Genomic DNA, 49,855 nt, shown 5'->3' on the forward strand with positions numbered 1-49,855 from the left:
AGTCGATCTGCCGATCAAGACAAGCGATCGCGGTTTCAATCGCACGCTGGCTACCAATGCCATCAATGCCTACAAGTTTGAAGGCGGCACGAATTACTCGGAAGGCATGTGGAATGCCCTCGATCAACTCAAGGGCATCAGCCAGAGCAATCGCTCCAGCCTGCGCGTCATCGTGTTCTTTTCCGATGGATCTCCGTCCGCCTTTTCGTCTTACTTTTTTTCCAGCATGAGTGGCAACTGCACGAACCCTGGAGCGCTGGCCGTGTACGACGCCTTACCATCGAGCGGTTTTGCGACAGATGGACTGTACAGTATCGATTCAACCAGCACCAAGCTCGCACCCGAGACCCATTGCTCTAGAAACCTGATCAGTAAATTACCGGCCTGGTATAACGCGCACAATGTTCGCGCCCAGGCCGACGATGAGACGCTGGGCGAATTCCCCATCGTGACCACTACGCCGCGTGCGGTGAGCAAAGATATGTCCACCAGAAAACTCCAGTGGACCAATATGCACCGCGCATCGCGCAACCTGGCAGAAGCGATGGCCAGCAAGGCGCGCCTGGAAAAAACCTACATCTTTACCCTGGGCATGGGAGCCGCGCTGAAGAGCAAGGCAGGGCCGGACAATGAAATCGGCGAAGACTTGCTGCGCTGCATGGCCAACACGAGCGATGCGCCAACGCGTTGCCGCAAGCCGGCCGAGCCCATGGGCCTGTACTGTTACGCGGCCACCGAGAGCGACCTGAGCCCCTGCTTTACGCGGCTCGCCTCGGCCATCCTGCGCATTTCCAAATAGCGTCCGGTCACCGGCTAGAAAGCGAAGCAGCTGCAGCCCAGCGTGCCCCAGAAGCCGGAAAAATCGGCAACCGGCACGGCCGACTTGCGCGCCCGGTCGTGGGCATGCGCATGCACGCCGCAGGCGCCCGCGCACTGGTGCGGCAGCAAGGCTTGCGCCGGCCTGGCCGCAGGACGGTAATCAAAGGCGGCGCCAGAGACGAAAATGGCCCCTGGCCGGAGACGACCTTGCCGCCCATCATGGTCAGCACGGATACGATGGACTTGATCGCTTCTTCCGGCAGCGTGGAATAATCGCCCGCTAATACACTCAGGTCGGCCGGCATGCCCTCGCGGATGCGCCCCTTCTTGCCTTGCTCGCTGGAAAACCAGGCGCTGCCCGCCGTCCACAGCTCCAGCGCCGTGTCGCGCGACAAACGCCCCGCCGCCTCCGTCAAGGCCAGGCCGCCCAAGGGCACGCCCGCGTCCAGCATGCGCTGCACGGGCGGCGTGGCCTTGGCGTGCAGGCGTAAGGGCCAGCGCTGCTCGACCAGGTGGCGCACGACCTTTTCCAGCGCGTCTCCCATGCCGGCCGCCAGCGTCGCCCACAGCGATGAATTCGCCATCGGCGATGGCGACGGCGGACGCCAGCGGTTGCGTCCTGTCGACCGTGTGGATACGGCCATGGAGCAAGATCGTGCTTGCGCTCATGCCGGTTCTCCGGAATCAGGTGCTGGACGATACATCGATGAACAATCAATGGCCTACGCTGGCGTTGAACATGGATGTGGCGTAGCTCAAGCCCAGGCCATAGCCGCCGCCGTGCGCCGCCAGGGCCGCGTTGTTGCGCAGCAAGGCCGGTCGATGGAGCGGGTGGCGAACGCCATCTGCGACTGGTGCTCGATCATGATCAGGGTATGATCGTTCGGGGCCAGCAGTTTTTGTGCGGCTTGGGCGGTAGCGACAGGCATGATGTTTTCCTTAGCGAAAATAATTGCACATGAAAAAAACGCTTTCCTTGTACGGCGTTTCTGCCCATTCCCTTGCCTCACGCTGTGTGTGTGCCGGGCCAGTACCATGCAGTATGAATGGGATACTTTGAAAACAAAAACGGAAAGAATGCCAAGCTATATACGATTTTTTCTATGATTCAAATTACGCGCATCGGCGCGATACAACACCAGGAGAAAACATGGGATTTGAATTCAGGATTGCGGCCAGCCTGACGCAGGAGCAGCGCCAGCACCTCGCGCAGCTACTGGCGGCACGGCCGCAGGCGCCGCGCGCGCCCGGCGCCACCATGCCCGAGACAGATATCCGGCTGACGGACGCCGGTCTGTATATCTGCCAGTACCTGCGCCCGGATCCCTGGCACGGACTGGAGTCGCTGCGCGCCTGCCTCGATGCCCAGGGCGTGCGCTACACCATCGAGGAGATCGACGACTAAATGGAACCTACAGAGAGCCTTCGAGCATGACGCGCAGCGTGCAGTAGCTGCCCGTATCGACCGTGCGCAGCAGGCTGCCGGCGCCATCCGCATACAGGCTGCGCGTGCGCTCAAGCTGCCGCAGCAGATTGGCGCCCGACAGGCGCAGGCGCAGCTGGTCGCTGAACTTCCACAACGCGTACAGATCCAGTTCGCGCCGGGCGCCCTGCCAGGCCAGCAGCTGCTTCGATGCGCGCGACAGTCCACCGCCCTGGTAATGCAGATTGCCGCCCAGGGTCAACGGCTTGCTGACCAGGCGGTAATCCGCGCCCAGGTTGGCGCTCCACGGCAACTGCTCATCGAGGCGATTGTCCGGACCGGCGACGGCATCCACCGTCGACCAGTTGCGCGCCACGTTCGCCCGCAGGTCCAGCGCGGGGGCGCCCGCCAACAGCGCCGTCAACGGCAGCTTCGCTTCCAGTTCGATGCCGCGCACCTGCGCCCTGCCATGGTTGACGGGCGTGGCCACCCAGCGCCCGTTGTCCTGGTACAGACGGTCCAGCATCACGTCGTCGATGCGCCGCAGCGAGGTGCTGGCGCCCAGCATGGCGCCCTCTGCCCCACCTCCCAGGTAGTACTCATAGGCCGCGTCGAGCCCCCACGCCAGTTCCGGGCGCAGCGCCGGGTTGCCCTGGTTGTCGGGATTCGCAGGGCTATTGCCGTTGTCGTTGAGGTAGGGGCGCGGGATCAGCTGGAAAATCTGCGGTGCCTTGTAGGTGCGCGTGACGGCCAGGCGCACTTGATCCTTGCCGGCGAGCTTCCACAGGCTTTGCAGCACGGGGCTCCACACTTGCGCGCGCACGTCGACGGGGCCAGCGCCGCCGGTGGCGCTGGCCGTGCGCCAGGTTTCCCAGCGCAGCCCCAGATACAGCGACCAGCGCGCGGAGATTTCCCACTCATCCTGCGCGAACAGGGCCAGGCGCCGCACCATGGTCGCATAGTCTTCGTCCGGCAGCACAGGCGGCCCGCCCGGCGACAACTGGCGCTCGCGGCGAAACTCCGCGCGCCTCCGGTGACCCGCATCCCAGCCCGCCGCCAGTGCGTGGCCCTCGCCCAGCGTCCGGCGATAGGTGCCGCTGGTCTGCACGCCCACCTCGTCCACGCCCGCATCGACCCGGCGCACATTTGCCGGCCCAGGCGCGGCGCCGACACCCTGGAACAGATAATCGCTGCCGCGGTGGTTGACATCGAGGCCCAGTTTCATATCGAGGCTGGCCCCCTGTCCGAGCTTGCGCAGCCAGTGCAGATCGCTGCGCACGGTGCCGCTGTCCTGCCTGAAGGTGGCGTCATTGTCCGGATAGTCGGTATGGCCTCCCAGGTAAGACGTTTCCACCACCTGGCGGCGGCTGGCCAGGCGGCGCAAGTTGACCAGGCTTTGCCAGGCCAGGCTGTCCTCGCCCGCCAGCGCCCATTGCAGGCGGGGCGCCAGCTCGAAGGTATCGCTCGTCACGCGCTCCGTCAGCGGCATATGGCGCACCACCGTGGGTCTGCCATCCGCATCGTATGCACGGTTCCATTCATCGAGCAAGCCCCGGCGCCCCGTGTGAGCGAGCGTGCCGGCCAGCGCGTAAGACAGGCGCCCGTCCTTGTCCGCCCACTGCACGGTGGCGCTGCCGGCGGGCATGCCATGGCTGGCGGACGCCCCAAGCTTGAAGGTGCGCTCGCGCCGCTTGCCCGATTTTTTCAGCACGATGTTGATGGAACCGGCGATCGCCTGGGCGGAAAATTGCGCCGTGGCGGCGCGCATGATTTCCACGCGCTCGACCAGTTCCGGGTCCAGAGAGTCGAGCGAAAAACCAGGTGGCACGGGCACGCCGTCGAGCATGACTAGGGTATAACCCTGGCCCAGCCCGCGCAGCTGGATTTGCCCGCCCTGCCCCGTGCCGGCTGGCGCGCCGATGCTGATGCCGGGCAGGCGCTTCAAGGCATCGGCCAGGACGCGGTCGCCCTGGCGTATCAATTCCTCGTGACCGACGACGATGGCGGCGACGGTGTCGTTGCGGCGCTGATCCACTTTGCCGGCATTGACCGTCACGGAAGGGAGGACGTCTTCGGCACGGACGTGCGCCGTCAACGGCAGCGCAAGGCTGCACAATAGAATACTCAATCGCATGGGAAATCCTGAAAGGTCTGTGGTGGTGTCGGCTTGTTCGCTCGTGCGCTCATCCGACCTGCGGCCAGGTAAAACTAGCGGCCGAACTGCTCCTTGCGCAGGCGCAGGGAGCGCGCGGTGGCGTTGGCATCGAGATCGGCCAGCCACTGTTGCGGATCCTGCAAGCGCCCGTCCCGGGTGACCTGGAAATGCAAATGCGGCCCCGTCGCCAGACCTGTGGCGCCCACCGTGCCGATGGTCTGCCCTGCCGTGACGGCCATGCCGGTAGTGAGCGTGACCCGATCGAGATGAGCATACAGCGACTCGATGCCAGCGCCATGGTCGATGCGGACGGCCTTGCCAAGGCGCGCATCTACACTGACGCTGGCGATGCCGTCGGCTGCCGCACGCACGGGCGTGCCGCGCCTGGCGCCCAGATCGATACCGCTATGGCCTTGTGGCGTCATCTGGCGCACCACGCCAAAGAAGCCGGTCACACGCATGCTGTCCAGGGGATTGCGCCAGACAGCTGGCGCCGTCGCCGGCGCGGCGAGCGTAGCTGCGGGCGTGGCTGCCACGGCCCACGCCAGTGCCGGTTGCAGCGCCAGACTGGCCGCGCCGATCGCACACAGCAGCAGCGCCATCAGCGCCCGCAAGGCCCGAGGTGGGCGTCGCTGCCCGTCACGCATGCGCAGCAGGCGCTCGGCCATGCGGCCACCGCCAAAGGCCAACCCCGGTAGCGGCTGCACCTGCAGCCCCAGTTGCTTGACCAGGGCCGCCGCATATTGCTGGCGCTGGCGCGGAGCGCGGCCGGCCAGGACCTGGCGGTCGCAACCAAGCTCTTGCGCCCAAGCCAGCTGGCCGGCCAGCCAGCGCGCGGCCGGATTGAACCACAGCAGCGCCTGCAGCATGCTGGCCAGCAGCAGGAGCAAGGGGTCGCGCCGGCGTGCATGGGTCAGCTCATGGGCGATCACCAACTGCCGCTGTTCCGGCGTAAATTGCGCCAGGTGCGCCGGCAACAGCAAACGCGGCCGCCACACGCCCACCAGCATCGGCGAGATCGGCGCATCCACTTCCAGCACATCCATGCCATGCAGCCGGCGGCGCCGCGCCAGCTGCAGCAAGGTGCGCAACATGGCGTGGCCACGCTGCCAGCGCCAGGCCGCGCAAGCGACGCCCAGCAAATAGATCAGGCCCCAGGCGGAGGGCACCAGGGCCAGCCACGAAGCAGCGGATGGCAGCCAGGCAGCTGGCGCAGCCATGGCCTTCGGCACGTCGGGCGCTGCATTGGCCAGGAAGACGGGCACGCTCACCTCGGGCACCACGCTCAGCTGGCGCGTGTCAGGCAGCAGCGGGAGCACAAACACGGCGGCCAGCACCAGCTGGGCGCCGAGCCACACGCTGCGCTGCGCCGCCAGCGCGGGCCAGCGCCGCTGCGCCAGGCTCAGCATTGCCCACAGCAGTGGGCCGGTCACGAGACAGGCGGCGCTAGCCTGCAACAGCGTGAGAGAAAACAGCAGCATTGCTTATTCCTTTCCCTCGAGCGGCCAGTCCTGCAGCAACTGTTCCAGCGCCGCCAGTTCCTGCTGGTCCACCAGTTTGCTGCCCGTAAACATACTGACCGGCAAGGGACTGTCGATTTCCATCACGCGCCGGCCAAAGTCGTGGGCAAACGCGGCCAGGGTGGCCACCTTGTCCACGTTCGCCTCATACACGAGCACGCCATGCACGCTGCGCTGCAGCAGCATGCCCTTGTCCAGCATGCGCTCGATCGTCTTGCGCGTGGACGAAAACGACCATCCCAGCTCGTCTTCCACCCTGGCGTGCAATTCACGCGCGGACAGCGGGTGGTCTTTCCACAAGGCTTTCAATAACGACAGTTCGGTGACAGAGGGCGTGCTCATGGAGATTCCTTTTAGTGACTGTTGACACAATTATGCGACAACAGTCACACGCACGCAAGCGCTATTTGCGACATCTGTCGCATGCGCTAAAACGTCCGTCTTAAAACTCTTCCCACTCATCCTCCCCCGAGCGCTGTTTGCCGGCCGGAACTTGCGGCGCATGGCGCACCACCGGCTTGCCACTCAAACGGGCAGGAGCGTGCGCCACCTTGAGCGGCACCGGACGGCGCGCGGCGGGCCGGAACGCGAGCGGCGGCGCGGCATCCACCTGCGCGGTCCTGAACACGCTCACCGCGTCAGCCAGCCGGGCAGCCTGCTCCTGCATGGCTTCCGCCGCTGCGGCAGCCTCTTCCACCAGCGCAGCGTTTTGCTGGGTCACCTGGTCCATTTCGCTGATCGCCTGGTTGACTTGCTCGATGCCGGCCCGTTGCTCGTCGCTGGCGGACGAGATCTCCCCGACTATGCTGCTGACCTTGTGCACGCTATCGACGATCTCGCGCATGGTGTGGCCCGCCTCGTCGACCAGGCGCGCGCCACTCTCCACCTGGGCCACCGAATCATTGATCAAGCCCTTGATTTCCCTGGCGGCGCCGGCCGAGCGTTGTGCCAGGTTGCGCACCTCGGTGGCGACGACGGCAAAGCCGCGGCCCTGCTCGCCCGCCCGGGCCGCCTCCACGGCTGCGTTCAGTGCCAGGATATTCGTCTGGAAGGCGATGCCGTCGATCACGCCGATGATGTCGACGATCTTGCGCGACGAGTCATTGATCGAACCCATGGTGTCCACCACTTGCGCCACCACGCTGCCCCCCTTGCCGGCCACGGCAGAGGCCGACGCCGCCAGGCCGTTGGCCTCGCTGGCATTCTGTGCATTGCGCTGTACCGTGCTGGTCAGTTCCTCCATCGACGACGCCGTCTCTTCCAGCGAACTGGCCTGCTGTTCCGTGCGCGCCGACAGGTCGATATTGCCCGAGGCAATCTGGCGCGAGGCCGTGGCGATGGCTTGCGTGCCGCCGCGCACTTCGGTGACGATGCGCAGCAGGCTGGCCGTCATGTCTTTCAATGCCTGCATCAGCTCGCCCGTCTCATCCTTCGAACGCACGTCCACCTGCACCGTCAAGTCGCCCTGCGCCACCTGCCTGGCCACGTCGATCGCCGCGCGCAGCGGGCCGGAAATGTTGTGGGCGAGCCACCAGGCGATCAGGGCGGCCAGGATCAGCGCCGCCGCGCCGCCGCCCAGTAAAGTCCAGTGCGTGCGCGCCTGCAAGGCCGCCGCCGCTTCCGAGCGGCGGGCCAGCAGCACCGTTTCCGCCTGGCCGATTTCGCCCAGCAGTGCCCGCATGGCATCCATGCCCTGCTTGCCCCTGCCCTCCTTCTCCAGCGCCAGCACGGGCTCGATGGCCGCCGTGCCCTGCGCCACGGCGCGCCGCATGGCGATCACGGGATCGAGCGCGCCGGCCAGCCAGGCTTGCTTGGCAGCATCGAGCTTCGCCAGGCGCTCTTGCTGGGCCGGGTTATCGCTGGTCATGTCGCGCGCCTTGGCCAGGTGCGTGCCAAACGCGGCCTGCCCCGCCTTGTACGGTTCCAGCGACGCCTCCGCGCCCGTGATCACGTAGCCGCGCTGGCCCGTTTCCAGGTTGATCAGGCTTTCCAGGATCGCGCTGTTTTCAGCGAGCACCTGGTAAGTGTGGGTATTGATGGCATTGGCGTCGGCCAGCCGCGAAACATTCAGCGTGGCGACACTGACCAGGGCGGCCAGCAACAGGACAATGGTGCCGAAACCGCCATACAGGCGGGTGGCGATGCGAAGATCGGCGATACGCATGATATTCCTCCGGGAATGAACACCCCGGCACCACGGTGAGTCCCGCGCATGGAGTGCTACAGGGAATAATAGTGAATAACGACGATAAGGAGCGCGCCCTTGCCATGCATTTCCTTTACTTGCAGCATTGCATACTCGAAACAAACTCAGCGCTTTTTTGCCATGCTGTTATACTTCGCGTGTGCGGCACATATGACCAGTCCCCTTGCCGCTGTCTTTCGACCCCTAATCTGATTGCCTGCGACTGGCGCCCCCCGATGGCGACAGGCCGATCTCACAATAAAGTTACCATGTCCTTTTCCTCCCTCGGATTGTCCGACGCTATCGTACGTGCCGTTACCGAACACGGCTACACCGTGCCGACCCCGATCCAGACGCAGGCGATTCCCGCCGTGCTGGCTGGCGGCGACTTGCTGGCCGGCGCACAAACCGGTACCGGCAAGACGGCCGGTTTCACCCTGCCCTTGCTGCACCGCCTGTCGACCGACGCGAATGGCGCGGCCATCACCAGCAACACTTCCACGCGCCCGATCCGCGCCCTGATCCTGGCACCGACGCGCGAACTCGCCGCGCAGGTCGAGGAAAGCGTGCGCACTTATGGCAAGTACACCAAGCTGAACTCCACCGTGATCTTCGGCGGCGTCGGCATCAACCCGCAAATCAAACAGCTGAAACATGGCGTCGACGTGCTTGTCGCCACACCGGGCCGTTTGCTGGACCACATGGGCCAGGGCACGGTTGACCTGTCGAAAGTGGAAATCCTGATCCTGGACGAAGCCGACCGCATGCTCGACATGGGTTTCATCCGCGACATCAAGAAAGTGCTGGCCGTGTTGCCACCGAAACGCCAGAACCTGCTGTTCTCGGCCACGTTCTCGGAAGAGATCAAGGCCCTGGCCGACGGCTTGCTGAACAAGCCGGCCATGATCGAAGTGGCGCGCCGCAATTCGACCGTGGAAGTGATCCAGCAAAAAATCCATCCGGTCGACCGCGACAAGAAACACCCGATGCTGTCCTACCTGATCAAGTCGAACAACTGGACGCAAGTACTGGTGTTTACACGCACCAAGCATGGCGCCAATAAACTGGTCGAGCAGCTGGGCGCGGACGGCATCGGCGCCCTGGCCATCCACGGCAACAAGAGCCAGTCGGCACGCACGCGCGCGCTGTCCGAGTTCAAGGATGGCACCCTGCAAGTGCTGGTCGCCACCGACATCGCCGCGCGCGGTATCGATATCGACCAGTTGCCGCACGTCGTCAACTACGACTTGCCGAACATTCCGGAAGACTATGTGCACCGTATCGGCCGCACGGGCCGTGCCGGCGCCAAGGGCGAAGCCGTATCGCTGGTCTGCGTGGATGAGCATGAAATGTTGAAAGACATCGAAAAGCTGATCAAGCAAACCCTGCCGCGCGAAGTCATCGAAGGCTTCGAGCCAGACCTGAACGCCCGCGCCCAGCCTGTGCAATTGCGCAGCGGCACCGGCGGCCACCGCAACAACAGCCGCGCGCCAGCTGGCGCCGTGGTGCGCGTGAAAACCGGCGGTAGCGGCGCCAAGCCACGCAGCGCCGGCCCAGCGGGCGGCGGTGGCGGCGGCAACCGTTCGGGCAATGCGCCGCGTTCGGCAGCAAACCATCGTTCCGGTGGCCGCGGCCGTTAAAACGCGGCCTTAAAGCTACTGCGCGGGGCGCTATTGCGTTTGCGTTGCTCGCCGTACTCCTGTACGGCTGCGCTACTCGACGCAATATCACTCCCGCTCGCTACGCTTTCAGGCGGCGTTTGTCTTTATCAAAAAGACGACAAAAACCGTTCCAGAACTTGCTTCTGGAACGGTTTTTTTATGCACGCCACCATTTGCCGATTTGGGCCAGGATAGCGTCCATCGTCCTCAGCTGCGTGCTGTCATGCCGAACTTCGCTGCCAACCTCAGCCTGATGTTTACCGAACTGCCTTTCCTGGACCGCTTTGCCGCCGCCAGGGAAGCGGGCTTCGATGCTGTCGAATTCCTGTTTCCCTATGCCGTCGAGGCGCGACAAATCGCCATGCGGCTGGAACGCCACCATCTGCAACTGGCCGTGTTCAACTTCCCGCCCGGCGACTGGGAACACGGCAAGCGGGGCATCGCCTGCGATCCGCGCCGGAGCGAAGAATTCCGCAGCAACGTGCAACTGGCGCTCAACTACGCGCTGGCGCTCGGGCGAAACAGCTGCACTGCATGGCCGGCATCGTGCCGCCCGGCATGAGCCTGGAGCGGGCGCGGCAAAGCCTAATCGGCAACCTGCAATGTGCGGCCGACGCCTGCCGTCCGCATGGTATCAATGTGCTGATCGAGCCGATCAACCGCTACGACATGCCCGCTTACTTTCTGAACCATAGCCGGCAGGCGGCCGACATCATCGCCGACTGCCAGCGCAGCAATATCTTCCTGCAGTACGACATTTATCACATGCAACGCATGGAGGGCGAACTGAGCAACACCATCCGCGCCCTGCTGCCGCTGATCCGCCACATATTCAGACTGCTGGACCAGGTCGGCTACGCAGGCTGGGTCGGCTGCGAATACCGTCCCGCCAGCGACACCGTGGCCGGACTGGGCTGGCGCGAGCAATTGACGGGCACAGCGGGCACAATCGGCGCCTGATCGCAGCGCGCTTGCGCCCGCACAAGGCGGGCGGCGCAGGCCGGCACCACAATACCTTTCCATACAGCATTTCCTGTCGAGAGGTGACGTGTCCGCCCTGCCCACCCGCCATCGCCGCGCCCTTTGCCTGAACCTGTGCCTGACGATGGTGCTGTGCGGCTGCGCCACCGCGCGCACCGAGCTGGCGCAAGTACGCGCCCTGGCCGCCGGCACCGATGCTGTGAACGCATTCAGCGAGCTGTCGCAGCGCCACGTGGACAGCTACCAACGCGCCCGTCCCTATCTGTTGCCCGCCGAAGATGCGCGCGAACGCCTGCTCGATGCGCAGCGCCACGCCGCGCAAGCGGATGTCGCGCGTCTGGCGCAGGCCGTGCGCCTGTACCTGCAGGCGCTGGGCCGGCTGGCGGATACCGAGGCGTATGACGTGCAGCCTGAACTGGCCGGCGCCGGCGCTGCCATCCGCGCCTGGCCGGGCAGCGGCATCGACGACCGCCATGTCAGCGCCTACACCCTGTTGCTGCAGCAACTCTCGCGCCTGGGCGGTGCGGCCAGCCAGCAGGCGCACCTGGCCCAGGTGCTGCACGACGGCGATGCGCCGCTGCAAGCCCTGCTGGCCGCGCTCGACAGCTTGCTGGTGCTGTACGACAAGAGCGGCGATAACGAGCGCGACATGGTGCTCGGCTTGCTCGACGTGGAAATCGCGTATGCCGACACGCCGCAGCAGCGCCTGCTGGCCGTGCTGGCGAAAAACATGCAACAAAGCAAAACCGAGGAATACCGCCTGCTTGGCCTGCGCCATACATTGGCGCGCCGGCAACTGGCGGCACTGGCGCGCGAACACGCCCACCTCGCTGCCACCCTCACCACCACGGAGGCAAGATGGACGGATCAGTAGGCAGGAGCAGCAGCAGCAGCAGCGAACGCCGCGAAGCGGCTCTCAGCAGCCCCATGCGCGTCGAGCAACTGGCTGACAGCCTGTCGCAGGCGGCCGTCACCCTGCACGGCGCCGTCATGCGCGCCATCCGCAAGCGCGCCAGCCAGGGAGCAAACGGCATCAGCCACAGCCAGGCGCAAGCCGTCTTCGCCCTGGAAGTGGCCTTGCGCCAGCAAGCCAACCAGCTGTATGCCGATGCCGCCGGGCACACGGTGGCCGGCCTGGAAACGGCGCAGCGCCAGCTCAGCGGCCTGCTCGACACGGTGCGCCTGCGCATCGCCCGCAACGACGACGTGCGGTACTGGATCAGCCTGGCAACGAGCTTGTTGCACCTGGGCAGCGCCGTCCTGGCCGGCAATCCCGAGCGCATCCTCAATACCTTGGGCAAGGTGCGTGAGCGGCTGCAAGAGATGGCGCCGGACTGATTGAAATTGGCCAGCGAGCGCCTATACTGGGACGTCAACGCATGGCAATCGTGCCTGCGGAGCGATGGCCAGAGGAGATCAACATGCGTATCGAACCGTATTTGCAATTCGATGGAAACTGCGCGCAAGCGCTGGAATACTACCGCCAGCACCTGCACGGCACAGACCTGTGCCTGATGCCGTTTCGCGGCACGCCAGGCCAGGACCAGGTCAAGGAAGACTGGTACGACAAGATCATGCACGGCTCCGTACAGCTGGGACCCACCATGCTGATGGGCTCGGACGGCGGCTGCACCGAGGATGGCGCCAAGGGCATGAGTGGCTGCTCGGTCTGCCTAACCCTCGATACGCCGGAGGAAGCGGAACGGGTCTTCACCGCACTGGCGCGTGACGGCAACATCCAGATGCCGCTGGAGGAAACGTTCTGGGCCAAGCGCTTCGGCATGCTGAAAGACCAGTTCGGCGTGGCCTGGATGGTCAACTGCCTGAAAGAACCAGCATAGAACAGCCCATGCCTGCCTGCGCCGCATCAAACGCGGCGCGGGCAGTAGCGCAAGCAGAGCGGCCAATCCTGGACTACCATATAGGAGAGACTCCTATCGGGGACAGCCATGAATGGATTGCCGCAAGACCAGTTGCAACGCCTGCAGGGCGTGCTGGAGCAACGCAAGCTGGCGTTGCTGGAACAGATCGGGAACGAAGCGGCCGAAGCGGATGCGCGCGCCTCGCTGCTCAATGAAATCGAAGCCTCGCCTGCCGACAACGCCAGCGTGCGCACCTTGAACGCTCTCGTCAGCGAAGCGGCCGAGCACAACCTGGCGCAGCTGGCCATCATCAAGCACGCGCTGGCCAAGTTTGCCGATGGCAGCTATGGCCTGTGCGACAACTGCGGCGAAGCCATCGGCCTGTCGCGCCTGAATGCGCGCCCCGAAGCGCGCCTGTGCATCGATTGCCAGACGCGGCTGGAAAAAAACCAGCGCTGACCTGGTGCTGCGGCAAGGCAAGGGGGACAAGGCATCGCTGCCCCCTGCCTTCCATCCAGCGCTGCCATGCTGCTGTTCGTCTACCCGCCAGCCTCGGTGTGCCGGCTGGGTGGACGGGTCTCCTCTACTGCCATTGCCCTACTGCAAGCTCTACGCTTGCTTAACTCATGTGCTGCCCGCCATTGATGGCGATATTCGCGCCCGTGACGAATGCCGCTTCGTCGGACGCCAGGTAGGCCACCAGGGCAGCCACCTCATCCGGCTCGCCCAGGCGGCCCAGGGGAATCTGCGGCAGGATCTTCGTTTCCAGGATATCGGCCGGCACGGCTGTCACCATCTGCGTGCGCAGGTAGCCGGGCGAGACGGTGTTGACGGTGATGCCGTGGCGCGCCACTTCCAGCGCCAGCGCCTTGCTGAAGCCATGCACGCCCGCCTTGGCGGCCGCGTAATTGCACTGGCCAAACGCGCCCTTCTGGCCATTCACGGACGAGATGTTGATGATGCGGCCCCAGCGGTTGTCCAGCATCGGTTCGAGCACCTGCTTGCTCATGTTGAACAAGCTGTCGAGATTGGTGCGCATGACCTCGGCCCAGTGCGGCAATTCCATCTTGCGCATGCTCTGGTCGCGCGTGATGCCGGCGTTGTTGACCAGCACGTCGATGCGGCCGAATTGCGCCAGCACGCGTGCCACGGCTTGGCTGCAGGCGTCGAAATCGCCCACGTCGATGGCCAGCGGATGAAAATAATACTGCTGTGCCTGCTGCTCGTCGAGCCAGTTTTTCACGCGCGCATTGCCCGGTGTGTGCGCCGCCACGACGGCAAAGCCCGCCGCATGCAGGCGCCGGCACAAGGCCGTGCCCAGGCCACCCATGCCGCCCGTGACCAGCGCTACCTTTTGTTCCTTCATTGCTGTCTCTCCCCGCTTGTTATGGTTGTTCTGCGTGGGATCAAGTGTAGGAGCAGTTTTTATCGCCAGCTTTGCGCCAGATCAAGTGCTCAGCCTGATGCAGTCGTGCGCGGCCGACGCCCCGGTCTGTGCCAGAATAGCCGCTACTGCACAGCGAGAGGACAGGCCATGACGTACAAGACCGTATTGCTGCACATCGACGACAGCGCAGGGCGCGCCGCGCGCATCGAAGCGGCGGCCAGCATCGCCCAGGCTTGCGGCGGCCACCTGACGGGCGTGGCCCTGACGGGCGTGTCGCGCCTGCTGTACCAGAACCAGCCCGACCTCGATGCCGACCCAAACCTGAGTCTGCACCTCAATTTCCTGAGAGAACGGGCGACGCGCGCCCTCGACGGTTTCGAGGCGCAGGTGCGCGCGGCCGGCGTCGCCTCGTTCGAACAGCGCGTGCTCGACGACGAGGCGGCGGGCGGCATCAGCCTGCTGGCCCGCTATGCGGACCTGGTGGTGATCAGCCAATACAATGCCAACGATAAATCGCCGTCCGTGATGCGCGACTTTCCCGCCTACGTGCTGCTGCATTCGGGCCGCCCCGTGTTGATCGTGCCGTATGCGCCACCGCTGCCCCTGCTGGCGCCGCCGGCGGCCGCGCGCAATGTGCTCATCTCCTGGAATGCCAGCAAGGAAGCGAGCCGCGCCGTGACCGCCGCCCTGCCTCTGCTGCAGCGCGCCGGGCAAGTCCACGTGGCCATCTTCGATGCCCAGGTGCATGCCACCGAGCACGGCGAACAGCCGGGCGCCGAACTGACGCACTACTTGGCGCGCCACGGCGTGGAAGCGCGGCTGCATTTGCTCGATGGCGGTGGCGTACGGCGCGGCGATATCGGCGAAGCGCTGCTATCGAAGGCGGCGGACCTGTCGGCGGACTTTCTGGTGATGGGAGCGTATGGTCATTCGCGCCTGCGCGAAACCATCCTGGGCGGCGTCACGCGCACGATTTTGCAAAGCATGACGATCCCCGTGCTGATGGCGCACTAGAGCCTGTTGAAAGCGGCGGGCTAAGCGCCCTGCCAGGGCTGGCTGCGGATCTTCGCCACCTGGCGCTGCGCCAGCCACTGCCACAGTTGCAGCGCGTCGCCCTGCGGCAGGGCCGACATATGACGCGGACGGGCCAGGGCGATTTCGCAATCGCGGTCCGACCATTCCTCGAAAGTGACTTCGCCTCCGCTAGTGACCTCGACCTGATACATCAAGCCATCGTCGTAGCCAAAGCGCAACAGGACAGCGGCCGGGCTGCCGTCCGGCGTGATGGCACCGCCGCGGTAGACTTCGGCCAGCGCATCAGCCAGCTGTGCCGGCGAGGGCGCGCAAATGTCGCGCCCGTCGGCCCGTGTCAGAATGAACCATGCCTGTGTCATGACGCGCCCTCCTATTCATACTCGTTAGCATGCGAGGCAAGCACTACAGGCAGTCACCTGGGTCCAGTGTCACTTCGGGCGCACGGAAACTATCCCTGTCGGCATTGTTTACCAATAATTACGAATACTGACAAGTATCATACCTAAATTCCGTGCGGCGCGGCATTTATGCATGTTGCACGGCGGTGCGCCGATTCACGCCACCAGCACGGGAATGCTGAGCGGATCGAAGTCGTGCCAGTCGCCATTCGCAATCGTGCCTTCCGCTTCCTCGATATGCTCGGCGCCCAGCCGGTGCAGCGCCTCGAGCGCCCGTTCGCGCTCGTCGAGGCCGCCCAGCGCGACGGCGATCAGCATGCCAGGATGACGGGGCTGGCGGCGGTTTTCGCCGTTGTTTTCACCATGCTTTTCGGCTTCGCCCGCCTCCTTCATTTTATTGAAACTGTAGAGCGAGCCCACGTGGGCGCCCACCAGCGCCCCCACTACCGGACCCAGCGGCCCTGTCGCCAGCGTGGCGGCGCCGCCGATGCCGGCGCCCACCACCGCGCCCACGGCCACGCCTTCCACCACGCCTTCCGGCGTCTCTTTGGCGCCGGGCGACATGTCGCGGTCGCCACCGAGCGCATGCAGATCATGCTGGCCCGGCTGGTTGACAAAGAAGGCGCTGATGCGGCTGTCGGGAAAGCCCGCCTGGTTCAGGGCGGCGCGCGCGGCGTCGATCTGTTTCTGCAACTGAAAATGACCTGCGATGATGCGTGACATGATACGGCCCTCCTGGTCGGCTGCGGGCGCACCATGCGCCACCAGGATAGCGTGCGCCGGACAGCGCCAGCATACCGTTCGCTTACGCACATAGCCGCTCACTCATGCGGATATGCCGAACGGGCTGCGTATATCGGACAGAAATTGTTGTGTGCGCGCATGTTGCGGCCGCGCAAAGAAATCCTCGGGCGTGGCCCGCTCCAGCACTTGCCCGTGGTCCATGAACCAGACGCGGTCCGCCACTTCGCGCGCGAAACCCATTTCGTGCGTGACGCACACCATCGTCATGCCGCCCTGCGCCAGGTCGCGCATCACTTGCAGCACTTCGCCCACCATTTCCGGGTCCAGGGCGCTGGTGGGTTCATCAAACAGCATCAGCGGTGGCTGCATGGCCAGCGCGCGGGCAATGGCCACGCGCTGCTGCTGGCCACCCGACAAAGCCGCCGGCATGGCGCGCGCCTTGTGCGCCAGCCCCACCCGTTCCAGCAAGGCCAGCACCCGCTCTTCCGCTACGCGCCGGGTGAGGCCGCGCAAGCGCTGCGGCGCCAGCGCGCAATTGTCCAGCACGGACAAATGGGGAAACAGGTTGAATTGCTGGAACACAAAACCGATGTGCGAGCGGAAGGCATTCACGTCCAGTCCCGGCGCGTAAATGTCCTGGCCCGCCACCGTGATGCGGCCTGAAGCGATAGGCTCCAGGCGGTTGATGGTGCGGATCAGGGTCGACTTACCGGAACCGGACGGGCCGCACACGACCAGTACTTCGCCCTTGGCGACGTGTTCATTGATGCCGCTCAAGGCGTGATAGTCGCCATAGTATTTGTTGACGTTGTCAAAGGTAATCATGCAGCCGCTTTCAAGAGTCGCGCCTGGCGCCGCTCGAGCCAGAAGGCGGCGCGCGACAGGCTGAAACACAAAACAAAATACGTCATGCCCAGCAGGAAATACACTTGCACGGGCTTGGTCAGCACCAGGCCATTGACTTGCGAGGCGATGAATGACACTTCGGCCAGGCCGATGATGGTGCCGAGCGAGGTTTCCTTGATGGTCGAGACAAACTGGTTCACCAGCGAGGGCAGCACATGGCGCAGCGCCTGCGGCAGCACCACCGTGCGCATGCTGTCCAGGTAGTTCAAGCCCAGCGAACGGGCCGCCTCCACTTGTCCCTTGGGCACGGCTTGCACGCCGGCGCGCACGATCTCGGCCAAATAAATGCCGTCGAAGATGACGAGGGCGGCCAGCATGGTGCCGAACTGCCCGCTTTCGTGGCCGGTGATGCTGGGCAGGAAGAAATACGCCCAGAAGATCACCAGCAGCAAGGGGATGCCCCGCACCACGTGGATCAGCGCGGCGACGGGCCAGCGCAGCAGGCGCCAGGGACTCAGGCGTGCCAGTCCCAGCAGCAAGCCGAACGGCAGGCTGAGCACCAACGCCAGGCTGGCCAGCAGCACCGTCAGCGCCAGGCCGCCCAACGGCCCCTCGGGATAGCGTCCCACGAGGAAATACAAGCAGTAATCGTGCAGCAGTTCCAGCATCAGGACACCTTCCTTTGCAGCAAGGCCGCCAGGCTGGCGATCAGCAGCGAGACGGCCAGGTAGGCCACGCTGGCGAAGACAAACGCCTCCACGCTGCGGAACGAGGCCGCTTCCACGCGCTGCGTCTGGTACATCAGCTCGGCCACGCCGATGACGGTGGCGATGCTGGTGTTTTGCCACAGGTTCAGGGTTTGCGACAGCAGCGGCGGCGCGGCCAGGCGCAGCGCCTGCGGCACGATGCACAGGCGCATGCTGGCGAGAAAACTGAAGCCCAGCGCCCGTCCCGCCTCGAGTTGCTGGACAGGAATGGCGCGGATGCCGCTGCGGATGTCTTCCGCCATGTAGGCGGCCGTGTATAAAGTCAGGGCGGTGATGGCGCTGACGGCCTCGATATTGCCGGCATACAAGCGTTCCTTCCACGCGTCGGGCAATAATTCGGGTGCGCCGAAATACCAGAACAGGAAATGGGCCAGCAAGGGCACGTTGCGGATAAACTCGACATACGCGGCGCCCAGCCCGTTGAGCAGGCGCGACGGGGCGAGTCGCAGCATGGCCACGCCGCACGCCAGCGGCAAGGCCAGCAGCAAGGTGATGCCCATCAGTTGCAAGGACAGCAGCAAGCCGGAGACCAGCCAGTCGCGGTAGTCGCCGGACAGCAGAAAGTTCAGATCAAACATGCGGGACAGTCAGCGGCAAGGTTCAGGCGCCGATCTTGTCCGATTCAATTTTAAATGTGCGTTTTTCAAATTTCACATTGCTCGTCGGGCCATACCATTTGAAGAACAGTTTTTCTGCCTCGCCCGACTTTTCCAGCCCGCGCAGCACCTTGTCGACGGCCGTCTTCACGCCCGTCTCGCCCTTGCGGATGCCGAAGGCGAAGACTTCCTGACTGATGTTTTGCGGCAGCACAAGGTAGTCTTTTTGCGCGGCGCCCAGCTTGGCGTAGTTATTGAGCAGCGAGACTTCATCATCGACATAGCCGACGCCCTTGCCTTGCTGCAAGCCCAGATAGGCCTGACCCGCCGTCTCGAACGTCACCACATCCACGCCGGACACGGCCTTGCGGATATTCGGTTCCTGCGTGCCGCCCTTGACGGTCAGCACTTTCTTGCCGGCCAGGCCTGCTACCGTCGTGATATTGCTGCTTTTCTTGACCAGCACGCGCTGGCCCGTATAAAACGTGGACAGGGAAAAATCGATCAGCGCTTCGCGTTCCTTGTTGTGCGTCAAGGATGCCGTCAGGATGTCGATGCGCCCCTGCTGCAATTCAGGAATGCGGGCGGCAACGGCCAGCTGCTTGATCACCGGTTTGACGCCCAGGCCCTGGGCGATGGCGCGGCACAGGTCCACTTCATAGCCGACCAGCTGGCGCGACTTGGCGTCGATGAAACTGTTCGGCTCGTCCGTGCCCAGGGTGCCGCAGACCAGCTCGCCCTTCGCCTTGATGGCGGCCAACTGGTCCGCTTGCGCCACCTGGGTGAAGGCGATGGAGGTGAAAAGAAGCGCGGCGAAGTGAAGACGGGTCTGCATGGAATTCCTCTGGTGGCGTAATGAATGCCGCCATTAGACCGCAGCGCCCTTATTTCCAAAAAGGAATCTTTTCACCCTTGCATATGAAGAATTCATCTAAGGCGCCAGCGCCTTCGTCTCGCCACCCAGGCGAATGATTGCGGCCCTCGCCCCCACGGCGCCCGGATAGCGGGGATCGAGCTGCAGCGCCTGGCGATACGCTTCCACCGCCTGCGGGCGCATGCCTTGCTCCACATAAAACTCGGCCAGGCTGTCCTGCAGATTCGCGTCGCGCGGATGCAGGCTGACGGCCGCCTGCAGCACGGCCATGCCTTGCGCCACGGCGCCGCTGCCTTTCAGGCGGTAGGCTTCCTGGTTCAGCGCCGCCGGACTGGCCGCGCCCAACGGATCGCGGGCCAGCGCCAGACGCAGGGCGGCCAGGGCCGCTTCCCCCTTGCCGGCGCGCAGCAAGGTCAAGCCTTGCAGCGCATGCGCGCGGTCGCTGAGCGGATACAGCGCCACGGCCAGGCGGCTGGCCGCCAGCGCCGCTTCCACCTCGCCGCGCCCGGCCGACGCTTGCGCCAGCTCCAGCAGTTCCGGCACGAAATCGGGATAGGCGCGCTGGCCGCGGAAGGCTGTGCGCAGCTGGCTATCGAGTGCAGGAATGGACGCGGAGGCGGCCGGCCAGGCGATGGCGGCGGTGCGGTCCCAGCTGGCCGCCAGGGCCACGATGGCTTGCTCGAAGGCGGGCTCGAAGCGGGGCAAGGTGCCGTCCACCGCACCTTGCGCCAACAAAACATAGTCGCGCGCAAACGCCAGCGCGCCGCCACGCGAATAGATGTCCAGGTCGATACCCGACTGGCGCAGCGCCTCGGCCATGCTGGCGCCAGCCGCCAGGAAGACTCTTTCGCCTGCGGGATGGCGCGCCGCGTCGATGAAGGCGCGCGCCGCGCCGGCGTCCGGCGCCAGGGCCTGGCGGTTGATTTGCAGGAATGCCTCGCGCGTGGTGGCGGCATCGGCATACGGTTCATTCGTGCGCTCGGCGTACGCCCTGCCCTCCTCGAACAGGCCTTGCGCCACCTGATAAGCGCGCTGCGCGCCGGCATCGGCGATATACGTTTTCAGCAGCCACGGCTCGCCCGTGACCACCTCGAACAGGCGCTGCACGAAAGCCTCGGGATTGACGCGCTCGAGATTGGCGGCGACGGCAATGGTGAGCTTGCGCGAGGGAAAGCTGTACAGATAGGTGACCGTTTCCGGCTGCTGGCCACTATGGGCAATGGCGTAGCGCCCACCCGTGGGGAAGATTTCCCAGCCCATGCCATAGTTCGTCAAGCGGCCCGCGCGCGTGGCCATCGGCTGCACCATGGCAGCCACGCTGGCCGCCGACAGTATCTTGCCTGCGTGGACGCCCCTGCCGAACGCCAGCATGTCGGGCACGCTGGCGCGCGTGCCGCCGGCGGAAAAGCGGCTGCTGATATCGACGAATTCCGAGTTTTTCAACGCCTGGCCGTCCAGCCGGTAGCCGCGCACGCGATGGGCAATCACGGCGTCGGGGTCATCCATCACGGTGGCGTCCATGCCCAGCGGTCCCCACACATGGCGCCGCATGTAGCCGCCATAGCTTTCGCCCGAGGCGCCCTCGATGACGGCGCCCAGCAAATTGTAGCCATAGCTGGTGTAGCGAAAGCGCGTGCCCGGTTCGGCGATCAGGTCGAACTGTTCGAAGACGGCGATGGACTGGCGCGTATCCTTGTGCTCCTTGAAATGCTGTTCCACCTGGCTGTTACGGTAGGCATCGATGCCGCCCAGGTGGCCCAGCAACTGGCGCACCGTGATGGGAAACGCCTTCACGGGGAAGTACGGCACATAAGTTTGCACGGGCGCATCCAGGTCGATCTTGCCCTGCTCGACCAGTTGCAGGACAGCCACCGCCGTCATGGGCTTGGTGACGGACGCCAGCCGGTAACTGGACTGGGCCGTGGCCATCACGCGGTTTTCCAGGTCCGCATAGCCATAGCCTTTTACCCATTCCACGTCGCCCTGGCTGAAACCGACGGTCACGCCAGGGATGCGCTGCGCACCCATGCGCTGGGCCGCCCAGCCGTCGAAGTCGGCCAGTCGCGCTGCCAGTGCGGAAGCAGGTTCGGAGGCGGCTTGCGCCACGCCGCAGAACAGCGCCAGCGCGCCGGCGAAAACGTAGTATTTGCTGCTTTGCATAGTCAGTCATTCCCTGGTGATGCCGCGTCCACCACGCGGCGCTGATGCATGATAAGCATGATGACGGCTCCATAGGCGGGCGGCGCACGAAATGCACTTGCCCCGCACGAACGGCACCGAAGTTGATGAAAATGTTGCAAAAGAGCAGCTACAATGCCCGCCATGCCCACCTTCTTCCACTACCTGCTGCTGTGCTGCCTGGCCTTGCCCACCTTCGCCATGGGCATGGATAAGCTATCGCTGGACGAAGGCTGGCGTTCCTGCGGCGCAAGTCACGCGGCGCCCGCCGCCTCGCTGCACCAGTTGCTTCAGCCGGGCCAGCTGCTGTGCCTCGAACGCGAGTTGCCCCTGGCCGCCACGCCATCGTCGACGCAGCTGCTGGTGCTGTCGGCGCTGGCCGCCAGCGAGATCTGGCTGGACGATATATTAATCGGCAGCAATGGCCAACCGGCCCGCCAAGCCAGCAGGGAGCGCCCGGGCGACATCGATTTCGCCATCCACCTGACGCCACAGCAGTTGGCCGTGGGCAAGCACCACCTGCGCCTGCTGCTGTCGACGCAACAAGTATCGGCGCACCTGGCGGCGCCATTTTATGCGCTATATCTGGTCGACCGGCAAGACTACCGCGCGGCGCTGGCCTGGTACAGGCTGCCGCCACTGCTGCTGGCCGGCGCACTGGGCGCCGTCGCCCTGCTCTTTCTCTCCTTGACGGTGCTGTATCAGCGGCAGCGGCACTGGGCCATGTTTGCCGCGCTGTGCCTGGTGGCGGCGCTGCTGCTGGTGGTGGAAATCTGGCGCAGCTTGACCGGCTACGCCTACCCCTTGCACCTGCCGCGCCTGTATGCAGTCAGCGCCCTGACCTGGCTGTTTTCCGCCCTGCTGCCCCTGTATTTTTATGCGGCTTACCGCCTGCCGCGCTGGCCGCTGGCAGCTGTCGTGCTGCTGGCGTGCATCGCGCTGGCCGGCGCACTGCACGCGCATTTCGACGCGCGCTGCTGGCTGATGTTTTTGACGGGCCTGGCAGCGAGCCTGGCGCTCAACCTGGTCGCCCTGTGGCGCCACCTGCCGGGCAGCCGTGGCGGCGCGCTGATCGCGCTGGCCTCGTGCGCGCTATTCCTGCTGACGGGCAGCCAGTTTGCCGAAGGCGGCTTCGCCCTCGTCGTGTGCTTTTTGCTGCTGCCCCTGTGCGCGCAACTGCTGGCGCAGCTGCTGCGTGTACGCAGCAAGGCGGCGCGTGCCCAGCAGCTGGAAAACCAGCTCTTGCGCAAAAGCATGCAACCGCATTTCCTGATGAATTCCCTCAGCCTGATCAGCGAACTCAATGCGCAATCGCCGCAGGCGGCCGAAACGTTCATCGAGGCGCTGGGCGCCGAGTTGCGCATGCTCAACGAGTTTGCCCAGCAGCCCAGCATTGCCCTGACGCAGGAACTGGCCCTGTGCCACAATTATCTGAGCATCATGGGCACGCGGCTGCAGCAGCCGTGCCGCCTGCAGCTCGATGGCGAGGCGGCGGGCATCAGCGTGCCGCCCGCCCTGTTGCTGACAGCGCTGGAAAATGCGTTCAGCCACAACCGCTACCGTCACGGCGCGGCCTTTATCCTGCGCATCGTAAAACATGCGCAAACGCACGTGCTCACCCTGATCCTGCCCCAGGGCGTAGCGCGCCCGCATGCGGGTAGCGGCGTGGGCGCACAGTACATCCGTGCCAGCCTGCACGCCGTGTTTGGCGAGAGCGCCCGCTATGACATTGAGCAACAGCAACAAGGCTGGCTTGTCACCTTCACCTTGCCGGCGGCGCCATGAATGTGTTGATACTGGAAGACGAACCGCTGATCGCGCAAGGCCTGGCGCGCGAGGTGCGCGCGCATTTCGGCGCGCGCCTGGCGGCGCTGGCGCTGCATGACAATGTGGAACAGGCGCTGGTCGCGCTGCGGCAGCATGACTATGACTTGCTGCTGCTGGACTTGCACCTGCACGGCGCGGACGGCTACGACTTGCTGCGCCAGGCCGGCAGCGCCCCGTTCCAGACCATCATCGTCTCGGCGCACGCGGAACGCTCGATCACCGCCTTCGAGTTTGGCGTGCTCGACTTCGTTGCCAAGCCCTTCAGCCGCGAACGCCTGCACAAGGCGCTGCAACGCTATACGGGGCGGCATACGGAAACGGCCTCGCTGGCCGTCAAGAAACGGGGGGCGCTGGAATGGATCGCCATGGCCGAGATTGACCACGTGCAAGCCGATGGCCACTACAGCAACATCGTGCTGCGCAGCGGCGAACAGTGCTTTCATGACTTGGCTATCGACAAGCTCATGGCCCTGCTGCCGCCCCACTTCCTGCGCGTGCACCGCTCCTACATCGTCAACAGCCTGGGTTTCAAGCGGCTGCAGATCACGGCGGGCGGCAAATACGCGCTCGATACGCAGACCAGCACGGGCATACCCGTCTCGCGCAGCAGCTATCCCGCGCTGAAACAACGATTGCTGGGCTGAAGTCCCCGCTTACCAGTGCTGGGCAAAGTTGGGGAATGGCGAGGTCATGTGTTCGGGCTCCACGGGCGGCGCCATCCAGTCGCGCGGGTCGACCTTGTAGTACTGCAGGAATTGCGCATACAGCTCTGCATGGTGCTCGGCCATCTGGTACGGCTTTTCAAAGAAGGTTTCCGTGGCCACGGCAAAGAATTCGGCGGGATTCGTGGCGCCATAATGGTCCATCACGCTTTGCTGCTGAACCATGGCGTCGTGGCGCAGGTTGTCGAAGTCGCGCGACAGCACCGTGGCCCAGCTGCGGTAGCTCGACACGCTGGGCAGGTACGGCGCGCCATTCGCGGCGCCCGATTCGCTGTCGAGCTGGTGGGCGAATTCATGCAGCACCACATTATGGCCATCGGTCCAGTCGGCCGCCCCGCGCTGCACGTGATCCCAGGCCAGCACCACGCGGCCATCGCCCCAGGACTCACCCAGCAAGCCGTTGGCCGATGGCGTCACCACGCCGCCCGGCCCCACTTCATCGCGCGTGACGATGAATTCGTTCGGATACACGAGGATGGTGTCGAGCTCGGGATACACCTGCGTCTGGCGATTCAGCAGCAGCAGACAGGCCTGGCCGGCGATGGTGTAGCGCATCTCGTCCGTGATCTCCAGGCCGCCACAGCCGACAAATTTCTTCTGGTACAGGAATTGCACGACGAGATGGCGCAATTGTTCCTGCAACGGGGCTGGCATGCGCACATACACGGGAATATTCTTTTCCAGCACGGCCAGGCCTTCGGGCGGCAAGGGTTTGGCCAGTGCACGCTTCAAACGCCAGCGGGGGAACCACAGCGAAAAAACGATGGCGGCCGTGACGAAGGCGATCCACAGCAGCGGGTTCATGCGGCTGCCCGCTTCAGGACAACGATGGCAATATGGCTAAGGGAGACGGCGTAGGCAGACAAGGACAAGCTCCTTCGAATGAACCCGCATCGGGACGGGCGGGCAGTCCAGCCCACATGGGGATGCTTGCAGTCTTTTCAATCAGACTGGATCAAAGAGCCGCGTGCAACGCCAAAAGCCGGGGTATCACCCGGCTTTCATTACAACGTTAACACATGACAAAACCGTCAGGTTTTACTCGGCCGATTTTTGCTGTGGGGCTCCAAACAAGGCAGCCACCAGCGGATCGCGCGTCACGGGACCGCGGTTGACGCGGATGGCGTAATGCGTGTCATCGGCCAGGATGTGGAAGTGGCGGCCGCTGCCTGCCATGCTTTGCTCGCGCAGGCCGGGACGGTCCTTGCGCGGTGGCGCGCCTTCGCGTTTTGGCTGGACGATGGCGGCCAGGAAGGCGCGCACGCGCTCAGGGTCTGGCGTCAGCTGGTACACTGCCTTGCCCAGGTAAGTGGCGGTGCCTTCGATGTAGCGGGCCAGTTCGATCACGCCCGCTTCGCGCAGGTCGCGGATGTATTTGCGGGCGCCCGATGGCGAAAACTTGAGGAACCAGGCGATTTCATCGGCCAGCATCTCGTGCAGCGACAATTCGCCGATCAGCTTTTGCATGTTTTCAATGCGGCGCAGGGTGGCCGACGTCGAACGCACGCGCTCGATCGGTGCCATGGAAATGGGATTCATGCGCTCCGGGGGGATAGGTGCTGCGCGTTCTACCATTTGCGAGCCTTTTTCGGGGCTACGAAGTTCCTGGTGCGCTGCCTTTAATTCGCTCTTCACGTGAGACTGAGTCATTGCATGCATTTGAATACTCCTTTTAAACGATTGCCGGTAGCCCGGATTGTTAAGTTCTTGGCAATTTTTATACCAGAACACCACAAATCCTGAGCGTCTGGGCACAGAATGCCATCCTGCTCTTCGCTGGTCTGTGCGTTAACGAACATTAGGAACAAGAAAGTGAAAAATATTGCCCTACTGAATTCTTTCCCTCATGGCATCTAAAAATGGCATCTAAAAAACGCTGCGCCCCACGCCGCACCCCCGTTCATGGCGCAAAGTGAAATAGCGAACAGAAGAGGAAGCTCCATTGCAATAAATTCAAGCTTCGCGCGCGCCGCCCGCCGCCCGCATCGCGATACTTCGTATTTCGACTCTTGCAAAGGAAACATCATGAAAATGCCTGCCCTGTTGGCCGCCGCCTTGCTCGTCACCCTGTCCGCCTGTAAGAAACCGGCTGAAGCGCCCCTGCCCGAAACGGCACCCAACCCCACTTCCGCCCCACAAGTGATGCCTGCCCCCGTCATGCCAGCCACGCCGGAAACGGGTCCGGGCCACGTGACGCCGCCTGCGCCGCTGACCGATCCCGCCACCGCTCCCGCCCTGCCGCCGGCCACAGCGCCGAAGTAAAGCCTGAAGACGAGGCCGCCGGACGGCGATCAATCAGGCGCCCGCGCGGCGCCATCCCTACTCCACGGGGGAGTTACGCGTTGCCAGCCTGTTTGCAACGCGTTTTTTTACGATTGGAGTCGGCTACGCCATGAAGGTTCAACGGCAGGCGCAGCGCCAGCCAGCATCTAACCGGCCGCCGACAATGCGGCAATCCGCACAGTCTTTCCCCTCGCCGTGCGGAAAGACGGAATATCGATATTTCCCATTTTCAATAGATTCAAATTAAACCTTTATAAACAATCACTTGCAATAAACGCCAAAATGCGCTCCACTGGCACGGAAGATGCTTTTATATTTTCATAACCGCCTCCAGAGCGGCAGCCTGACCCACTATATAAAACCATCTACTTTTTGGAGACAACAGCATGGCAAGCACCTTCCGTATCTCGTCCTTCCTGAACACCAAGGCTCTGGCCGTGGCCGTCGCACTGGCCGCGCAATTCCCGCTGGCCGTCCACGCCGCCGACCTGGTCCGCCTGGGCAACCTGAAATTCGCCCATTACGGCGCCGTCGCCTACATGAAGGAAATCGCACCGAAATACGACTTGAAAATCGAAGAACGCATCTTCGCCAAGGGCCTCGACATCGTGCCGGCCATGATCGCCGGTGAAATCGACGTCTCCGCCAGCGCGCTGGAAGCGGCCATCACGGGCCGCGCCACGGGCTTGCCCGTGTACCTGGTGGGCGGCTTCGCCAAGGGCGGCGTGCAGATCGTCGGGCGTCCCGACCTAAATATCAAGGGCATTGCCGACCTGAAAGGCAAGAAAGTCGGCGTCACGCGTGGCGGCCCGCAGGAAATCCTGCTGTTTGCCGAACTCACCAAGGCCAAGCTGACCTGGTCCGACAAGCCGGGCAAGGACGTACAGATCCTGTACATGGGCTACCCGGACCTGAACCAGGCCCTGCTGACCAAGGATATCGACGTCATGAGCCAGTCCGAGCCTTACTCCACGCAGGCGATCCACAAGAAATACGGCGCGGCCATCATCAAGCCGTATGACACGCCGTTGGGCGAGCCCGTGCGCGCTCTCGTGATGACGGAAAAGATGTACAAGGAAAAGCCGGCCGTGGCCCAGCGCTTCATGGATTGCTTCGTCGCTGCCACGCGCGCCTTCCTGGCCGACCCGAAACTGGCGGAAAAATACGTGCGCGAATCGATGTTCAAGAACCAGATCACGTCCGAGGATTACCGCGATGCCATCGACAACGCCATCTTCACGGAAGACATCACGCAAAGCCACGTCCAGCTGACCACCGACTACATGGTGAAATTCGGCGTGGGCCGCATGGCCAAGCCGCCTGCCGCCCAGGATTGGGTCAAGCTGGACATGCTGGAAAAAGCCAAGAAATCCCATGTACCACGCTAACCACGATCACGCTAATCTGAAAGTATCACGATGAATATTCAAATGATGAAACGCTTCGCGCACGGTGCCATCGTGCCCGTGGCCGTGCTGCTGTTCTGGCAGGCGCTGTCCACGTTTGGCTGGATCAATCCGCAAATCCTGCCCTCGCCCGTGGCGGTGGTCGTGAAGTGGTATGAATATCTGATCCCCATGGAAGCGTACACGCCTGAAGCGGGCAATTACCTGGTGTGGATGTTCTCCGGCGAACTGCCGCATGACGCCTGGGCCAGCCTGTCGCGCGTGCTGGGCGGCTTCGCCATCGGCGCCGGCCTGGCCTTGCCGCTGGGTCTGCTGATGGGCACCAACAAGACCATCTATAAGCTGTTCGACCCGCTGGTGCAAGTGCTGCGCCCGATTCCGCCGATCGCCTACATTCCGCTGGCGATTTTGTGGTTCGGCCTGGGCAACCCGCCCGCCTTCTTCCTGATCAGCATTGGCTCGTTTTTCCCCGTGCTGATGAATACCATCGCCGGCGTACGCCAGGTCGACGGCATCTACATCCGCGCCGCGCGCAACCTGGGCGCCAGCCAGATGACGATGTTCCGCCGCGTCATCCTGCCGGCGGCCACGCCCTACATCCTGGCCGGCGCGCGCATCGGCATGGGCACGGCCTTCATCGTCGTGATCGTGGCGGAAATGATCGCCGTCAATAGCGGCCTGGGTTTCCGCATCCTGGAAGCGCGCGAGTATTTCTGGTCTGACAAAATCATCGCTGGCATGTTTACCATCGGCCTGTTCGGCCTGGCCATCGATATCGCCATGAATGCCCTGAATAATCATTTGCTGCAGTGGCACCGCGGCCTGGAACACTGAGAGGAACGGCCATGACCACGATCAATATCAATGCAGTCAATAAAATCTTCACCACGGGCGGCGCGGACGTCATCGCCCTGAAGGATATCAACCTGGAAATCGCCAGCGGCGAGTTCATCTGCCTGCTGGGGCCATCCGGCTGCGGCAAGTCGACCCTGCTCAACGCCATCGCCGGCTTTTCCCAGCCGACATCGGGCCAGATCCTGGCCGGCGGCAAGCTGATCACCGAACCCGGTCCCGACCGCGGCATGGTGTTCCAGGAATATGCGCTATTCCCATGGATGAGCATCGAGAGCAATATCGCTTTCGGCCTGGAAATCGCCGGCAAGACACCGGCCGAGATCAAGGAGCGGGTCGACATGCTGCTGAGCATGCTGGGCCTGTCGGAATTCCGTGCCCGCTACCCGAAAGACTTGTCGGGCGGCATGCGCCAGCGCGTGGCCATCGCCCGCGTGCTGGCCCTCGACTCGCCCATCATGCTGATGGATGAACCGTTCGGCGCACTGGACGCCTTGACGCGGCGCAACCTGCAAGATGAATTGCTGAAAATCTGGAAAGTCTTCGGCACCACCATCGTGTTTGTCACGCACTCGATCGAGGAATCGATCTACCTGGCCGACCGCACCATCGTCATGACCTACCGTCCCGGCACCATCAAGCGCGACGTGGCCATCGACCTGCCCCGCCCGCGCGACCCGAGCGACCCCGAGTTCAACCGCCTCAAGCGCATGCTGGGCGAGATGGTGATGGAAGAGCAGCAAAGGCACCATAACGCCGAGACCATGGCAAGTACGGCAGACTGATAGTATGTCTGATTAGTTAGCACCGGGGCAGTGCCGTCTGGCCTGCCCCATCAACCCGACACACGGAGCACCATGGCATTCGGCAAATGGACCCTGAGACCTGCGCTCGGCCCCCTGCTGGCCGTGGGCTCGCTGGTCGTGCTGACGTGGGCCTCGTATGCCTGGGTCAAGCAGCGCCAGCTCGATGAATTGCACCGCACGCTCGATTCGCGCGCGGAACTGTATGCGGCGTCCATCGGCGGCGCCCTCAATAAATACGAATTCCTGCCCCTGGCCGTGGCCCAGAGCGATGCCGTGGCGCAACTGCTGGAGCAGCCCAGCGCCGACAAGGTCACGCAGATCAACGCCTACCTGGTCGACATGAACCGCCGCGCGGGTGCCTTTGCCGTGTACGTGCTCGATGACAAGGGCACGACCCTGGCGTCCAGCAACTGGCAAGATCGCAGCTCCTATGTGGGCGTCAACTACGGTTTCCGGCCCTACTTCAAGGATGCGTTCGCGGGCGGCATCGGCCGCTTCTACGGCATCGGTGCCTCCACGTTCGAGGCCGGCTACTTCATTTCGCAGCCCGTGCAGCGCAACGGACGCATCATCGGCATCGTCGCCGCCAAGGTCAACCTGGACTGGATCGAGCAATCATGGCGCACGCCCGGTGCGGGCGAGCAGATCTGGGTCAAGGATGCGAATGGCGTGATCATCCTGGCCACCACACAAGCCTTCAAGTTCAAGACCCTGGCGCCCCTGTCGCCGGCCGCCAAGAACGACATCAGCGAGCAGCGCCAGTTCCTGCAGGAAAACCTGCCCATCTTGCCGCACAAGGTGCTGCGCCAGTTCGCCGACGGTGCCAGCGTGATGACCCTGGAGCGCCCGCAGGCTGGCGACACGCCGGCCCTGTCCGGCAACGCCGACAAGGTGAACTACCTGGCCGTGAACCGCGCGCTGGGTCCGCTGCAATGGCAGATCACGGTGCTGGCCGAGCTCGACCAGGTCAACGAGGCGGCGCGCAACGCCGCCATCGCGGCCGCGCTGGGCTGGGCCTTGCTGCTGCTGGGCCTGATGTATGCGCGCCAGCGCCGGCGCCGCATCGCCGACAAGCTCAACGCACAGCAAACCTTGGCGCGCGCCTATGAACAGCTGGAAATCAAGGTCGAGCAGCGCACGGCCGACCTGGTGCACGCGAATGGCCGCCTGCAGGCGGAAGTGGCCGAACGCGAGCGGGCCGAGCAGACCCTGCGCTATGCCCAGGCGGAACTGGTGCAAAGCGGCAAACTGGCGGCCATCGGGCAGATGGCGGCCGGCGTCACGCACGAGCTGAACCAGCCGCTGGCCGCCCTGCAAACGTTTTCCGACAATGCCAAGGTCTTTTTGGCACGCGGCCGCATCGACGATGCGCTCGACAATCTGTCGACCATTTCCGACCTCGTCAAGCGCCTCGGCTATGTCACATCGCAACTGAAAGGCTTTGCGCGGCGCAGCGACGATGCCCGCAAACCCGTCAGCGTGCGCCAGGCCTTTGCGCAAACCATGCTGCAAATCCGCACGCGCAAGCATTCACAGCGGCTGACCCTGCATGAAAGCTGGCCCGACGGCGACATCATCGTGCTGTGCAACGCCATCGGCCTGGAACAGGTGTTTACCAACCTGATCACCAACGCCATGGATGCCGTGCCGGAAAGCGAGCCCGTGCAGATATGGTTCCAGGTGCGCCGCGAAGGCAAGCTCGCCGTGCTGCATATCACCGATAATGGCCCCGGCATCCCGCTGGCCTCGCTCGACAAGATCTTCGACCCTTTCTATACCACCAAGGAACACGGACTGGGCTTGGGATTATCGATCAGCGCAGGCATACTGCGCGCGGCCGGCAGCGCACTGGCGGTGCGCAACCGCAGCGCGCAGGAAGGGGGCGGCGCGCAATTTACCATCACCCTGAGCTGCGACCCGGGGGAGAGAGACGAAGGAAACATCTGATGCACGAGAATAATTTTGAAGGCATGCAAGTGCTGCTGGTGGAAGACGATGCCGTCGTGCGCAAGGGCGCCCGGCAATCGCTGGAACTGGCCGGCCTGCAAGTAACGGCCGTCGCCACGGCCGAAGAAGCGCTGCCCTACCTGGTGCCTGAATTTGCGGGTATTTTATTGAGCGATATCAAGCTGCCCGGCATGGATGGCTTGAAACTGCTCGATATCGCCGTGGCGCAGGATGCCAGCCTGCCCGTCATCCTCGTCACGGGCCACGGCGACGTATCGATGGCCGTGGGCGCCATGCGCCGTGGCGCCTACGATTTCATCGAAAAGCCGTTTTCCGCCGACTTGCTGGTGGAAGTGTGCCGCCGCGCGCTCGATAAACGCCACCTGGTGCTGGAAAACATGAACTTGCGCCGCCAGCTCGAGCAGCGCGTCGGCATCGAGGCGCGCATCGTGGGCCGCAGCGCGGCCATGGCCAAGGTGCGCCAGCTGGTGCTGAACCTGGCACCGAAATCGGCCGACATCATCATCCTCGGCGAAACGGGGACTGGAAAAGAACTCATTGCGCGCTGCCTGCACGACTTCAGCGAACGCCGCGACCACCCTTTCGTGGCGATCAACTGCGGCGCGCTGCCCGAATCGATTTTTGAATCGGAATTGTTCGGCCACGAGGAAGGGGCATTTACGGGCGCGCAGCGCCAGCGCATCGGCAAGATCGAATACGCCAACGGCGGCACCTTGTTCCTGGACGAAATCGAAAGCATGCCGCTGGCCCTGCAAGTGAAACTGCTGCGCGTGTTGCAGGAACGGCAGGTGGAACGCCTGGGTTCGAACAAACTCATTTCCGTCAATTTCCGCGTGATCGCCGCCGCCAAGGAAGATTTGAATGTATTGGCGGAACAGGGCAAGTTCCGTCCCGACCTGTATTACCGCCTGAACGTGGCCAGCCTGACCCTGCCGGCGCTGCGCAACCGGCGCGAGGATATTCCCCTGCTGTTCGAATTCTTCGTGCTGCAGGCGGCGCTGCGCTATGGCCAGCCGGCGGCCCTCGTCAGTGGCGAACTGATCGCGTCCCTGATGGCGCAGCGCTGGGCCGGCAATGTGCGCGAGTTGCACAATGTGGCCGACCGCTTCGTGCTGGGCTTGCTGGACGACACCCTGACCCCGGCCGGCTGCCGCGAGGCCTCGCTGGCCGAGCAAGTCGACACTTTCGAGATTTCCATCATCGAGGAAGCCTTGCGCCGCCACAATGGCAACGTCATCGATGCGGCTGCTGCCTTGAATATCCCGAAGAAAACCCTGTACGACAAGCTCAAGCGATTTGATATCTCGACAGAACAATTTCGATAATCATAGGCAAATAGCCGACACAGCCATGGGGCGGCGTCCTACCCGTGCGGGCGCTCTCCTGTGTGAAAATGCCAGCTCACATCAACACTTTGTACAGGACACTGCCATGAAAACCGCCGCTCTCTTGCTGACCGCCACCCTGATGACCGTGGGCGGCGCCTGGGTACAAGCCCAGTCGACGACGAATGTGAATCAGACAGGCAACCACACCAACAATCCGAATGATCCGGGCCAGAAATCGGATGCGTCCGACAAGCTCGACAACAAAGGCAAGCTGCTTCACGACGGCAAGGCCAGCAAAATCCGCACGGACAAACGCACGCGGCGTGGCAAGCCCACGGCCAACGCTGAAAACAAACCGCACAGCGGCGCCCCCACCGAGCCGCCAGCGTCCACACCGGCGGTACCCAGCATCCCCATCGCGCCACCGCCACCAGCGACGACGCGCTGAACTACAGCACGTGACGGTCGAACAGCCAGGTGCCGTAGCGCTCAACGAAGACATAGGTGTTGGAATAGTGGTGCTGAGTATTGCTCAAACCCACGAATTCGACCGTCAAGCTGATGGTCTGCGCGTCATGCACGGTCCAGTTCCATAATCGGCGCGCAAGAAAATAATTGTAATCGTTGACACGCGGCGGCTTAAGCAACGCCAGTTCGCCGTTGCGGGTCGTCACCATCCGTATCGCATGCGCAGGCTGGCGTACCGCGCCTGTTACCTGGAAAAAGACCAGCACAGGATTGATGGCCGCCTTGACGACCGCCAAGTCGTCGGCGCGGGTGATGGCGGACAAGTCCACGCGCCGCTTGAATTTCCGGTTGGGTGCCTGAGTCATGAAGCCCAGATCCAACGCGCCTGGCATCGGCGCCGGAGCGGCGCGCATAGCATAGGGCGCATCTTCCGCCTGCGCGGCTGACAGGGCGAGCGCGCCGCACAGCAGGGACAGCAATATCGATAATCGTAATGTCATTGGCTAACTCCTGCAACGATCCATGCCGCGAAACGCGCGGCCCGCTGATGCCAGTCGCAGGTGGTCCTGATGCCGCCCGCAGCTCGAGCATAAGGCAATCGAGCACGCGTGAACAGTAGCCGTACGCTATCATCGCATCATTAAAAAATAACAAGGATGGCAATGAAAGCAGTACGGCAAGCGATAGTGATGGTGGGCGTATTGGCGGCCGCGGGTGCACAAGCGGCGCCCACGGTGGGCGAGTGCATGGAGCTGACGACGGGCATCAAGTTCAGCAAGAACAATGGCGATGCGCAAGTCAACGTCGAGGAAACCTTCGAAGGCAAGAAACAAAAGGCCACGCAGCTGATCCTTGACGGCGGCGTACTGCTGGCCACCTCCTACCAGGACATCCGCGATGGCCAGGTATTCCTGACGGGCGCGGTCCACTACAATGAAGATGGCAGCGTGCGCAGCAAGAACGTGTACACGCCGCAGTCTGCCATCCCTGCCAACATGCGCCCTGGCCAGGAAGTGCGCGTGCAGTTCACGGACACGCAAACGAGCACCCACTACCCGCTGGCCGGCCTGTCCGACAAGATCACCACCTCCACGCGCACCGACAAACGCGATTTCTCGATCACCTTTCTCGGCTGGGAACGCCTGGAACTGGGCGGGCGCCGCTTCCCCGACGCCTGCAAGTTCGAACTGCGTGACGTCGGTGGAAAAAGCAAAGGCAAAAGCGGCGAATACGTGTGGTACGCGCAAGGTTACGGCGTGATCATGACGGACAAGATGGACCAGGATGGCGACGTTCAGCCGGCCTACCGCACCGCGCTGACGACAATCCTCAGCGCGCCGTAAACACTTTTTGACAATACTGCGCTAGAAGCTGGCCAAGGGCACGAATCACTCCGCCTAATTCAGCTGCGCCAGCGCATTCCCCCGCACCTGGAACGCCACCCTGGCCACCGTCTTGCCGGCGTCATCGACGAGGGCCAGCGCATGCTTGCCCGGCGCGGGGCGCCAGCTGATGCTCTCCGTTGCCGCGCCCATATCCTTGCCATCGAGCACCCAGCGCAAGCCATGGCTGCCCTGCGCCTGGAAGAACACGCGCTGCAGGGCGGGCGGGATGTCGGGGTCGATGGCGAGGATGCTGTCCTCGGCCGGATAGACGATGGCGGCTGGCTTCACGGTGTCGCCCAGCACGGCGATGACGGGGCTTTCCGTGCCGGCGATAAACCATTCGCGGCGCGGCGCTTCCAGCACGGGCTGATACGCCACCATCTGCTGCAGCACGCCGGGTGGCGCTTTCGGCGCATGGCTGGGCACATTCTTGTGCAGATAATCCATCACGTCGCGCCACACGGGTGCGGCGCCCGTCACGCCCGACACGTCCCACATGGGCTTGCCGTCGAAATTGCCCACCCAGACGCCCACCGTGTAGCGCGCCGAGTAACCCATGCACCAGTTGTCGCGCATGTCCTTGCTGGTGCCCGTCTTGACGGCGCTCCAGAAATTCGTCCCCAGTTCGTTGCGTAAACCAAAGGTCATGCTGCGCGCGGCGCGGTCGGCCAGGATATCGCCGACGATGAAGGCGGCGCCCGGTTCCATCACGCGGCGTTTATCCTTGCCCGCCTGCCCCGGCTGCAAGCCGGCGGTGCTGTACAAGCCACCGTTGGCCAGCGCGCGGTAGGCGTTGGCCAGTTCCAGCAGGGTCACTTCCGACGAGCCCAGCGCCAGCGAAGGGCCGTAATATTCGGCCGGTTCCGTCAGGCTGGACAGACCCACTTCCTTCAAGCGGTTATAAAAACCGTCCTGGCCCGTCAGCAGCACCGTACGCACGGCGGGAATGTTCAGGGAGCTGGCCAGGCTGGTGCGGGCACTGACATAACCTTTGAAGTTGCGGTCATAGTTTTGCGGCGCATACATGCCGGACGCCGTGGCGACGTCGAGCGGCGAGTCGTCCATGACGGAGGCGGCCGTCATCAAACGGCGTTCGATGGCCAGTTCATACAAAAATGGTTTCAGGGTGGAACCGGCCTGGCGCAGGGCCGCCACGCCATCGACATGGCTGCCGCCCGCATTGCCGACATAGGCGAGAATGTCTCCGCTGCGGTTGTCCAGCACGATGATGGCGCCATCGTTGACATTGCGCTCGCGCAAGGAGGCCAGTTGCTGGCGCAGGTTTTCCTGCGCAAAGCGCTGCAGGGGGCCATCGAGGGTGCTACGCACGGAGGCGCCTGATTGCTTGAGCAGCTGCTGCGCCACCTGCGGCGCCGGCGCGAGGTCGGCGTACAGGGCCGTGCGCTGCAAGGCCGTCTGCACGCGCTGGCCGATCAGCTGGCAACTGCTGTCCATACGCCACTCTTTCGCCAGCGCGCAGGCGCGCCGCGTAACGGTGGCTGGCGGCGCATTCGGCGCCCGCACCAGGCTGGCCAAAATGATGCCGTCCGTCTGGTTCAGGCCAGACGGCGCCTTGCCGAACAGGCTGTACGAGGCGGAGGCGATGCCTTGCAGCTCGCCGCGGAACGACACCAGGTTCAAATAGGCTTCGAAAATCTGCGCCTTGCTCCAGCTGTCTTCGATGGCCTGGGCGGCACGCATCTGGTCCCATTTCTGGCGCAGGCTGCGCCCGCCCGAGGACGCCTGCAAGTCCGCATCCAGCTGGCCCGCCAGCTGCATGGTGATGGTCGAGGCGCCCCGGGGCTTTTTCGAAAACAGATTGTCCCAGGCGGCCGTGGCCAGCGCAGACACATCCACGCCGCCATGGCGCATGAAACGCTGGTCTTCCGCCAGCAGCACGGCTTGCTGCACGGCGGGAGAAATATCGGCCAGCGGCACCCACGGCAGGCGACGCACTTTCATGTCCACGCGCAACGATTGCAGGGGCGCGCCGCTGCGGTCGAGCAATTGCGCTTCCGAACTGCGGTAGGCGGCCTGCACCTGGGCCGGCGTCAGCACCGCTTGCGCCAGCGCAAGGTTGCACGCCAGCGCGCCACACATGGCGGCAATCAACTTTCCCTTCACTGCCCCACCTTCACATTCGCATTCGGCGACTCGCCAAACATCTCGGGCGAATACATGGCTTCGATGCGCGTGGCCGGCAGGCTGAAGTCACCGGCGTTGTTCAGGCGCACCGTGTATTCCACGCTCCAGTTGCCCTTCGGCACGAAGGCGTAATACGCACGGAAAGCATCAAACGCCCGCTCCTCGAAGGTGGGCCAGACCCAGCCCGTGGATTTTTCGCCGACCGTCAGCAACTGCGAATCACGCCCGAGGCCATTGCCCAGCACCGTGGCGCTGGCGGGAATCGGATCGTCGACCACCACCCAGCTCATGTCCGCCTGCGCCGACAGATCCAGGCGCACGCGGTAGACATCGCCGCGCGACCATAGGTCAGTGGCTTTCTGCTCCACTGGCGTCATGGTTTTCTTGATCGTGTAACCGCTGGAAATGGGCGCCTTGAGCGGGATGGCCGCCAGGCTTTGCACGGTGGCCCACGGCTTGCCCGTGCCGCTATGCGCCAAGCCCAGGGTGTCGGTGCCCTTCGGCCAGGCTTGCAGCACGGGGCCGACCTTCGCCGCGCCATTCCACACGAGCGCTTGCGTATCGCCGCCCAGCTTCACGGCGCTGGCGCCCGTTACGGGTGTGGACTCGAACTTGGCCGAGAATTTGGCGATGGCCAGCGTGCCCCAGGCGTTGGCCACCGTGGTATCCCAGCGGCCCTTCTTCTGGCGGCCCATGCTGCCGCGCACCAGGCGGCCGATGTCATCCTTCCACGCCGGGTCATCCATCACGGCCAGCAGCAGCCGGTTGGCATTGACGTCGCCGGACACCATCAGCCACCACCAGTTATCCTTGCGCTCGGTGGAAAAGCCCATGGTCGTGCCCTGGAAGTTCAGGCGTGACCGCAAAATCTGCTGCGCCTCGGCCAGCAGCGCATCGCGGCGCGCCAGGCTTGGCGTGCGTTGCAGCAACAAGCTCCAGTCGATGACGGCGGACGTGGGCCACAGGTTCGGGCTGATGCTGATGCTCTCCAGGGCATCGGGCGGCACCTTGTTCGAACGCGACAGCGCTTCCAGTGCAGCGAGCTTACGCACGGCCAGGTCGGTCGTGGCCAGCGCCGAACGGCGCACGATGCGGCCTTGCACGAAGGCCGTCAAGGCTTCTTCCATGCGGTTTTTCGTCTGCTCGGGAATCGCATAGCCCGCTTCCCTTGTTGCCGACAACACATACGCCGTCAGGCTGTCGCTGCCCTGCTCCATGATGGGGAAGTATTTCAGCATGCCATCGCTGTCCAGGTAGGCGGGCAGGCTGGCGGCCAGCTTGTTCCACGCATCCTGATCTTGCAGGGCGATGGCCTTCGACGTATTTTGCTCGAAGCAGGTGTAGGGGTAGGCGGCCATGTATTCACGCACGCCGGGCAGCTCGCCACCCAGCTTGGCGACAAAGCTGGTCTGGATGCCGCCACGGCCCGGCAAGGCGCCGGCCGGCATCTGCACGGACATATTGATCGGCTTGTCGATTTGCAGCAAAGTAGCCTGATAGGTGCGCATGGGCGTCGCCTGGCCCACTTTTTGCGTGATTTTGAGTTTATCCGAGGTGTTGCCAAGCCCGCTACCCGCCTTCGCGACTATCTCCCACACGATATTCTGCGCGCCGAGCGGCACCTGGTAATCCCAGCCCACTTCGCGCGCTTCGCCCGCCGCCAACGTCAGGCTCTGGCGTGGCAAGGCCTTGCCAGCCGCACTGGCGTTGAGGTCCACACTCAAGGAGGCGGCCGAGGTGTTGCGCACGGTGAATCCCGCGCGCAACTGATCGCCTTCGCGCACCAGGGTCGGCAAGCCCGACATCAAGATCAAGTCTTGCGAGCTGCGGATGTCCGTGCTGCCCGTGCCGAACAATTCCTTGCCGGCACTGGCGATGGCGACGATGCGGAAAGCCGTCAAGGAGTCGTTCAGCGGCACTTGCACCGTGGCTTCACCCTTGGCATCGAGCTTGACGGTGCCCTTCCAGAACAACAGGGTGTCGAACAGTTCACGGCTGGCACCCTTGCCGCCGCCACCGCCGGCCGGGAAAGCCTTGCGGCCAAAGTGGCGCTTGCCGATCACCTGCATCTGCGCCGTCGCCGTTTCCACCTGCAGGCTGCGCTGCGCCATCATGGTATCTAACAGCTTCCAGCTATCGTTGGGCATCAATTCCAATAAACCTGTGTCGACGGCCGCCAGCGCCACTTCGGCGCCGGCCGGCAAGGCTTTACCGTCGGCGCGGCGCACGCGCACGGACACTTCCGCCTTGTCGCGCGTTTTATACACTTCCTTGTCGGACACCACCATCACGTTCAGCTCATGCGCCTGCCAACCCACGTTCAGGGGTGCGATGCCCATCTTGTAGGCCGGCTTGCCCAGGTCGACCAGGGCCGTCGGCTGCACGCCATCCACCCTGCCCCGCACGACAAACACGGAGACATACACATTCGGTGCGTAGTTCGGTTTGACAGGGATATTCACCACCGGTTCCCGGCCATTGAGCTGGCGCACATAGGTGTCGAGGATGCCTTCACGCTCGACCGTGATCAAGGCTGTGCCCGAACGAAACGGCATGCGCACCTGCAAGCTCGCTTCCTGGCCCGGCTCATAGCGTTTCTTTTCAGGCAGCACATCGATGCGGTCATTGTCGCTGGCGTTGAACCACCAGTCGCCGCTGCCGGCCACCCAGGTTTCGCGGTTGGCAACAGCCGCGTTGCCAGCACCATCCTGCGTGCGGGCGCGCAAGATCAAATTACCGCTGGCGGGCGCCTTCACGTCGCAGACGAGCAAACCCTTGTTGTCCGTCTTGCCAGTGCAGGCGGAGCCCAGCTTGACGATTTCGCTGCTGTTTTCATACGCATAGAAACCACCGATCAGGCGGCGGCGGTGCGAATAGCTGTTGCGCTGGAAGAAATCGACGGCCACGGCCGCATTCGCCACGGGCTTGCCATTGGTGCCCAACACGGCGACCGTGAACTTGAAGGCATCCTTGCTCAAGGCCCAGGCGTCGGGCTTGATGCCGATCACATAGTTCGATGGCCACAGCGGCACGCGCGTGGCGACCGAGGCCGTCTCGCCATTTGCATCCTGGAAAGCCATTTCCGCCACCAGGTCGCGCGGCGCGGACAGCTGCGGCAACTGGTCGATGACGATGCGCGCGCCGCCCGCCTTGTCCAAGGTCAAGCTTTGCGTGCGCGCCGCGGAAGCGCCAGCGCCGGGGCCGGCTGGTCCGCCATGGCCTTCATCCTGCCATTCACCCTCATCATCGTCGTAGCCCGTGCCCTGCTTGACCAGGCCTTCCTTCACGTCGCCATTGCTGAAGCTATAATCGGGATAGTCGGCAAAGGTGACGCTCTTGTCTTGCAGTACCGTGCGCAGCTTGACGGGTGCGTTGGTGGCGGCGCCGCCGGCCAGATACGTGATTTGCGCATCCAGGGCCAGCTGTTTCGCCTGCACGGCGGGCGCTTTCGGGCCCTGCAGCACGGCTTTCATGGTGGGCACGCGGAACGCTTCGACGCGGAAACTGCCGGATGGGCGGCCCGCCATCGTCACGCTGTATTCGCCCTGCTTGGCGTCGGCGGGAATGACCCAGTCGCTTTCCGCCGTGCCGCCGGCCGACCAGCGCAGGGGCAGCTGGTAGTTCTGGTCGCTGCCCTGGTGCGTGATGACGACGGAGGTGGCGCTGCCGGGGCCGTTGTTCTTGTCCACCAGGCGCATGCCCTCGCCCGTGTGCTTGCGGATGAAATGCTTCATGTGCACCGTTTCGCCGGCGCGCAGCAAGGTGCGGTCAAATACCGTGGCCAGCAAGGTGTTGTCGGCGCGCGTGTCGTCCGTGGGCAGGTTGAAACGCCAGGCTTCGATGCCGCCCACCCAGTCCGACAGGGTAAACGTCATGTCGCCGCTGCTGCGCGCACTGATAAAGTAGCGGCCATTGTTCTTGCAGCTGGAATTGGCCAGCTCGCCGGAGATGTGCGCCACGCCGTCCGCACCCGTGGCGCCTTGCCACAGCAGCTTGCCGGTGCAGTCGCGCACGGCCACTTGCGCTTTCGCAACAGGCGCACCCTTGTCCAGCGACGTCACCCACACGAGCGACGATTGCGCGCCATGCTTGAAGTGGGCCGCCAGGTTGGTCACCAGTGCGGCCGTGCGGATATAGGCCGTGGTGGGTTTGCCCAGCAGCACTTTGCCGAGGATGGGGCTAGCCAGCTCGACCACATAAAAGCCCGGTTTTTGCAGCGGAATGCCGATCACTTCAAAGGTTTTCTTGCCGTCCGGACGGGGCAGGCTGATGGGTCGCGTACCTGCCGCGTCCGCCAACACGGATTTGCTCATATTGCCCGCATATTGGGCGTACGGCTGCCAGTACTCGCCCGCAGCGCCATCGCCGGCCAGGCGCTGCATCCACTCGATGATGAACTTGTCGTCATTGTCGGGCACCCGCAAGGTGGCGCCTGTCGCGGCAGGCGCGGCGGTGGAGGCCGATTCCTTGGCGATTTCCTTACCGGTCAGCACGGGCTCGATATTGCGCACGGTAACGGGCAGCAAGCCGTCGCCCTTGGCTTCGATGATGCCGAACGGGGCCGGGAACTTCAGCAGCGGCGGCTGTTCGCCCGTGCGCACCGTCATGGGGAAGCGCGCGCGGTTGAGCAAGGCACGGCCCGCGTCGTCCGTCAGTTTCGGCGGCAGGTTCAGCACAAAGCTGGCTTGCACGGGAAAAGGACCGTTGAAGGTCACGTACTGCACGAATTCCGCTTTTTCCTCTTCCTTCGAGAGCGTCGGCGCATACGTCTTGCCGCCGCCCTTCAGAGTCATGGCACGCACCTGCGCCGCGCTCACGGGCGCGGAAAACTGCACGCGCATGGGCAGGAAGGGGATGCACTGCTCCTTCGGGTTGCTGCGTTCACAACTGAACTTGGCCGTGAAATCGGGACGCGTCTTGAACTGCAGGGTTTGCGCCTTGTCCGTGGCGATGCCGCTGGCGCTGGCGACGCCTACACCCCACACGAGCGACACCTTGGCGTTGGCGGGGAAGCTGCGCTTGCATTGCAGCACGGTAACGGGTAGCGGCGGCGCGCCCTTGCTGGCGACGGGCATGCCCACTTTCCACAGCGAGCCCCGCTTCTTGAAATACACGGTCAGGTAGCGGTCGAGAAAACTCTTGCGCAGGGTCAATACCTGCTCCAGTTCCTTGCCCACAAGCTGCCGCACGGGAATCTTTTCATTGATCCCATCGGCGCGGCAATACGCATTCGCGGCCACGCTGGCTTCGTTCGGCGCGGCATCGAGGCCCAGCACGAAGATCTGGTTTTCATCGATATACGGCTGGCCGTCATAGGGTACGGCCTCGACGATGGCCGGGCCGCCCGTGGAAAAGCGGTAGGACGTCGTTCCCTGCAAGGGCTTGCCCGCCAAGTCCTTCAGTCCCGCTTTTAAGGTGAAGTTACAGGCCACGCCGGCGGGCAAGTCGCGCTCGAAATCGTAGTTCCAGTTGCGCTCGTCGGCCCAGCGCCCGGCGCCCGCCACGACGGCAGGCTCGGCCTTGCCGCAATCGATGGCGAACGGCGCGGGCAAGCCCATGTCGCCGAACGGCACCATCGGCGTGGCGAACTGGGCCCGCACCTGGCGCACGGCCTTGACTGTGCCGCTGGGTGAAAACAGGGACACGCCGCTATCGGCCCAGACCGGCGTAGCCATGCCCAGCGAGAGCAGCAGACATAGCCAGCCCAGTTTGCCAGACAGCGGGGAAGAAAAAATACGGGGGTGGTCAGGCACGGGTGACTCCTTGATGAAAAGTGGCGGAGCTGGCTGCGGCACGTACAAGTTGCCCGGAGGAAGCCCGGCAAGGCAACAGAACGCGGCAGGAATACAACATCAATGTAATATTGGTTATCAAGCTCATCATTGTTGCTAATATACAGTGGCATGCTGGTAACAAGTCGTACGATTGCCTCTTGCCGCGGCGCCAGGAAGTGGTCGTGCCGGTAAAAATTCCACCGAGTAAATTAGTTTTTTTCAACATTAAAGTCTTTGTCGTGAATCTGCAACACCATTGATATACAACAATGCTTTGTGCGCTAACGCACCGACCTCGCGAACCTGGAATCGTATTCTCTAGTCCAACAGCAGTGCATTTATCGCAAGACGGGCGCACCTGGAGTTGTTGTCTATCTCATGCAATAGCACGTGTAACAAGATGTCGCTTTGATGCTGTAGAGAAAATCTCTTATCAACGTTGGGAGTTACTTGTGAATAATCTAAAAAAAATCGCCGTTGCCGCCGCAGTCCTGTGCTCCGCCCTCGGCGCACAGGCCCAGGAAATCAATCCCTCCTGGTATATTCAACCTAGCATCAACGCACTCAAGCCAGATTCCGACTTTGCCACGGATAAAACCGGCTATGGCGCAGGCTTGCGTTTCGGTAAGCCTGTTTCCCCGGACTGGGATATCCAGCTGGGCACCACGTACGCCCGCTCCAAGGATGGCGGTCAGCGCTACCAGCAAAATACGCTGGGCGTAGACGGCCTGTACATGTTCTCGCGTAAAGCCTTCCGTCCCTTCCTGCTGGTGGGTGCCGGCATGCAGCGCGACAAGGACACCAGCTTCGCCTTCGGCGAACGCAGCAAGAGCTCGCCATACGCCAGCGTGGGCCTGGGCTTCCAGTCCACGATCAACGATCAATTGTCGTTCCAGGCTGACGTGCGCAATGTGCATGGCTTCCTGCGCGGCAATACCTTCGATCCGAGCAGCAAGTCCAACAACTACTATGTCACCGTGGGCCTGAACTTCGCGTTCGACAAACCGCCTGCACCGCCACCACCACCGCCGCCACCGCCAGTACGCGAGGAAGTCGTCGTGGTCGTGCCACCACCACCACCGCCACCGCCACCACGCTTTGAAAAAGTGACGATGGCAGCAACGGAACTGTTCGCGTTCGACAGCGCCAAGCTGGGTCCGACACAGACCAAGCTCGACGAAATCGCCCGCGTGCTGAACGCAGCGCCGGACGTCAACAACGTCGTCATCAGTGGTTATGCCGACCGCATCGGTACGCCCAAGTACAACCTGAAACTGTCGCAGCAGCGCGCTGATGCAGTCAAGGAATACCTGGTCGGCCACGGCGTCGCGGCCAACCGCCTGACGGCCGAAGGCAAGGGCTCCACCAATCCTGTCGTCACTTGCGATAACAAGAAGCGTGCCGACCTGATCAAGTGCCTGGAACCAAACCGCCGCGTTGAAGTGGAACAGATCACTATTGAACGCCGCGTACAATAAGCAATACCAGTGGTACGCCACTAGTTAAAAAAGGGGCTGCGGCCCCTTTTTTTCATTGAAAGCCACCATGAATTTTTCTACCCGCTATCCGAAACTGGCCAGCCTGGCGCCGTTCAGCAAGCAGATGCGCAGTGTCATCGTCTGTTCCGTCACCGAATGGCTGGAACACCGCGCCTCGAGCAAGGGCGCCGCCCTCGCCTATTACACCCTGTTTTCCATCGCTCCCATCCTCGTGCTGGTGATCGCCATCGCCGGCTTTTTCTATGGCCCGGCCGCCGCGCGCGGCGAGCTGATGGGGCAATTGCAGGGCTTGCTGGGCACGCAGGGCGCCGAAGCCATCCAGCTGGTGCTGGCCGGCGCGAAGAACCATGAACAGGGGCGCATCGCCACCCTCATCGCCAGCGCCCTGCTGCTGTTTGGCGCCACCAGCGTGTTTGCCGAACTGAAAGCCAGTCTCGATGAAATCTGGCAAGTGCCGCCCCTGAAGGAAGCGGGCGCCTGGGACATGCTGCGCACGCGTTTGCTGTCTTTTGGCCTGGTGCTGGTGCTGGCCTTCCTGCTGATGGTGTCGCTGGTGGTCAATGCCGCCATGGCTATCCTCGCCAACTTCTGGGAAGGCGTGTGGAAGGACACGGCCGTGCTGTTTACCATTTTGTCGAACCTGATCGGCTTTGCCGTCATCGCCAGCCTGTTTGCCGTCATCTATAAAATGCTGCCGCGCGTGCGCCTGTCCTGGCGCGACGTGCTGATCGGTGCCGTGGGCACGGCCTTCATGTTTTCACTGGGGAAATATGCGATTGGCGTGTATATCGGCAATAGCGGCGTGGCCAGCAGCTATGGCGCAGCCGGTTCGCTGGTGGCCCTGCTGCTGTGGGTGTATTACTCGGCGCAAATTTTCTTCCTGGGTGCCGAATTCACGCGCCAGTTCGCCCTGCAACTGGGCAGCATGAAGGACATGCCGAAAACGGAAGACGGCGATGTGCAAGTCAAGATATTGAAACACCACCAGTCCTGATTGCCTGCCCCAACATGCAACAACGGCGCCCGCGGGCGCCGTTGGCGTTGCCGCACGCTATTCGCCCAGCAGCTCGGCCACCGCTTCCATGCCCTGCACACGCTCGGCCACCACCTTCACGATGACGATGATGGGCACGCCCAGCAGCAAGCCCCAGACGCCCCACAGCCAGCCCCAGAACAGCAGGCTGATGAAGACGGCAGTGGGATTCATGCGGGCGATGCGCCCCGTCATCCAGGTGGTGACAAAGGTGCCCACCAGGGTGGCGATGGCCATCGACGTGCCCGTCACCAGCAAGACCATTTCCAGCGATTCGAACTGCAAAAAGGCCACCATCCCCGTGGCGATGGTGATGAGCAAGGGGCCGAAATACGGCATGATATGCAGCAAGCCGGCCACGATGGCCCAGGCGCCCGCGTTTTCCAGGCCGATCACGCGCAGGGCGATCCACATCAGCAGTGCCAGCAAGCCATTCGTGACGAGCAGCATGAACATATAGTTCTGGATCGAGGTATTGATATCTTCCAGGATGTGCACGGTGACCTTCTTGCGGCTCAACGACGGGCCCGTCAGCTTGACGAGCTTGCGCTTGAAGGTATTGCCCGACAGCAGCAGGAAAAACACGAGAAAGATGACCATGGCGGCCTGGCTGAGGAAACCCACCAGGCCCAGCGAGCCGGCCCAGACCCAGTCCATGATCTTGAAATTCGGTGCGTCCGGCGCGGTGGCGGCGCGGCGGATATTGCGGCGCGCTTCGGCGCCAGCGGCCACTTGCTCGATTGCATTGGCCACGGCCTGCATCTTCTGGAAGGTGCTGTTCTTGCCACCCGTGTTCTCGGCGATCAGTCGCGACAGTTTCTGTGTGGCGGCCGGCAACTCTTCAACGATGGATTCAAATTCGCCCTGCACGCGCTCGATCACGACGACGGAGCCGAACAGGATCAGGGCCGTGACGGCGGTAGCGCCGATGGCGCGCGGCAGGCGCAGTTTTTCCAGCCAGGCGACGACGGGATTGAGGGTGTAGGCAATAAAAATGCCGAAGATGACGGGAATGAGGAATTTCTGCGCCCATTGCAGCGCGTAGATGAAGCTGACAGTAGCGATGATGCCCAAGGCCAGACCGCGCGCATTGACATGCAGCGGCAAGCGCAAGGATCCGTCCAACTGCTCCACGGGCGCGCCGGGAGCTGGCCCGGTAGGCTCGATGGAGGCAGCCGCCACAGGCTCGGGCGGGGTATCTGTAGGCTGGATATGCATGCGATTCCCGCGACGGTCGGTGGAGGGCCACAGCGCCAGCCATCGGGCCGGACGCTGCGGCAGGTCATGCCATTACTTGACGCGGATGTCGTTTTTCACCGACTTCACGCCCTTGACGCCACGGGTAATTTCGCCCGCTTTGGCGGCATCAGCTGGCTGGGCCACGAAGCCGCTCAGCTGAACCACGCCCTTGAAGGTTTCAACGTTGATTTCCGTCGATTTCAGGGTAGGCTCGTTGAAGATGCTGGCTTTGACTTTGGTGGTGATGGCCGCGTCGTCGATGTATTCGCCCGTGCCTTCTTTGGTTGGGGTCGAAGCGCAACCTGCAACGGCGAACAGGGAAGCGACGAAAAGGCCAGTAGCGATAGATTTAGTGAATTTCATGGTTTTTCCTTAGGAGTGGTCAATCAATGTGCTCACAATGAGCTTCTTATACCAATCTGGTGACTGCGCGCCGGAGGGAGCTCAGTAGCCAAACTGGGTTTTTGCAGCCTTGATACAGTCATCCTTGGCTGCGCCGGCTAATGCATCGCATTTTTCTGTCGCGACCTTGTACTCGGCTTTTCTCTTTGCTTCACGCGCATCGCTGCGCGCTTCGATGACTTTCTTGTCTGCCTTGGCATCGGCCAGGGCCGCCACCTTGGTGGACTTGGCCAGCTTGACGCAAACATCCTTGCCGTTGCCCGTCAGCGCATTGCAGCGGGCCAGGTCGACGTCGTAGTTGGCATCGGCAATCTTGATGCGCGCCTTGGTGTAGGCGCGCAGGGTATTCGTATATTGCGCCTGAGCAACTGCTTCATCGTAGGTGCGCACGGCCTTCGCTTCGGCGATGCAGACATCCTTTGGGTTGCCCGTGATTTTTTCGCATTCCGCATGCGCCAGCTTGTAATTCAGGCCCGCCTGTTCGTTGGCCGCCTTGTAGGCTGCTTTCGCTTCCGGCGTGGCGGCCACTGCCTGGCCGCCCCAGGCGGCGCAGGCCAGGCTGACGACGATGGCGGTGAAGAGCTTATTCTTGTTCATGTATTTCTCCCTGGTGGTGACAAGCATGTCTGCTTGGCATGACTACCGTTTTACGTGGATCGCCGCCACTCCTCTGTACGCTGCCGTACACAAGTAATTTATTTTGAAAGCAGGAGGCAGACAGGGAGAAATAACAACGTTTTGATGCATCGCATTCGCCAAAAATACCATTTCGACACGAAATAAGTGCGTGCGGCAGCGTACAGACCGGAAACAGGGGCGTGACTAAGATGGCACTACACCCTCACCTCGTCAGGAGAATAAAATGAAAACCAATGCCACCTTGGCCGCACTGATGCTCGCCGCCACCGCCGTACTCAGCGGTTGCGCCACCGGCCCTTCCCAGTCACAACAATACTACCCGGCCAACCAGCCTGAGTCCGCCATGTACGGCACCGTCGACTCCATCCAGATCGTGCAAGGTGGCGGTCAAACCAGCGGCGCCGGCGCCGTGGTCGGCGGCATCGCCGGTGCCCTGCTGGGCAATACCATCGGCTCGGGCGGCGGACGCACGGCCGCCACCGTGGCCGGCGCCGTCGCCGGCGGCGTGGTCGGCAACCAGGTGGAGGGCCGCAGGCAGCAAGCACAGGCCTACCAGATCAGCGTGCGCCTCGACAACGGCGAGTACCGCACCGTGGTGCAGGACAACGCGAATGACTTACGCCCAGGCAACCGCGTACGCGTCGTTGACGGCCGCGTCTACCGCTATTAATTCTCGGCGGACTTTGCCAGCAGGCATCCACCATCCCGCATGCGTCGTACGATAACAAGGAGTTGCCATGGGCACCATCATTCTGGTCATCTTGATCCTGGCCCTGGTCGGCGTCCTGCCTACCTGGCCGCATAGCCGCAACTGGGGTTACGGCCCCAGCGGCATCGCCGGCCTGGTCGTCGTGATACTGATCCTGCTATTACTGACGGGCAGGTTGTAAAAAAAGGCGCTGCGGCGCCTTTTTTATTTCATGGAGGAAATATCATGACACACCGACTCACTCCCCCGGCGCTGGCCCTCGTGCTGGCATGCAGCCTGGCACCATTCAGCCAGGCACAAACCGCTACACCGCAAGCGGGCGATCCGGCCCGCTGGTACCAGGAAGACAGCACGGCGCAAGCCCAGTTGCGCACCTTGCGCAAGGAAATCGCCGCGGCCCTGGCCGAGGCAAAAAAAGCCTGCCGTGTGGAACCGTCCGCCACGCGGGCCACTTGCCTGAAGGATGCGCAAGACACTTACCGGCAAGACATGGCGAACGCTGAAAAACTGCGCGCAGCGGCCCATCCGCAGCCTTGATCAGGCGGCGTCACGCTCGTAGGGCGGTAACTCGTGTACCACCAAGGGCGTGTCTTCCGTGACGAAGGCCAGCCAACCGGCCGCCTTGATCGCGCGCAAGGCGTCCTGGTAGCCCTGCTCCCAGCGCCACTCGATGGAGCCCCTGGAGAAATTGATATCCTTGGCCGCCATGTGCCAGTCGCGCCCCGCATACGGCAGGCGCACGATGTGCATGGTGCTGTCGCAGCCCAGCGCTACCAGTTCTTCCGTCTGTTGCCGGTTGTGCGCGTCGTCGGGCAGCTTGGCGTAGAGTTCGCGCAATTTGTGCTGCAAGGTATGCGTATAGACGTAATCTTCGATATGCCGCTTCGAGCGCGACGCGAAGGTGACGTCTTTTTGCCGCGTCTGCACCTCATCGAGGGTGGTCGGCTCCGGGCCTTCCGAGCTCCACAGGTCGACCATGAAGACCAGGGTATCGACGTGGGGTGTGTCGTCGAGCACGGTTTCCAGCGGCGTATTCGAATACAGGCCGCCATCCCAGTACAGGTCGCCATCGACGCGCACACCTGCAAAGCCGGGCGGCAAGGCGCCGCTGGCGCGGATATGGTCCGCCGTCAGCGGCTGCTGCTGGCTGTCGAAACAGGTGAGGCTGCCGCATTTGACGCGCAGGGCGTTGACCGTCAGGCGCATGCCGCCGGGCTGGTTCAGGTAATCGAAATCGACCAGTTCCTCAAGGGTGCTGGCCAGCTCGCTGGTGTCGTAATAGCTGGCTTCTTCCGGCTTGACGGCAATTCCTGCCGGGAACAGGCTGAACGAACGCGGCTTGAAGAAGCCGGGCACGCCGCGCAGCACCGTATCGAGCGTGGCCAGCCAGATGTTCGAGCGGCGCTGCTGGTCTGACACGAGGTTCATGTCGATACTGTCGCGGTGCGCCACGCGCTGCCAGAACTGTTTTAGCCGCACCAGCCTGTCCTCGTGCTTGTTGCCGGCCAAAATGGCCGCATTGATGGCGCCGATCGAGGTGCCCACCACCCAGTCGGGTGCCAGGCCATGTTCGTGCAAGGCGTGATAGACGCCGGCCTGATAGGCGCCCAGCGCGCCGCCGCCTTGCAGCACCAGCACGATGCGCAGGCGCGAGGGATTTAACTGATTGATCGCTGTCTTCGAATTCGTCATCAAGATGGCCCCTCTGTCCGCCGCGCGGAATGCGGCGTGAATCATTGTAAGGGATTGTGTCCGCGCTTGCGTGTGCACGTGCCGGACGTTGCGTACGGGATCGGGTAGGAGGCGGGGTTGCCCCCGCCGTCTCCCACAACACCGGACGTACGGATCACGTATCCGGCGTTTCCTGACTACTGGGTTGCCCCAGCGAGCTTGGTTTCGTGCGTCGTGTCGCCTGTCGGTCTGCAAGCACCTCGGTTAC

General features: G+C 63.3%; 45 protein-coding genes and 2 pseudogenes (1 of these 47 only partly in view). 24 read left to right on the plus strand and 23 right to left on the minus strand.

The features are described 5' to 3' along the window. On the plus strand, nucleotides 1-799 hold the 3' portion of the coding sequence (locus ACQ4WP_RS19695) for a vWA domain-containing protein (RefSeq protein ID WP_436523557.1). 566 nt of this gene lie to the left of the window's left edge; the window shows 799 of its 1,365 coding nt (coding positions 567-1,365); its start codon lies beyond the left edge, outside the window; its stop codon occupies nucleotides 797-799. Nucleotides 800-806: 7 nt separating this feature from the next. Here ACQ4WP_RS19695 and ACQ4WP_RS19700 read toward each other — a convergent pair whose 3' ends face one another. Continuing rightward, nucleotides 807-1,463, minus strand: a complete 657-nt coding sequence (locus ACQ4WP_RS19700) for an amidohydrolase family protein (RefSeq protein WP_436523559.1) — start codon at nucleotides 1,461-1,463, stop codon at nucleotides 807-809. A gap of 139 nt (nucleotides 1,464-1,602) precedes the next feature. Then, nucleotides 1,603-1,748, minus strand: a pseudogene (locus tag ACQ4WP_RS19705) (hydrolase); the annotation flags it as partial. Between the two features lie 221 nt (nucleotides 1,749-1,969). Between ACQ4WP_RS19705 and ACQ4WP_RS19710 the strand changes: the two are divergent. Further along, nucleotides 1,970-2,224: a hypothetical protein gene (locus ACQ4WP_RS19710; protein WP_436523561.1), complete on the plus strand. Its 255-nt coding sequence runs from the start codon at nucleotides 1,970-1,972 to the stop codon at nucleotides 2,222-2,224. A 7-nt stretch (nucleotides 2,225-2,231) separates the two neighbouring features. Here the strand turns inward: ACQ4WP_RS19710 and ACQ4WP_RS19715 are convergent, their stop codons facing one another. The 4 genes from ACQ4WP_RS19715 to ACQ4WP_RS19730 all read right to left on the minus strand — a co-directional run bounded on the left by ACQ4WP_RS19715 (nucleotide 2,232) and on the right by ACQ4WP_RS19730 (nucleotide 8,081). Next, the gene (locus ACQ4WP_RS19715) at nucleotides 2,232-4,376 is read right to left on the minus strand and encodes a TonB-dependent receptor plug domain-containing protein (protein ID WP_436523562.1); all 2,145 of its coding nucleotides are present in this window, start codon (nucleotides 4,374-4,376) and stop codon (nucleotides 2,232-2,234) included. Between the two features lie 74 nt (nucleotides 4,377-4,450). Continuing rightward, nucleotides 4,451-5,878 (minus strand): M56 family metallopeptidase, encoded by a 1,428-nt coding sequence (locus ACQ4WP_RS19720; protein WP_436523563.1) that lies wholly within the window; start codon nucleotides 5,876-5,878, stop codon nucleotides 4,451-4,453. A 3-nt stretch (nucleotides 5,879-5,881) separates the two neighbouring features. Beyond that, nucleotides 5,882-6,259: a BlaI/MecI/CopY family transcriptional regulator gene (locus tag ACQ4WP_RS19725; RefSeq protein ID WP_436523565.1), complete on the minus strand. Its 378-nt coding sequence runs from the start codon at nucleotides 6,257-6,259 to the stop codon at nucleotides 5,882-5,884. 100 nt (nucleotides 6,260-6,359) lie between these two features. After that, nucleotides 6,360-8,081: a methyl-accepting chemotaxis protein gene (locus ACQ4WP_RS19730; RefSeq protein ID WP_436523567.1), complete on the minus strand. Its 1,722-nt coding sequence runs from the start codon at nucleotides 8,079-8,081 to the stop codon at nucleotides 6,360-6,362. 290 nt (nucleotides 8,082-8,371) lie between these two features. On the opposite strand from ACQ4WP_RS19730, the gene ACQ4WP_RS19735 reads away from it, so the two are divergent. The 6 genes and pseudogenes from ACQ4WP_RS19735 (at nucleotide 8,372) to ACQ4WP_RS19760 (ending at nucleotide 13,065) form a co-directional block, all read left to right on the plus strand. Continuing rightward, entirely contained in the window at nucleotides 8,372-9,742 is a 1,371-nt protein-coding gene (locus ACQ4WP_RS19735; RefSeq protein WP_426072434.1) for a DEAD/DEAH box helicase, read from the plus strand. Nucleotides 9,743-9,986: 244 nt separating this feature from the next. Next, nucleotides 9,987-10,723: pseudogene (locus tag ACQ4WP_RS19740) on the plus strand (hydroxypyruvate isomerase family protein). A gap of 88 nt (nucleotides 10,724-10,811) precedes the next feature. Then, nucleotides 10,812-11,618, plus strand: a complete 807-nt coding sequence (locus ACQ4WP_RS19745) for a hypothetical protein (RefSeq protein ID WP_436523569.1) — start codon at nucleotides 10,812-10,814, stop codon at nucleotides 11,616-11,618. Further along, on the plus strand, nucleotides 11,603-12,082 hold the full coding sequence (locus ACQ4WP_RS19750; protein ID WP_436523571.1) for a hypothetical protein: 480 nt from the start codon (nucleotides 11,603-11,605) through the stop codon (nucleotides 12,080-12,082). Before ACQ4WP_RS19745 ends, ACQ4WP_RS19750 begins: the two co-directional genes overlap by 16 nt. Nucleotides 12,083-12,165: 83 nt before the next feature. Beyond that, the gene (locus tag ACQ4WP_RS19755; protein ID WP_436523573.1) at nucleotides 12,166-12,585 is read left to right on the plus strand and encodes a VOC family protein; all 420 of its coding nucleotides are present in this window, start codon (nucleotides 12,166-12,168) and stop codon (nucleotides 12,583-12,585) included. Between the two features lie 108 nt (nucleotides 12,586-12,693). After that, on the plus strand, nucleotides 12,694-13,065 hold the full coding sequence (locus tag ACQ4WP_RS19760; protein WP_436523575.1) for a TraR/DksA family transcriptional regulator: 372 nt from the start codon (nucleotides 12,694-12,696) through the stop codon (nucleotides 13,063-13,065). A gap of 160 nt (nucleotides 13,066-13,225) precedes the next feature. Here the strand turns inward: ACQ4WP_RS19760 and phbB are convergent, their stop codons facing one another. After that, the gene (gene phbB, locus ACQ4WP_RS19765; RefSeq protein WP_436523577.1) at nucleotides 13,226-13,972 is read right to left on the minus strand and encodes an acetoacetyl-CoA reductase; all 747 of its coding nucleotides are present in this window, start codon (nucleotides 13,970-13,972) and stop codon (nucleotides 13,226-13,228) included. Between the two features lie 168 nt (nucleotides 13,973-14,140). Between phbB and ACQ4WP_RS19770 the strand changes: the two genes are divergently transcribed. After that, nucleotides 14,141-15,007: a universal stress protein gene (locus ACQ4WP_RS19770; RefSeq protein WP_436523579.1), complete on the plus strand. Its 867-nt coding sequence runs from the start codon at nucleotides 14,141-14,143 to the stop codon at nucleotides 15,005-15,007. A gap of 20 nt (nucleotides 15,008-15,027) precedes the next feature. Here the strand turns inward: ACQ4WP_RS19770 and ACQ4WP_RS19775 are convergent, their stop codons facing one another. From ACQ4WP_RS19775 to ACQ4WP_RS19805, 7 genes are all read right to left on the minus strand, one after another. Continuing rightward, a complete protein-coding gene (locus ACQ4WP_RS19775; RefSeq protein ID WP_436523581.1) occupies nucleotides 15,028-15,387 on the minus strand; it encodes a hypothetical protein in 360 nt (119 codons plus the stop codon). A gap of 195 nt (nucleotides 15,388-15,582) precedes the next feature. Next, nucleotides 15,583-16,149, minus strand: a complete 567-nt coding sequence (locus ACQ4WP_RS19780) for a hypothetical protein (RefSeq protein WP_436523583.1) — start codon at nucleotides 16,147-16,149, stop codon at nucleotides 15,583-15,585. Between the two features lie 102 nt (nucleotides 16,150-16,251). After that, entirely contained in the window at nucleotides 16,252-16,995 is a 744-nt protein-coding gene (locus ACQ4WP_RS19785; protein ID WP_436523585.1) for an amino acid ABC transporter ATP-binding protein, read from the minus strand. After that, nucleotides 16,992-17,684: an amino acid ABC transporter permease gene (locus ACQ4WP_RS19790; RefSeq protein WP_436523587.1), complete on the minus strand. Its 693-nt coding sequence runs from the start codon at nucleotides 17,682-17,684 to the stop codon at nucleotides 16,992-16,994. The genes ACQ4WP_RS19785 and ACQ4WP_RS19790 overlap by 4 nt, the downstream gene beginning before the upstream one ends. Continuing rightward, a complete protein-coding gene (locus ACQ4WP_RS19795) occupies nucleotides 17,684-18,361 on the minus strand; it encodes an amino acid ABC transporter permease (RefSeq protein WP_436523589.1) in 678 nt (225 codons plus the stop codon). The genes ACQ4WP_RS19790 and ACQ4WP_RS19795 overlap by 1 nt, the downstream gene beginning before the upstream one ends. Before the next feature lie 22 nt (nucleotides 18,362-18,383). Next, a complete protein-coding gene (locus ACQ4WP_RS19800) occupies nucleotides 18,384-19,214 on the minus strand; it encodes a transporter substrate-binding domain-containing protein (protein WP_436523591.1) in 831 nt (276 codons plus the stop codon). A gap of 96 nt (nucleotides 19,215-19,310) precedes the next feature. After that, the gene (locus ACQ4WP_RS19805) at nucleotides 19,311-21,413 is read right to left on the minus strand and encodes a serine hydrolase domain-containing protein (RefSeq protein ID WP_436523593.1); all 2,103 of its coding nucleotides are present in this window, start codon (nucleotides 21,411-21,413) and stop codon (nucleotides 19,311-19,313) included. Between the two features lie 153 nt (nucleotides 21,414-21,566). On the opposite strand from ACQ4WP_RS19805, the gene ACQ4WP_RS19810 reads away from it, so the two are divergent. Then, a complete protein-coding gene (locus tag ACQ4WP_RS19810; RefSeq protein ID WP_436523595.1) occupies nucleotides 21,567-23,216 on the plus strand; it encodes a histidine kinase in 1,650 nt (549 codons plus the stop codon). Beyond that, on the plus strand, nucleotides 23,213-23,902 hold the full coding sequence (locus ACQ4WP_RS19815) for a LytR/AlgR family response regulator transcription factor (protein ID WP_436523597.1): 690 nt from the start codon (nucleotides 23,213-23,215) through the stop codon (nucleotides 23,900-23,902). Before ACQ4WP_RS19810 ends, ACQ4WP_RS19815 begins: the two co-directional genes overlap by 4 nt. Nucleotides 23,903-23,911: 9 nt before the next feature. On the opposite strand, the gene ACQ4WP_RS19820 is transcribed toward ACQ4WP_RS19815, so the two are convergent. Then, entirely contained in the window at nucleotides 23,912-24,784 is an 873-nt protein-coding gene (locus tag ACQ4WP_RS19820; RefSeq protein WP_436523599.1) for a M90 family metallopeptidase, read from the minus strand. A 234-nt stretch (nucleotides 24,785-25,018) separates the two neighbouring features. Then, nucleotides 25,019-25,519 (minus strand): winged helix-turn-helix domain-containing protein, encoded by a 501-nt coding sequence (locus ACQ4WP_RS19825; RefSeq protein WP_223278908.1) that lies wholly within the window; start codon nucleotides 25,517-25,519, stop codon nucleotides 25,019-25,021. A gap of 486 nt (nucleotides 25,520-26,005) precedes the next feature. On the opposite strand from ACQ4WP_RS19825, the gene ACQ4WP_RS19830 reads away from it, so the two are divergent. From ACQ4WP_RS19830 to ACQ4WP_RS19860, 7 genes are all read left to right on the plus strand, one after another. Beyond that, nucleotides 26,006-26,242 (plus strand): hypothetical protein, encoded by a 237-nt coding sequence (locus ACQ4WP_RS19830; RefSeq protein ID WP_436523601.1) that lies wholly within the window; start codon nucleotides 26,006-26,008, stop codon nucleotides 26,240-26,242. Between the two features lie 407 nt (nucleotides 26,243-26,649). Then, nucleotides 26,650-27,651: an ABC transporter substrate-binding protein gene (locus ACQ4WP_RS19835; protein WP_436523603.1), complete on the plus strand. Its 1,002-nt coding sequence runs from the start codon at nucleotides 26,650-26,652 to the stop codon at nucleotides 27,649-27,651. A gap of 42 nt (nucleotides 27,652-27,693) precedes the next feature. Next, nucleotides 27,694-28,503: an ABC transporter permease gene (locus ACQ4WP_RS19840; RefSeq protein ID WP_436523605.1), complete on the plus strand. Its 810-nt coding sequence runs from the start codon at nucleotides 27,694-27,696 to the stop codon at nucleotides 28,501-28,503. A gap of 11 nt (nucleotides 28,504-28,514) precedes the next feature. Then, complete coding sequence (locus ACQ4WP_RS19845) at nucleotides 28,515-29,306, plus strand: ABC transporter ATP-binding protein (RefSeq protein ID WP_436523607.1); 792 nt, start codon at nucleotides 28,515-28,517, stop codon at nucleotides 29,304-29,306. Between the two features lie 72 nt (nucleotides 29,307-29,378). Beyond that, nucleotides 29,379-31,274, plus strand: a complete 1,896-nt coding sequence (locus ACQ4WP_RS19850) for a sensor histidine kinase (RefSeq protein ID WP_436523609.1) — start codon at nucleotides 29,379-29,381, stop codon at nucleotides 31,272-31,274. Further along, on the plus strand, nucleotides 31,274-32,620 hold the full coding sequence (locus ACQ4WP_RS19855; RefSeq protein WP_436523611.1) for a sigma-54-dependent transcriptional regulator: 1,347 nt from the start codon (nucleotides 31,274-31,276) through the stop codon (nucleotides 32,618-32,620). The genes ACQ4WP_RS19850 and ACQ4WP_RS19855 overlap by 1 nt, the downstream gene beginning before the upstream one ends. Nucleotides 32,621-32,726: 106 nt before the next feature. Further along, entirely contained in the window at nucleotides 32,727-33,071 is a 345-nt protein-coding gene (locus ACQ4WP_RS19860; RefSeq protein ID WP_436523613.1) for a hypothetical protein, read from the plus strand. A gap of 1 nt (nucleotide 33,072) precedes the next feature. Here ACQ4WP_RS19860 and ACQ4WP_RS19865 read toward each other — a convergent pair whose 3' ends face one another. Beyond that, nucleotides 33,073-33,570, minus strand: a complete 498-nt coding sequence (locus ACQ4WP_RS19865; protein ID WP_436523615.1) for a hypothetical protein — start codon at nucleotides 33,568-33,570, stop codon at nucleotides 33,073-33,075. A gap of 183 nt (nucleotides 33,571-33,753) precedes the next feature. Between ACQ4WP_RS19865 and ACQ4WP_RS19870 the strand changes: the two genes are divergently transcribed. Next, nucleotides 33,754-34,434, plus strand: coding sequence for a hypothetical protein (locus ACQ4WP_RS19870; protein ID WP_436523617.1), 681 nt, complete (start codon nucleotides 33,754-33,756; stop codon nucleotides 34,432-34,434). 54 nt (nucleotides 34,435-34,488) lie between these two features. Here the strand turns inward: ACQ4WP_RS19870 and pbpC are convergent, their stop codons facing one another. Next, on the minus strand, nucleotides 34,489-36,576 hold the full coding sequence (gene pbpC, locus ACQ4WP_RS19875; RefSeq protein ID WP_436523639.1) for a penicillin-binding protein 1C: 2,088 nt from the start codon (nucleotides 36,574-36,576) through the stop codon (nucleotides 34,489-34,491). A 20-nt stretch (nucleotides 36,577-36,596) separates the two neighbouring features. Further along, nucleotides 36,597-42,374, minus strand: a complete 5,778-nt coding sequence (locus ACQ4WP_RS19880; RefSeq protein WP_436523619.1) for an alpha-2-macroglobulin family protein — start codon at nucleotides 42,372-42,374, stop codon at nucleotides 36,597-36,599. A 473-nt stretch (nucleotides 42,375-42,847) separates the two neighbouring features. On the opposite strand from ACQ4WP_RS19880, the gene ACQ4WP_RS19885 reads away from it, so the two are divergent. Both ACQ4WP_RS19885 and ACQ4WP_RS19890 read left to right on the plus strand, forming a co-directional pair. Then, nucleotides 42,848-43,873 carry an OmpA family protein gene (locus ACQ4WP_RS19885; protein WP_436523621.1) on the plus strand — a complete coding sequence of 342 codons (1,026 nt, stop codon included), beginning with the start codon at nucleotides 42,848-42,850 and terminating at the stop codon, nucleotides 43,871-43,873. 67 nt (nucleotides 43,874-43,940) lie between these two features. Beyond that, nucleotides 43,941-44,888, plus strand: coding sequence for a YihY/virulence factor BrkB family protein (locus ACQ4WP_RS19890; RefSeq protein WP_436523623.1), 948 nt, complete (start codon nucleotides 43,941-43,943; stop codon nucleotides 44,886-44,888). 57 nt (nucleotides 44,889-44,945) lie between these two features. Here the strand turns inward: ACQ4WP_RS19890 and ACQ4WP_RS19895 are convergent, their stop codons facing one another. The 3 genes from ACQ4WP_RS19895 to ACQ4WP_RS19905 all read right to left on the minus strand — a co-directional run bounded on the left by ACQ4WP_RS19895 (nucleotide 44,946) and on the right by ACQ4WP_RS19905 (nucleotide 47,165). Then, a complete protein-coding gene (locus ACQ4WP_RS19895; RefSeq protein ID WP_436523625.1) occupies nucleotides 44,946-46,145 on the minus strand; it encodes an AI-2E family transporter in 1,200 nt (399 codons plus the stop codon). Nucleotides 46,146-46,217: 72 nt separating this feature from the next. After that, nucleotides 46,218-46,529: a BON domain-containing protein gene (locus tag ACQ4WP_RS19900; RefSeq protein WP_034786324.1), complete on the minus strand. Its 312-nt coding sequence runs from the start codon at nucleotides 46,527-46,529 to the stop codon at nucleotides 46,218-46,220. Between the two features lie 81 nt (nucleotides 46,530-46,610). Next, complete coding sequence (locus ACQ4WP_RS19905) at nucleotides 46,611-47,165, minus strand: hypothetical protein (protein ID WP_436523627.1); 555 nt, start codon at nucleotides 47,163-47,165, stop codon at nucleotides 46,611-46,613. 265 nt (nucleotides 47,166-47,430) lie between these two features. Here ACQ4WP_RS19905 and ACQ4WP_RS19910 point away from each other — a divergent pair, with 265 nt between their 5' ends. The 3 genes from ACQ4WP_RS19910 (at nucleotide 47,431) to ACQ4WP_RS19920 (ending at nucleotide 48,453) form a co-directional block, all read left to right on the plus strand. Further along, on the plus strand, nucleotides 47,431-47,877 hold the full coding sequence (locus ACQ4WP_RS19910; RefSeq protein ID WP_070278587.1) for an outer membrane lipoprotein: 447 nt from the start codon (nucleotides 47,431-47,433) through the stop codon (nucleotides 47,875-47,877). Between the two features lie 67 nt (nucleotides 47,878-47,944). Further along, nucleotides 47,945-48,097, plus strand: a complete 153-nt coding sequence (locus ACQ4WP_RS19915) for a DUF3309 family protein (RefSeq protein ID WP_071324612.1) — start codon at nucleotides 47,945-47,947, stop codon at nucleotides 48,095-48,097. 44 nt (nucleotides 48,098-48,141) lie between these two features. Further along, nucleotides 48,142-48,453, plus strand: coding sequence for a hypothetical protein (locus ACQ4WP_RS19920; protein ID WP_436523629.1), 312 nt, complete (start codon nucleotides 48,142-48,144; stop codon nucleotides 48,451-48,453). Here ACQ4WP_RS19920 and ACQ4WP_RS19925 read toward each other — a convergent pair whose 3' ends face one another. Continuing rightward, complete coding sequence (locus tag ACQ4WP_RS19925) at nucleotides 48,454-49,608, minus strand: patatin-like phospholipase family protein (protein WP_436523641.1); 1,155 nt, start codon at nucleotides 49,606-49,608, stop codon at nucleotides 48,454-48,456. It lies immediately after the preceding gene. Between the last annotated feature and the right edge of the window lie 247 nt (nucleotides 49,609-49,855).

The organism is Janthinobacterium lyxosi (genome assembly GCF_051380665.1).
GTDB lineage: Bacteria > Pseudomonadota > Gammaproteobacteria > Burkholderiales > Burkholderiaceae_D > Janthinobacterium.

Excerpts from the sequence above, each read along its gene's own strand:
- ACQ4WP_RS19925 (WP_436523641.1), bottom strand. The coding sequence starts at position 49,608 with ATGACGAATTCGAAGACAGCGATCAATCAGTTAAATCCCTCGCGCCTG.
- ACQ4WP_RS19725 (WP_436523565.1), bottom strand. The coding sequence starts at position 6,259 with ATGAGCACGCCCTCTGTCACCGAACTGTCGTTATTGAAAGCCTTGTGG.
- ACQ4WP_RS19870 (WP_436523617.1), top strand. The coding sequence starts at position 33,754 with ATGAAAGCAGTACGGCAAGCGATAGTGATGGTGGGCGTATTGGCGGCC.
- ACQ4WP_RS19915 (WP_071324612.1), top strand. The coding sequence starts at position 47,945 with ATGGGCACCATCATTCTGGTCATCTTGATCCTGGCCCTGGTCGGCGTC.
- ACQ4WP_RS19715 (WP_436523562.1), bottom strand. The coding sequence starts at position 4,376 with ATGCGATTGAGTATTCTATTGTGCAGCCTTGCGCTGCCGTTGACGGCG.
- ACQ4WP_RS19785 (WP_436523585.1), bottom strand. The coding sequence starts at position 16,995 with ATGATTACCTTTGACAACGTCAACAAATACTATGGCGACTATCACGCC.
- phbB (WP_436523577.1), bottom strand. The coding sequence starts at position 13,972 with ATGAAGGAACAAAAGGTAGCGCTGGTCACGGGCGGCATGGGTGGCCTG.
- ACQ4WP_RS19900 (WP_034786324.1), bottom strand. The coding sequence starts at position 46,529 with ATGAAATTCACTAAATCTATCGCTACTGGCCTTTTCGTCGCTTCCCTG.
- ACQ4WP_RS19920 (WP_436523629.1), top strand. The coding sequence starts at position 48,142 with ATGACACACCGACTCACTCCCCCGGCGCTGGCCCTCGTGCTGGCATGC.
- ACQ4WP_RS19820 (WP_436523599.1), bottom strand. The coding sequence starts at position 24,784 with ATGAACCCGCTGCTGTGGATCGCCTTCGTCACGGCCGCCATCGTTTTT.
- ACQ4WP_RS19800 (WP_436523591.1), bottom strand. The coding sequence starts at position 19,214 with ATGCAGACCCGTCTTCACTTCGCCGCGCTTCTTTTCACCTCCATCGCC.
- pbpC (WP_436523639.1), bottom strand. The coding sequence starts at position 36,576 with ATGTGTGGCGCGCTGGCGTGCAACCTTGCGCTGGCGCAAGCGGTGCTG.
- ACQ4WP_RS19775 (WP_436523581.1), bottom strand. The coding sequence starts at position 15,387 with ATGACACAGGCATGGTTCATTCTGACACGGGCCGACGGGCGCGACATT.
- ACQ4WP_RS19730 (WP_436523567.1), bottom strand. The coding sequence starts at position 8,081 with ATGCGTATCGCCGATCTTCGCATCGCCACCCGCCTGTATGGCGGTTTC.
- ACQ4WP_RS19780 (WP_436523583.1), bottom strand. The coding sequence starts at position 16,149 with ATGTCACGCATCATCGCAGGTCATTTTCAGTTGCAGAAACAGATCGAC.
- ACQ4WP_RS19845 (WP_436523607.1), top strand. The coding sequence starts at position 28,515 with ATGACCACGATCAATATCAATGCAGTCAATAAAATCTTCACCACGGGC.
- ACQ4WP_RS19860 (WP_436523613.1), top strand. The coding sequence starts at position 32,727 with ATGAAAACCGCCGCTCTCTTGCTGACCGCCACCCTGATGACCGTGGGC.
- ACQ4WP_RS19700 (WP_436523559.1), bottom strand. The coding sequence starts at position 1,463 with ATGGCCGTATCCACACGGTCGACAGGACGCAACCGCTGGCGTCCGCCG.
- ACQ4WP_RS19905 (WP_436523627.1), bottom strand. The coding sequence starts at position 47,165 with ATGAACAAGAATAAGCTCTTCACCGCCATCGTCGTCAGCCTGGCCTGC.
- ACQ4WP_RS19850 (WP_436523609.1), top strand. The coding sequence starts at position 29,379 with ATGGCATTCGGCAAATGGACCCTGAGACCTGCGCTCGGCCCCCTGCTG.
- ACQ4WP_RS19835 (WP_436523603.1), top strand. The coding sequence starts at position 26,650 with ATGGCAAGCACCTTCCGTATCTCGTCCTTCCTGAACACCAAGGCTCTG.
- ACQ4WP_RS19755 (WP_436523573.1), top strand. The coding sequence starts at position 12,166 with ATGCGTATCGAACCGTATTTGCAATTCGATGGAAACTGCGCGCAAGCG.
- ACQ4WP_RS19815 (WP_436523597.1), top strand. The coding sequence starts at position 23,213 with ATGAATGTGTTGATACTGGAAGACGAACCGCTGATCGCGCAAGGCCTG.
- ACQ4WP_RS19825 (WP_223278908.1), bottom strand. The coding sequence starts at position 25,519 with ATGAATCCCATTTCCATGGCACCGATCGAGCGCGTGCGTTCGACGTCG.
- ACQ4WP_RS19890 (WP_436523623.1), top strand. The coding sequence starts at position 43,941 with ATGAATTTTTCTACCCGCTATCCGAAACTGGCCAGCCTGGCGCCGTTC.
- ACQ4WP_RS19855 (WP_436523611.1), top strand. The coding sequence starts at position 31,274 with ATGCACGAGAATAATTTTGAAGGCATGCAAGTGCTGCTGGTGGAAGAC.
- ACQ4WP_RS19710 (WP_436523561.1), top strand. The coding sequence starts at position 1,970 with ATGGGATTTGAATTCAGGATTGCGGCCAGCCTGACGCAGGAGCAGCGC.
- ACQ4WP_RS19830 (WP_436523601.1), top strand. The coding sequence starts at position 26,006 with ATGAAAATGCCTGCCCTGTTGGCCGCCGCCTTGCTCGTCACCCTGTCC.
- ACQ4WP_RS19810 (WP_436523595.1), top strand. The coding sequence starts at position 21,567 with ATGCCCGCCATGCCCACCTTCTTCCACTACCTGCTGCTGTGCTGCCTG.
- ACQ4WP_RS19735 (WP_426072434.1), top strand. The coding sequence starts at position 8,372 with ATGTCCTTTTCCTCCCTCGGATTGTCCGACGCTATCGTACGTGCCGTT.
- ACQ4WP_RS19750 (WP_436523571.1), top strand. The coding sequence starts at position 11,603 with ATGGACGGATCAGTAGGCAGGAGCAGCAGCAGCAGCAGCGAACGCCGC.
- ACQ4WP_RS19805 (WP_436523593.1), bottom strand. The coding sequence starts at position 21,413 with ATGCAAAGCAGCAAATACTACGTTTTCGCCGGCGCGCTGGCGCTGTTC.
- ACQ4WP_RS19790 (WP_436523587.1), bottom strand. The coding sequence starts at position 17,684 with ATGCTGGAACTGCTGCACGATTACTGCTTGTATTTCCTCGTGGGACGC.
- ACQ4WP_RS19910 (WP_070278587.1), top strand. The coding sequence starts at position 47,431 with ATGAAAACCAATGCCACCTTGGCCGCACTGATGCTCGCCGCCACCGCC.
- ACQ4WP_RS19895 (WP_436523625.1), bottom strand. The coding sequence starts at position 46,145 with ATGCATATCCAGCCTACAGATACCCCGCCCGAGCCTGTGGCGGCTGCC.
- ACQ4WP_RS19840 (WP_436523605.1), top strand. The coding sequence starts at position 27,694 with ATGATGAAACGCTTCGCGCACGGTGCCATCGTGCCCGTGGCCGTGCTG.
- ACQ4WP_RS19770 (WP_436523579.1), top strand. The coding sequence starts at position 14,141 with ATGACGTACAAGACCGTATTGCTGCACATCGACGACAGCGCAGGGCGC.
- ACQ4WP_RS19720 (WP_436523563.1), bottom strand. The coding sequence starts at position 5,878 with ATGCTGCTGTTTTCTCTCACGCTGTTGCAGGCTAGCGCCGCCTGTCTC.
- ACQ4WP_RS19795 (WP_436523589.1), bottom strand. The coding sequence starts at position 18,361 with ATGTTTGATCTGAACTTTCTGCTGTCCGGCGACTACCGCGACTGGCTG.
- ACQ4WP_RS19760 (WP_436523575.1), top strand. The coding sequence starts at position 12,694 with ATGAATGGATTGCCGCAAGACCAGTTGCAACGCCTGCAGGGCGTGCTG.